Below are 57671 nucleotides of genomic sequence, written 5' to 3'. Positions count from 1 at the left end.
ACGATGCGCAGCGCCGCGCCGGCGTCGACCAACCAGTGTTCGACTCCAGCAAGTTCAGCGACCTGGATCTGGACCTCAAAGCCTGGCCTGCCAATCCGTCGGCCGACACCCAGGCCAACACTCAGCCGCAAGGCATCCCGGCAGCGCAACGCTGATCGGGTAAAAACCGGGCGCAGCTCTTGCGCCCGGCGTGACACAGGCAGCGGTCGGCGTCATGCTCGACCGCCTGCTGTCCTCGCTCAGGAGAACTCCCCATGAATTCCTCGACCTACCCTGCCGCCCAGCACGTCATGGTGCTGTACACCGGTGGCACCATCGGCATGCAAGCCAGCGCCAATGGCCTGGCCCCGGCCTCCGGTTTCGAAGCGCGGATGCGCGACTACCTGCACAGCCAGCCTGAGCTGGTGGTGCCGCAGTGGCGCTTTCGCGAGATGTCGCCGCTGATCGACAGCGCCAACATGACCCCGGCCTACTGGCAGCAACTGCGTGAAGCGGTGGTCGACGCCGTTGATGTGCAGGGCTGCGACAGCGTGCTGATCCTGCATGGCACCGACACCCTGGCCTACAGCGCCGCCGCCATGAGCTTCCAATTGCTCGGCCTGCATGCCCGTGTGTGTTTCACCGGCTCGATGCTGCCGGCCGGCGTCACCGACAGCGACGCCTGGGAAAACCTCAGCGGCGCGCTGGTCGCCCTCGGCCAGGGCCTGGCGCCGGGCGTGCATCTGTATTTCCACGGCGAACTGCTGGTCCCGACCCGTTGCGCAAAAGTGCGCAGCTTCGGCCGTCATCCGTTCAAACGTCTGGAGCGTCAGGGCGGTGGCGTGAAAGCCACTTCCCTGCCGGCCGCGCTGAACTACAACCAGCCGAAGCAACTGGCCAGGGTTGCCGTGCTGCCGCTGTTCCCGGGCATCGGCGCCGAGATCATCGACGGCCTGCTCGATAGCGGCATCCAGGGTCTGGTGCTGGAGTGCTACGGCAGCGGCACCGGACCGAGCGATAACCCGGCGTTCCTGGCCAGCCTTGATCGGGCGCGCAATAACGGCGTGGTCGTGGTTGCGGTTACGCAGTGCCATGAGGGCGGTGTGGAGCTGGATGTCTACGAAGCCGGCAGCCGTCTGCGCGGGGTTGGCGTGTTGTCCGGCGGCGGGATGACCCGTGAGGCGGCATTCGGCAAGTTGAATGCATTGCTCGGCGCAGGGCTGGATGTCGCGCAGGTTCGCCGGTTGATGGAACTGGACTTGTGCGGGGAGCTGCTCTGAGTAACACAGACCTGCGATCTGATGCCTGAAACAAGCAGGCCCTCCCCAGGGAGAGCCTGCACCAACAATTACTCTTCAGCCAAATCAAAACTTCCCGCAAACTTCCTTTTTCCATTGTCGAAATCAACACTGACGATACCTTTGAACGCCATCCACGGAAACCCCGTTACACGCTCCAGCTTTACTGTCCCTAACCCATCGAGATACAAAACATCGTCCGTCGTAATCTCGAAATGTGCGTGCTCCGGAATTTTAACTTCCGTGCCCAGGTATTCTTGTTTTACCAGCAGCGTAATTTTGTTCTTGAAACTTTGGCCGTCATAGTCAGCAAACACTAGAGCAACGCCTTCTTTATCGAGGCGCAATCCAGGTAGCGCAAAGTTCCCACCATCCAAAAGCCCTCTGATCATGCCCTTCGGCAGGGAAGCCGCTGAAGATCGGGTGTTGTTGACCTGCGAACCATTGTTATCCATAGCCGTTCTCCGAAATTTATTGGAACCTCAAAACAACAAGTGCACTTACAATCGAAACTAGCAACAGACCCACTGGCAGTCAAATATCAACACGACAAATAAAAAAATGTTTTCAATCAGCCATTATAACTGACGAACGGCAGCGTTTTCGCGAAAAACCTGTCAACTTTGACAGTTGTCGAATGATTGTTTTTATTTTAAGTTTCAAGTGCCAACAGCAATAACTTCAACTTAACCGAAAAATAAAACTTCAGTTATCAACATCGACAAGTTATTAACCGGGCCATCGCTTGATTAATGCAGGCATGCTGGCGGCACACAATTTGCTCATTATTCCGGTATCCCCAAGGCTGGAAGTCCTCGATGCTCCACTCCCACCTCACCACCCTCAACGCCGTCGCCCTGGTGCTCAACACCTTCAGGGATCAAGGCCTGTCCAGCGAAGCGCTGCTGGCCGGCAGCGGTATCAGCGCGGCGGATCTGAGCCGGGCCGACACCCGCATCACCACCAATCAGGAGATGCAGGTCTGCGCCAACGCGGTCGCGCTCAAGCACGACATTGGCCTGGAACTGGGCCGGCGCATGCATGTTTCCTGCTACGGCATCCTCGGTTACGCGCTGCTGACCTGTGCCACCTTCGGTGACGCTTTGCGGCTGGCGATCCGTTATCCGGCGCTGCTGGGAACACTTTTCGAACTGAGCCTGGAAGACGACGGCGAGCGCGTCTGGTTCGTCGCCGCCGATTACCGCGAGAGCCCGGCAATGGCGGTGTTCAATGCCGAGTTCTGCCTGGTGTCGCTGAAAGTCATCTGCGATGACTTGCTCGGTCATCCGCTACCGCTGCTCGCCACCCGCTTCGAGCACACCGCGCCAGATTATCGCGACAGCTACGCCGAACACTTCAAGGCACCTGTGCACTTCGGCGCCAAGGACAATGCTTTCGCCTTCGACCGGCGCTGGCTCGACCAACCGCTGCCGCTGGCCGACATCATCACCCACCAGGCCATGGCCGAGCGCTGCCGCAAGCAGAACACCGAGTTCACCGGTCGTCAGGCGTGGCTGGGGCGGATCCGTCAGTTGCTCAGCGCGCAACTCAACGCCGCACCGGGGCTGGAAGGTCTGGCGCAGCAGATGAACTGCTCGCCGCGTACCTTGCGCCGGCATCTGAAGGACATGGGTTGCAGTTATCAGGAACTGCTCGACGAACTGCGTTTCGAGCGAGCCAAACAGATGCTGTGCGAGGACCAGTTGCCGATCTACCGCATCGCCGAAACCCTGGGTTTCAGCGAAACCGCGAGCTTCCGCCATGCGTTCGTGCGCTGGAGCGGCGTGGCGCCGAGTCAGTTCCGTCCACACGGTTAAACCGTCCAGGGGCGATATCAGGTCAGCATTTTTGGCCACATCGATCCCCTTTTGGCCTCTCTGGCCGTTCTCCGATTCGCTCCGCGCCGCAACACTGGGATCAACCGAATCAGCCCCTGCGGAGAACAACAAATGCTGACGATCTACTCTGACGATCACCACCTGCACCATGGCCGCTGCGAATTGATCGACGGGCAACTCAAGCCTTGCTTCGAGATGCCGTCGCGCGCCGACCACGTGCTGCAACGGGTAAAACATCAAAACCTCGGCCCGGTCGAGGCGCCGAAGGATTTCGGCCTCGGGCCGATCGAGCGCATCCACAGCCGCGACTACCTCGACTTCTTCAAAGGCGCCTGGGCGCGCTGGACCGAATTCAACACCGACGGCGACTTGCTGCCTTACACCTGGCCGGCGCGCACCTTGCGCCAGGTCAAACCGACCAGCCTGCACGGCCAGCTCGGCTATTACAGCTTCGACGGCGGCGCACCGATCACCGCCGGTACCTGGCAAGCCGCCTACAGCGCAGCCCAAGTGGCGTTGACCGCTCAAGCGGAAATCCAGCGCGGCGCCCGTGGCGCCTTCGCCCTGTGCCGTCCGCCGGGACACCACGCCGCCGGCGATTTGATGGGCGGTTATTGCTACCTCAACAACGCCGCCATCGCCGCGCAGGCTTTCCTTGATCAGGGCCACAAGAAGGTCGCGATCCTCGACGTCGACTACCACCACGGCAACGGCACCCAATCGATTTTTTATGAGCGTAGCGACGTGCTGTTCACCTCGATCCACGGCCACCCGGAAGCGGAGTTCCCGTTCTTCCTCGGCTACGAAGACGAGCGCGGCGAAGGCGCCGGTGAAGGCTTCAACTTCAACTATCCGCTGCCGGCCGGTTCCGGCTGGGATGTCTGGAGCGCGGCGCTGGATCAGGCCTGCCAGGAGATCGACAACTACGGCGCCGACATCATCGTCGTGTCGCTGGGCGTCGACACCTTCAAGGACGACCCGATCTCGCAGTTCAAGCTCGACAGCCCCGATTACCTGGCGATGGGCAAGCGCATCGCGGCTCTCGGCAAACCGACCCTGTTCGTCATGGAAGGTGGCTACGCGGTGGAAGAAATCGGCATCAACGCGGTGAACGTGCTTGAAGGTTTCGAACAATGAGCAGACTCAAGCACCTCATCGCGCCGGTGTTGTGCGCAGCGCTGCTGAGCGGCGCGGCGCAGGCGGAGGAACGCACCCTGCGCGTCTACAACTGGTTCGACTACATCACCCCCAAAGCACTGGAAGACTTCAAGGCGCAGAACAGCCAGACCAAACTGGTCTACGACATCTTCGACACCAACGAAGCACTGGAGGCCAAACTGCTGACCGGCAATTCGGGCTACGACGTGGTGGTGCCGTCCAACGTGTTCCTCGCCAAGCAGATCGAGGCCGGGGTATTCCAGCCGCTGGATCGTAGTCAGTTGCCGAACTGGAATCACCTCGACCCGAAACTGATGAAGCTGATCGAGGCCAACGATCCGGGCAACAAATTCGCCGTGCCCTACATGTACGGCACCATCCTGATCGGCTTCAACCCGGCCAAGGTCAAGGCAGCGCTGGGCGACAACGCGCCGGTGGACAGCTGGGAGCTGATCTTCAAAGAGGAGAACATCAGCAAGCTCAAGCAGTGCGGCGTGGCCCTGCTCGACTCGCCGTCGGAAATCCTGCCGCTGGCCCTGCAACACCTCGGCCTGGATCCCAACAGCAAGAACCCGGCGGACTACGCCAAGGCTGAAGCGCTGCTGTTGAAGATCCGCCCGTACGTGACCTACTTCCATTCGTCCAAGTACATGGCCGATATCGCCAACGGTGACATCTGCGTCGCGGTCGGTTACTCGGGCAGCTTCTCGCAAGCCGCCAACCGCGCCAGGGAAGCGAAGAACGGCGTGGTGGTGGACATGCGCCTGCCGAAGGAAGGCGCGCCGATCTGGTTCGACATGCTCGCCATCCCCAAAGGCGCGAAGAACCCGCAGGACGCCTACACCTTCATCAACTACCTGCTGCAACCACAGGTGATTGCGCCGGTGAGTGACTTCGTCGGTTATCCGAACCCGAACAAGGACGCCACCGAACGTGTCGACCCGGCGATTCGCAACAACCCGAATCTGTACCCGACCGATGCGGCGATGAACACGCTCTACACCCTGCAACCGTTACCACGGGATGCAGAACGGGCGCGGACCCGGGCGTGGACCAGGATCAAGTCCGGCACTTGAAACCAGCCATTGAAAAAGACCCGCCTTCGCGGGTCTTTTTTTGCGCTATCCCTGTACCGCACCGTGTCGCCGGCGCCCTTATCTATCTACCACCGCACAGGCAAAAACCCGGCTTACCGTGGACCGGAATCGAAGTAGCAATCCCGCTACCTTCTTCACCCATGGAACAGGCCCGTGAATACACCTGCAGTGACACACGACGTGTCCCCTCCCTTGCTGAAACAGAGCCGACTGGTCGAAATGGCCAGTCAAGGCTATTCGCTGCATCAGATCGCCTCGACACTGTTGCGTACAGTATTGAGCGAACGCTACCCCGACCAGCACCTCGATCCGGATAACACCCTGCTCGCCACACCGGTACGCAACATGGATGCGCCGCAGATGACCGTCGAAGCCTGCAACTTCGAAACGCTGACCCACGTCCTGATACAACAAAGCCTGCACAAGACCACCGCCGAGTTCATCGAAGGTGAACACTTCCTGACAGGCATGCCCCTCTCCAATCCACCGCTCCATCTGGCAGTGAGCATGGATGAACTCACCTTATTGATGAACGAACATGCCCCTCTGCTGTTCGTCGCATTTCAGCAGCGCCAGCTGGATTACTGGAATGAAACCGAACAGGACCAGCCCCGTTGGCGAGTACTGTCCGACCAACTGCGCTCGGCTGTCGATGTTCAGACCGCCAGTGGCTGGGATAGCGACGCGTGCCTGCTGGCGCGCTTCGTCGCGCAGTACCCGGACAAAGCCGAACGCCCGACCGCCAGCGATCATTTCACCGCACTGCGAGCCTGCATCATGGACATCGACCAGGTCGATGGCAGCACCGTCTCGCATGCGCTTGTCGCCGGCGCCCTGGTCATCACGGCAACCCTCGGCAAACGGCAGCGAATTCTGCTGCACACCATTGACGACGGCTATGAATCGTTCGATTCACTGGAACAACTGGGAGACTCCCTGCCGGAACGTATCGATCCCGAACACCCACAACCACCGCTGCAGTGGCGCCTGATCGAACCCGACGGCAATATCTTCGACGCTGTTGCCCAGGCACTCGTTGCCAATCAATTGGTCGCCATCGCGGCAATGGATCCCGCCAGTCAGCACCTCGACAACCGGGTCATGGCTGGCTCACAGAACACCAACCGACTCAGCCCGCCGGAACGAAACCGGATCAACCAGTTGGAAAAGGCAATTCCAGACTGGTTGAAAGCGGCGTCGGCGACGGACCTGCAAACCTACAGCCGCTACCTGGTCGACCTCGGCGCGTTGCGTCAGGAGGCTGCGGACGGCGCGTTCAAGGTCGATGACCTTCCTGCAATCAAACCCTACGCCGAGCAAAAAATGCAGGAGGCAATACTGGCCGATACCCGCGCGGAGGGGGCCGCCGACCTGCCGCTGGACCGCTTGCGAATCACCGTGACCGACAGCATGGAAACGGCTGGCTTCACCCTCGCCAATCCCTTGAGTCGGGTTCGCGAGACGCTGGGTGAATTCGCCTTGCAAAACACCCCGCCGTATCAGGCAAGCATCGACTTCGACGATGGCCGGGCCTTACCGGCGTGGCTGACGGTCGATTACCTGAGTGCCCTGGCAGAGCAGGTCGACATTGGCCTCCACTACCCGAAACTGATCAAGCGCAACCTTATCGACGACCCGGTCCGTGCTGCCGAACAGAAGACTCGCTACACGCGCCAACTGCCCATACTCCTGCCGTTGCTGGCGCTGGAATGCAAACTCCGACATCTGGGTGGCGTCGATGAACGGGGTCACGCCTGCATCCGTCAGTTGATGGACGCCATCACAGGCGATCAACCGTCGCAGGAGCATCCGGTGACCATCCGCCCACTGGCGTTTACCCCCGTTCGCCGCCTGAGCGGTCAGTCAGACACCGTGACCAACATGTTCATCATTGCCCCCCGCGATCATCGCCAGGGGCCTTGCCTGTTGTATCGACCGATGACGGACATGCCACTGATGCAGTTCGCATCCCTGCAAAATCTGATGTACGCGCTGTACCAGCCCGGAGAATTGCGCAGTTCCGTACTGGCCTGGCTCGGCTCGCCTTCGCTGAGTTTCGAATACTCGCAGTATGTTTTTGCAACAGGGCTCCCTTCCCCGTGGACGGTGACCCAACTGGTGTTCGAACCCTTCATGCATCTGGACCTGACCGGCCCCATCAAACTGGCGAACCAGCCTCTGACGGGAGACATTCTGGGCACCTTGCATGCAGCCAATAGTCGGGCATTGATCGAACTCGCCGACCGCCAATCAGTGTCCAACAGCGAGCGGCGCTGGGCATTGCTGGCCGAAAGCGGCTGGGCGATCTTCAGTATCGCCTCCAGTTTCATGAGCGGAGCGGCAGGTGCCGCCGTATGGGTCTGGCAGACCATCGAACAGATTCAGCAAGCCATCGATGCCCATGAACGCGGCGATGACCTGATGACCTGGCAATCGACTGCCGACATTCTGATGACACTCGGCATTCTGTTGACCCACCGGGTCGTCGCACGGCGCAACCGCTCGCTGAATCCGCAATTGAGCGCGACCCATGAAACGCCGCAAACCTTGCGGGAAGCCGAAGAACCTTTCGAAAACCAGCCAACGGAGTTGTCACCTGCCCCGAAGGCTGTCACCCACGATCCTGTCACCCTCACCGGAGACATCCCCGCCGGCCATCTCACACTGCTGGAACCTGCGCTCCTCCCGCGACCGGACTCCAGCGAGCGCTTCACTGCGATGCTCGACAGTTTCAAGGTCGAGGCCCCTGACCTGCACGACAAACAGGTGTCATCGACCAACCACCTCTATACGGTCGCGGACAAGACCTATGCCCAGGTCGGCAGCCGCTGGTTTCAAGTCAGTGCCCGCAAGGACGAGCCGGTGTACATCATTCATCCGCACGACCCGCTACGCACCGGCATGCCCCTGAAATATGACGACAAATCCGGACAATGGCACTGGGACCCGAAACTGCGCTTGCGTGGGGGCGGTCCGACCGGTCGCCTCGACGCGCTACGGCGCGCCAAGGAACAAGAGAAGGACGCCGCGTGGCAAGCCCTGCAACTGTTCTTCTCACGTGAACCGGCAAACAAGCGCGACATGCTGACCGAATTGCTCGCCTTGCCCAATGACAACAGCGAAGCCACCTATTCGCGCGCTGCGCCACGTTACCTGGACCTGGCCATGACGAATGGGACGGGCTACACCCAGGCGCTGGAACAGCTCGCGACCTGGCACCAGAACGGTGGCGGCGGTGTTTTCTACCAGGCACAACTGATGCGCATGACCGCCGAGCAGCATCGCTGCCTGGGTTCATGGCTGCGGGTGAAGATACGCCTGTATGCGATGACGTCCAAAAGGATCGCGGACAGCTTTGACAACAGTTCTCCCCTGTCACGCAGTGAACAGATCGACATCGCGACCCGAGCCACAGCACTCAGTGACGAAATGATCGCCACCCTTCAGACGCTGAATCGCTCTCTGCTTGTACTGGTCAAGCATTCCGGCAAAAGCGCAAAACTGGCCGCAGACTTGAAACGGTTGATGCCCGCTTACGGCGAACTTGATCTGAAGGCCAACGAAATCGGCATGTCCTTTGAACGCTGCGTCGTCGAACATCCCGGACCGGAAATGGACGCCGCCCGGCAGGACATCGGCATCATCACCGTCAAGGCTGCAGATGCCGCTCACGAGCTGCTCGGACTTTCACGCACAACCGCCACTGCGGACGGAAAAGCCGCGCGTATCGAGCAGTTTTCACACTGGAATGACCTTCTCTCCAGTCTCGACGATCAGATGGAACAGTTGCCCGCCAAACACCCTGCACAGTTCATCCAGGCCAGGATCGACAGGATTCGCGAACTGATCGGCGAGTTCCGTGAGCTGGCCCGCGAGCGCCTGATCGCCGAAGTCCCCGAGCCTCAAGTCGAGCCCATCGCGACACCCGCCAGACAGGATCCGCAGCCCTCGACTTCGCAACCGAAGGTCAAAGTCAGCAAAACCCGTCCGCGCCAGAATACCGCCGAACAGGCCCGCTTGCCCGGTACGACCCAGTCGGACGAAGAATCACCGTTCGTGAAAATTTCCGCTCGACCACCGAAACCGGCACAGTCAGTCGAGGACAGTGACCTGATCAACAAAGCGCAGGAGCTGAGCTATGACATCAACGACTTCATCACGAGGACTCGCGAAAGTGCCCGGCGTCCGGGGCGCATTCCCGCTGATATCAGAGACATGTTCGACCAGCAGGCCGCACGCCTGGAACAGGCGGCCAATGACGTGGACACGGTATTTGCCAAAAGGCGCGCAGCCAAACTGGATTCCTGGCCGGTTGCCGCTCTCAGTCCGGATCTGCGTGCCGGCGCGACCATCACACGCACCGAAGGCAACGCCGTCTACGGGGAGATGCTCAAGCAGCGCAAGCCCCGGGAAACCTATTTCCACTGGCTGTACGACAACGGTCAGGTCGACGTCGTCAAGGACGAACGCGGTCGCATCCGAACCCGACAGCGGGGTGATTACTTTCAGGAATACCGGATTCTCGACAAGGCCAAAGGAGGACGACCGATGTGGGTGGCGCATTTCCACTACGAACGAAAGAGTGACGCGGATGCCCAGTACACCATCGCCCACCTGAAATTCGCTGATGCCTATCTGCAGACCCTCGATGAAAAGACCCGTCAGACATTGAGCACCTTCGATGCCGTCGACAATGCAATGCGCCGCATCGTCGACCCGACGGTGCGTGACCTGTTCCTCAAGCCACAGCCGGCGGGCACCCGATAACTATTCACACCAGACAGAGCGCAGGCGGGCCAGAGCCGACTCGATTGCCGGCTCCAGCACCGCCGCAAAGCCCAGCACCAGACCGGCCCGCTGATCGAGCGGCGTCACCGAATCCGGCAGCCAATACTTGCTCAGGCCCTGGACTTCCACCTCCACACTGGCGGCTTGCTCTATCAACTGCTGCTCACGGGCCACGCTGTCGACTGCCACCGTGAGATGCAGTCCGGCCGACACAGCCGGCAATTCGCCGACGCCCGCCAGGCCTTGAGGCCAGCCGTTGATCAAGGCATTGCGCCGATTCACAGCCGCGCGACGCATCCGCCGGATGTGCCGCTGGAAGTGCCCGGCCGCCATGAACTCGGCCATCACCGCCTGGGTGCTGACTTCAGAATGCCGGACATCCACCGCACGTCGTTGCGCAAACGCTTTCACCAACCCCGGAGGCAGCACCAGATAACCCAGACGCAGCGCCGGGAACGCGACTTTGCCGAAGGTGCCGACGTACAACACACGACCCTGGCGGTCGAGCGCAGCCAACGGGGCCAAGGGCGCGCCGGTGTAGCGATATTCGCCGTCGTAGTCGTCCTCGACGATCCAGCCCCCGGTGCGCTCGGCCCAGTCCAGCAGTTCCAGACGTCGCGCCAGGCTCATCACTACCCCGGTCGGGTACTGATGAGACGGCGTGACATACGCCACCCGGCAATCTTCGGCAGCCGCCAGTGCCGCGCAGTCGATGCCCTCTTCGTCCACGGCAATGCCATGCAGCCGACCACCGGCCAGCGCGAAGGCATGACCCGCTGCGCGATAGCCGGGATTCTCGATGCCCACCCCGGCGCCCGGTTCAACCAGCAACTGTGCACAAAGGCTGATTCCCTGTTGTGCGCCACTGGTGATCACAATTTGCTCAGCGGAACACTGCATGCCGCGCGAACTGCGCAAATAAGCGGCGATCAGACCACGCAGACGCGCATCGCCCGCCGGGTCGCCGTAACACAGTTGCTGCAAGTCGGGTTTGCGCCAGAAGGCCGCGTTCAGCTTGGCCCAGACGTCGAACGGAAACAGATCGAAGGCCGGAACACCGACCCGGAATGCTCGTGGCGGACCACTGGGTGGCGTCGGCAAATGGTTGCGCTCAAGCCGTTGCAACGCACAGCTGTGGATAACTTCTCTGGATAAATCACCAGTGGAATTAAGCGAAATTGTGGATAAGGCTGTGGGTAAGGTTGTTGAAAACCCTGTGGATACTTTTGTGGATAATTTTCGTGCCGGTGTCACCGATTGCGGCAACTGCGCCACATAAGTGCCGTCCCCGACACGGCCTTCGATGAAACCTTCGGCATACAGCTGATCGTAAGCGCGCACCACGCTGTTTCGGGAAATCCCCAACGCTGTCGCCAGATCGCGGCTGGCCGGCAGGCGCGTGCCGCTGGCCAGTCGCCCGTCCAGCACCCGCATGCGCAAGGCCTGGTAGAGCTGACAGCTCAGGCCTTTGCGGCGGTCGAGTTCGATACCGGCGGGGTTGAACGGCAGCGACAGCGTGGGCGAATCGGGCATGAAAATGGACCTATGAAATTGGTCATCAATGGCTCTTACAACAGACCAATAGCCTGCCTACGATGCAGGCATTCGCCAAGGAAATTTTCTCCATGTACACGCCCCGCGCCTTTGCCATCGACGACTTGTCCCAACTGCACGAACTGATCCTCGCCACCCGCCTCGCCATCCTGGTGACCCACGGCGAACAAGGCTTGCAGGCCAGTCATGTGCCGGTGCTGCTGCATCGCGAGCAAGGTCCGAACGGCACGCTGTACGGGCATCTGGCCAAGGCCAATCCGCAGTGGAAAGACCTGCGTGACGGCGCCGAGGCCATGCTGATTTTTCCCGGTGCCGATGCCTACGTCAGCCCGGGCTTTTACCCGAGCAAGGCCGAGCACGGCAAAGTCGTGCCGACCTGGAACTACGTCGCCGTGCACGCCTACGGTCACGCCGAAACCTTCAGCGATGGCGGTCGGCTGCTGGACATCGTCAGCACCCTCACCGATCGCCATGAAGCGGGCCGCGCCCAACCGTGGTCGGTCGACGATGCCCCGGCCGATTACATCGACGGCATGCTCAAGGCCATCGTCGGTTTCGCCATTCCGATCGAGCGCCTCGAAGGCAAGCGCAAGCTCAGCCAGAACCGCAGCGCCGAAGATATCGCCGGCGTGCGCGAAGGCCTGGCTGCCAGCCCCGACATCAACGATCAAACCCTCGCTCACTTGATGCGTTAAGGAAATCACCATGAGTCAGATCGACATCCGTCCGGTCAGTGCTGCCGATCACGCGGCCTGGCTGCCGCTGTGGCAGGCCTACCTGCGCTTCTACAACACCGAGCTGCCGGACACCGTCAGCCAAAGCACCTGGCAGCGTTTTCTCGACCCGAACGAACCGACCCACGCCGCCCTCGCCTGGGCCGACGGCAAAGCGGTGGGCATGGTGCACTTCATCTACCATCGTTCGAACTGGAGCATCGAAAACTCCTGCTACCTGCAAGACCTGCTGGTGGAGCCGCAAACCCGTGGCACCGGCGTCGGCCGGCTGCTGATCGAACACGTCTACGCCACCGCCAGGGCCGACGGTTGCTGCAAGGTGCACTGGCTGACCCATGAAACCAACGCCACCGCGATCCAGCTCTACGAGCGCATCGCCGAGCGCCCGGGCTTCATCCAGTTTCGCAAAGCCATTTAAGGAGCCACGTGCATGACGATTTCTCTCGCTGACTGGAAAGGCGTGCCGCCGCCCTCCACCACCCTGATCGAAGGCCGCTTCATCCGCCTGGAAAAACTCGACCCGGCGCGCCACGGCGACGACCTGTTCAACGCTCTGCAAGGCCCCGGCGCCGATCCGAAACTCTGGGATTATTTGCCCTACGGCCCGTTTCCGGAGCGCAGCGCCTTCAACGACTGGCTGAACAATCACGCCGCCCACAGCGATCCGTATTTCTTCAGCGTCATCGACCGCGCCAGCGGCCAGGTGCAAGGCATCCTCAGCCTGATGTCGATTGTCCCGGCCCAGGGCCGCATCGAAATCGGCCACGTCACCTTCGGCGCCCCGATGCAGCGTTCGCCGAAAAGCACCGAGGCGGTCTACCTGCTGGCCAAGGAATCCTTCGCCCTCGGCTACCGTCGTCTTGAATGGAAATGCAACAACGGCAACGCCCGCTCCAAATACGCGGCCGAGCGCCTGGGCTTCAGCTTCGAAGGCGTGTTTCGCCAGCACATGGTGGTCAAGGGCCAGAACCGCGACACCGCGTGGTACTCGATTCTGGACTCGGAATGGCCGGCGATTGCGGCAGGGTTCGAGCGCTGGTTGAGCGATGAGAATCAGACGGCCGAGGGGCAGGTGAAGGGGTTGGTTGAGTGCCGCGCTTAAAGCTCAATAGAGATTAAGTGTGTTGCGGGTTCAGCTGTTATCGCGTCGAACCCGCACCACCCCCATCTTCAGCCCGAACGGGCGAAACACGGCGTTCAGCGATTTGAGCGTCTGATTGCCCTCGCCGTGTTCGATGTGCACCAGCGTACGTACCGAAATTTTGCACATCTTCGCGAACTGGGTCTGATGCAGCCCGGTGACCTCAACGCGCAAACGGCGAACGGCTTCACCGATTTCTACGGTTCCTTCAGCCAGCGCTTCCTGGATGCTTTCGATGAGCACTGTGCGTTCGGCAACGGTCATGCTCATTTCAAATCCCACTCTTTCAAACGTTGCTCCAGGTTTTTCAGGTGGACGCCCGGATGATTCATTGTCCGCTCAGGCAAACCACCCGCGTTCAATATGTCCGGCAACTCGGCCAGGCACTGCGCATCTTCACGCAACCGCTCGAAAGATTCCGGTGCATCGGACATCGCTGCCAATGGGTCATCCGGATCGGAAATATCCGCCAATGCGCGGCAAACACCCCGCCAATCGACATCTCCCGCCCTCTCCAGCTCTTTTGGCCATTTGGTCGTGCGAGTCACACCTTCGTCATCCATGACCATGGGGGCCAAGTCATAAATGGGGGCCAAACGGTACGAGTCGGCGTCACGAATGATTGCGGTGTTGCGACCGTGGTTATCCGAGTTGCCAAGAATCTTGTTGATCAGGTCCCGACGCAAATAGTCTGCGACAAGTGCCGGAATCTCGTGCGCTTGCCCCGCTTCCCGCCAAAGCCTGGCAAGCATGCGAATGACATCCATATGATTCATAGCGCTCCCTGGCGTCGTCACCTCGGCCAGCGAGTAGATCGACTCCACGGCAAAACGCTCTACACCTCGCTCAGTCACTTGGCGATCAAAACGCCGCATCCACAAGCTGGGTTTGTTCGCTTCCTCTAACGCCAGACCTTCCGCAGCGACGGTTTCGATACCAAGCGCCTGAAGCGCCTGATAGTAGTGGTATTCGCTGCGCAGGATGTCTTGATCGGTTTGACTGCCTTTATTCCGGGCAAACTTCACAAACCAGTGCTGACGGACGTTTTCATCGTCCAGCACAGCATCGGGGTAAAGAAGTCCGGCACGATCTTCAGCCAGAAGAATCTTGGGCGCTTCGCCTCCAGCCCCTGTCGCACCACCAATCGCAGCCCCCATTTCATACGCGTATTCAAGAAACCGGTAGTCACGGCTGATGACATCCTGGCGTTGAAACCCGATGGGTTTGCGCTCGTCGACAGTCTCGGCTGATTCTTTTATCCGCATGTTGCCGATCGGAGCCGGAGTGCAGCGTCCGAGCAGATAAAGGTCAGCACTGATGTCTGCAGGTTTCTCCTGCCCCATACGTGCGAGGAGAAACCTTCTAGCGGCGCCTGCCGGTGCAATGTCATGCACGAATGCAGGCGTGATGGATCGCCGACCCTCCCAATCCAGGGGATACAACGCACTCACGGCTTTGGAAAATGGAGAGCCAATAAACTCAATGTTTTCGACCAGATACGCCGACTCGTAACCAAAGCTGCAACGGCTTTCGAAGCCTTTCTCGGGCGAGTCGAAACTCAACACCATCGCGTCGTGCCATTTGCCGGCGTCGAATATTTGCAATGTCAGGTTGTGCATGCGGCTCTCATCTGCAATTAAATGCATTGTTGCGGTCGTTTGGCTGACCAAAAATGCAATATAGTGCATCTCGGAAGATCGAGAAACTCAGTGATCTGCAGTAAAGTGCAGATGCAGGATTTAAACCTCCAAATAAACGCAAAATAATGCAGATGCCGCTGAGTCCGCCACGGACATCATTCTGTAAAAACCCTCCGCTATACAGGACGCCCCGCTTATAACAAAAAGGACGTTCTCACCATGCCCTTCCCGCCCCAGCGTCTGTCGCTTGCCATCGCCCTGTTGATCGCCACCAGCGCCGCCCACGGCAAGACCGTGCAGATCGACACCGCCACCACCGCGTCGCAGACATTGGGCGGCAGCGACACGCTGACGATTTCGGCGCCGGGCAGCATCACCAACAGCGGCAAGGCCGTAAGCCTCAAGGACAGCACCAGCGGTGTCGGCGTGATCATCGATAACGCCGGCAAGATCATCTCCACCGGCGGCCGGGCCATCGACAGCAGCGGCGATCTGACCCAGGCACGCAATTACGCGATCCATAACCGCAGCGGCGGGCAGATTCTCGGCTCCAATGATGCGATTCGCATCGACAGCAACTTCATCAGCGGCAGCCTGTTGATCGACAACAGCGGCACCATTCGCTCGACCAGCGGCCAGGGCCTGGATCTGGATGCGTTGCGCAGTGACGGGGTGAAAACCACGATCATCAACCGTGCGGGCGGACTGATTCGTGGCGACGCCAGCGACGGCATGAAGACCGGCGCCAATGCCACCATCAGCAACTACGGCGAGATCTCGACCGGAGACTCGCGCAACGCCGACCAGAAGTTCGACGGCATCGATATCGACACCGCGACCGGCGTCAGCGTGACCAACTACGGCGTGATTTCCGGTGGCCGGCACGGCATCACCACTGACCTGGGGGCGACGCTGGTCAACTACGGGCAGATCACCGGGCGCAATGGCTCCGGTTTCGGCTCCGATGGCGACGGCACGGTGATCAACCACGGCACCATCACCGGCGCGTATTCCGGGTTGCAACCCAATGGCGACGGCGACGGCGTGGACATCGACAAGATCGCCCACATCGAAAACTACGGCACGATCCAGGGCGTCGGCGCCGGCGGTGTGGACAAGGGCGGTTTTGCCAATGGCAGTGAAGGCATCGCGCTGGGCGGCGGTTATATCCTCAACGCCAAGGGCGCCCTGATCAGCGGCGCCAACAGCGCCATTCTGGTGGACGACGGCAGCGGCGGTTCAGGGCTGGCGGCCACCACGCTGGAAAACTACGGCACCATTCAAGGCCTCGACGGTTTCGGCGTGAAGTTAGTCGGTGAGTTCGCCGACAACGTGATCAACGGCGGCACCTTCAGCGGCAGCAATGGCCTGGCGCTGGACCTGGGTGGCGGTAACGACAATCTGACCCTGCGCAGCGGCAGCCGCTTTGTCGGCATGGTCGATGGTGGCAGCGGTTATGACCGCGTAGTGATGGAGGATGCGGCAGGCGGCAGCTTCGGTGCCAGCCGCAACTTTGAATGGCTGGAGGTCAAACAAGGCGCCTGGACACTCACCGGCAGCGGCGACTTCAGCGACGGCGGTGCCGTGCGCAACGGCGCCACACTGATCAACCAGGGCGGTATCGCCGGCAATCTGACCGTGGACGCCGGTGGTGTGTATGCCGGCGGCGGGTCGGTGGGCAACCTCAACCTGAATGGCACGTTGCGCACCGACACCCGCCTCGGTACCGCGACCGTCGTGCACGACTTGAACATGGGCAGCGCCTCGACCCTCGCCTACGGCGTCAACGCCGATGGCAGCAGCGCACCGGTCCAGGTCGGCGGCACGGCCAACCTCAACGGCGCGACGCTGGCGGTCAATCCCGGCAGCGGAGCCTATCCGTGGCAGAGCCACTACACGGTGCTGCAGGCTGCGCGGGTCAACGGCACGTTCGGCGCGGTCACCAGCGACTACGCGTTCCTCACGCCGACCCTCGCTTACACGCCGACTCAGGTCGACCTGACCTACACCCGCAATGACGTGGCGTTCAATGAATTCGCCGCCACCGGCAACGCCAGCAACGCCGCCAACAGCCTGGCCTCAATGAGCAAGAACAACGCGCTGTACAACGCCTTGCTCAACACCACCCAATCCACCGCGGGCGCGGCCATCGAGCAACTGGCCGGCGCCAGCAACGCCAATCTGACCAGCGCCACCCTCGGCGCCAGCAGCCAGATCGGCAGCAGCATGCTCTCGGCGATGCAGCAGATGGGCGGCAGTCCCGGCTTGATGGTCGGCCTCGATCAGCGCAACACCCCGATCCTCGCCGCCAACGGCGTACCGTCCGAAGCGCGCAACCTGAATGATCCGAACGCCCGGGGCCGGCTCTGGCTGCAGGCCATCGGCGGCTACGGCAAGCTCGATGGCGAGCACGGCAGCAGCGGTCTGGAACAACGCACCAAGGGCAGCGTGCTCGGTGCCGACTGGGCATTGAATCCACAATGGCGACTGGGCGTGCTCGGCGGTTACTCGAAGACCGACCTGGACGCCACCGGTGTCGACGGCAATGTCGAGAGCTGGCACGCCGGCGTTTATGCGCTGCATCAAAACGGCCCGCTGGCCCTGCGTCTGGGCGCCGCATACAGCGGCCATCAGGGCGAAAGCAAACGCACCATCGCGTTCAATGGTTTCAGTGATCGTCCCAAAGGTGATTACGATGCCGACAGCCAGCAAGCCTTCGCCGAACTCGGCTACGCCATGGGCAGCGGCCGCCTCAGCGCCGAACCGTTCGCCAGCCTCGGCTACCAGCGCTATCACCGCGACCGCTATCAGGAAAAGGGCGGCGCGGCGGCCTTGCAGGTCGACAGCCAGACCCAGGACAACTTCAGCAGCACCTTCGGCGTTCGCCTGGCGCACCTCAGCTCGCTGGACAATGGCATGAGCCTGACCCCACGGATGGCCGCTGGCTGGAAGCACACCTACGGCGATGTCAGCAGCTCGACCCGCCAGGCATTCGTCGTCGGCGGCACGGCGTTCAGCGTCGATGGCAGCTCTCTGGATCGGGACAGTCTGGTGCTGGAAGCGGGGCTGGATCTGGGCGTTTCGGCGCGGCATACGCTGGGGTTTGGTTACAGCGGCGAGATTGGCAACAACAGTCGCAATCACGGGTTGGTCGGGCAGTGGCAGATGAGTTTTTGAGATTTCGCCAATCCGGATTTCAGCGGGCGTTGTAGGTAAAGGCGTCTGGATGGTTGGGTAATCATGGCGGGCTCGCCTCCCGCCGACGACCGAGCTACAAACGCAGACGCCATCACCTGCACACGGTTCGGAATTGCCCGGCATCGGCGCATTGGCACCGACTTTTACAGTTTGTTCTCTTTTCACATGAGACGAACTGAATGCCCATTCAATGCAAATACAAGCTCCAACATCTTGTCCTGGCGGTTGCGCTGGCAGTCGGTTGCGTGGAATTTTCTCTAGCGGAGCAGCCGGAGCCGGACGCGCCCGTCGCGAAAGAGGTGAAAACCAGGAGCCCGCGCACACCTCCTAAGGTGAAACCTGCTCCGCTTCTCATGGCAGAAACAGTGAGTGAGGAAAAGATTGCTCCACCACCGCAAGCCCTCCCTACCAGCACTGAGACTCCAACCGCGCCACTTCATGCAGCCGATGACCTCCACGCCAAGAGAGTCGCCACTACAAAGAGCGGCAGTGCACTTGAAGCAAGCATTGAAAAACCAACGCCTCCAGCACAACCCGTTCTGAGCGAAGCGCCAGCAACCCCCGAATCCAAAGAGGTGTCCACTTCAGGCAACGCAGCCATCGACGCCCTGCTCGCTGCCGACGAATACACGGCCACCCTCGCCTACTTTCAACTGGCGGGCGGCAGCAATGCCAAACTCGCCAATGCGACCCTGAACAGCGTCACGCCGGTCAGCGCCAGCCTGCTGTCGGCCATGCATCAACTCGACAATGCCCACGACTCGACGGGAAACTCACCACGCCATGTGGCCGGCAACGCAGACACCGGCAGGGTGTGGCTGCAAGCCATCGGTCACAGCGGGAAACTCGATCGCGAATTTGAACCGATGCAGCACTCCACCAAAGGGCTGCTGCTCGGCGCCGACTGGCGCCTCGATGAAACATGGCACCTGGGCTTGATGGGCGGCACCTCCGACACGCGCATCGACAGCAAGGAGCTGGACGGCGATCTCGACAGTTGGCACCTCGGTGCCTACGCCTTGCGCCAGGCCGGCCCGCTATCACTTCGGCTCGGCGCAGCCTGGAGCAACCATGAAGGCAACACCCGTCGCGAAGTCGCGTTCGGCCGCTTCCATGACCGACTCAAAGGCAACTACCAGGCCAGTACCCAACAAGCGTTCATCGAGTCGGGATACAACCTGGGGAGGGCCAACGTCAGCATCGAACCGTTTGTCGGCCTCGGCTACCAACGCTACCAGCGTGACGGCTACACAGAGAAAGGCGGAGCGGCGGCGCTCAAGGTTCACGCTCAATCCCAAGGCAACTTCAACACCACCGTCGGCCTGCGCATGGCGAAAGTCAGCACGCTGGATAACGGCATGCGCCTCACGCCACGATTCAGCGCTGGGTGGAAACACGTGTACGGCGAGACCTATACCAGCACCCGGCAACGTCTGGTCACCGGCGGCCATGACTACACCGTTTACGGCGCAGAGCTGGATCGCAATAGCCTGACGCTCGACACCGGTCTTGATCTGGCCGTCTCGTCCAACCACACACTCGGTGTTGGCTTGTCGGGTGAGATCGGTACCGACAGCCGCAACCACGGCATTTCGGGCCAGTGGCGAATGGCGTTCTGAGTTCCGGCCAGGCGCTGCCGCACCTTGCGGCAGTGCCTGAAAAGCAAAAAAAAGGGGAGCACATGCCCCCCCGAGGTTTAAAGCGTTGTATCGAGGCCGTTATCTCAGCCTTCGATCTCGATCAGGATTTCGCCCGGATTCACCCGGTCGCCCTTGGCAACATGGATGGCGGTGACCTTGCCGGCAATCGCGGCCTGGACTTCGGTTTCCATCTTCATCGCTTCGGTGATCAGCACGGCCTGGCCCGCCTTGACGGTGTCGCCTTCCTTGACCAGCACATCGACGATATTGCCCGGCATGGTGGTGCTGACGTGGCCCGGTGCCGAAGCCTGCTTGCGCTTGCTGCTACCGCCGCCGACGAATTCGTTGAGCGGTTCGAACACCACCTCTTCCGGCATGCCGTCGATGGACAGGTAGAAGTGACGCTTGCCTTCAGCCTTGACGCCGACACCGGTGATGTCCACGCGATAGGTTTCGCCGTGGACGTCGATGACGAACTCGGTCGGTACACCTTCGCCGCCGGCCGAAGCCACCTTGCCCGCTTCCGGGATCGGCAGCAGCACTTCCGGGGTGAGGGTGCCGGCGGCACGCTCTTCGAGGAACTTGCGGCCGATGTCCGGAAACATGGCGAAGGTCAGCACGTCTTCTTCGGATGTAGCCAGAGCGCCGATATCGGCGCGCAGCTTGGTCATCTCCGGCTTGAGCAGATCGGCCGGACGTACGTCGATCACCTCTTCGCTGCCGATGGCCTGGCGACGCAGCTTCTCGTTCACGGTGCCCGGCGCCTTGCCGTAGCCGCCTTGCAGGTAGAGCTTCACCTCGTTGGTGATGGTCTTGTAGCGCTCGCCGGCCAGCACGTTGAAGAACGCCTGGGTGCCGACGATCTGCGAAGTCGGGGTCACCAGCGGCGGGAAGCCGAGGTCTTCACGCACGCGCGGAATCTCTGCCAGCACTTCGCCCATGCGGTTCAGAGCGCCCTGCTCTTTCAATTGGTTGGCCAGGTTGGAAATCATCCCGCCCGGCACCTGATTGACTTGAACGCGGGTGTCGACGGCAGTGAATTCGCTTTCGAACTGGTGGTACTTCTTGCGCACGGCATAGAAGTACAGGCCGATCTCTTGCAGCAGCTCCAGGTTCAGACCGGTATCGAACTCGGTTCCTTTGAGCGCAGCAACCATCGATTCCGTCCCAGGGTGGCTGGTGCCCGAAGCGAAGCTGGAGATCGCGGTGTCGATGTGGTCGGCACCGTTTTCAATGGCCTTGAGTTGGCACATTGCGGCCAGGCCGGCGGTGTCGTGGGAGTGGATGAACACTGGCAGCGACTGTTCGGCTTTCAGTGCACGCACCAGTTCACCGGTCGCATACGGGGTCAGCAGACCGGCCATGTCCTTGATCGCCACCGAGTCGCAACCCATGGCTTCCATTTGCTTGGCCTGAGCGACGAACGCGTCGATGGTGTGCACCGGGCTGGTGGTGTAGGCGATGGTGCCCTGAGCGTGCTTGCCGGCAGCTTTCACCGCTTCGATCGCCACGCGCAGGTTACGCACGTCGTTCATCGCGTCGAAGATGCGGAACACGTCGATGCCGTTGACCGCGGCCTTGGCAACGAACGCCTTGACCACGTCATCGCTGTAGTGGCGGTAGCCCAGCAGGTTCTGCCCGCGCAGAAGCATCTGAAGACGAGTGTTGGGCAGCGCCGCACGCAGCTGGCGCAGACGCTCCCACGGGTCTTCTTTCAGGAAGCGCACGCAGGCGTCGAAGGTCGCGCCGCCCCAGCATTCCAGCGACCAGTAGCCGACCTTGTCGAGCTTGTCGCAGATCGGCAGCATGTCTTCGGTGCGCATGCGGGTGGCGAGCAGCGATTGGTGAGCGTCGCGCAGGATGGTATCGGTGACAAAGATTTTCTTGCTCATTCTTGTATTCCTCACAGGCCTGCGTGGGCGGCGATGGCGGCGGCGATGGCCAGGGCCAGCTCTTCGGGTTTGCGCTTGATCGAGTAGTTGGTCAATTCAGGGTGGCTTTCGACGAAGCTGGTATTGAACTGGCCGCTACGGAATTCCGGGTTGCGCAGGATTTCCTGGTAGTACGCGGCGGTGGTCTTCACGCCTTGCAGACGCATGTCGTCGAGGGCGCGCAGGCCACGATCCATCGCCTCTTCCCAGGTCAGTGCCCAGACCACCAGTTTCAGGCACATCGAGTCGTAGAACGGCGGGATGGTGTAGCCGGTGTAGATTGCCGTGTCGGTGCGCACGCCGGGGCCGCCGGGGGCGTAGTAGCGCGTGATCTTGCCGAAGCTCGGCAGGAAGTTGTTTTTCGGGTCCTCGGCGTTGATCCGGAACTGCAGGGCAAAACCGCGATGCTGAATGTCTTCCTGCTTCACCGACAGCGGCAGGCCGGAAGCGATGCGGATTTGTTCGCGAACGATGTCGATCCCGGTGATTTCTTCGGTAATGGTGTGTTCCACCTGCACCCGGGTGTTCATCTCCATGAAGTACACCTCGCCCTCGGCGAGCAGGAACTCCACGGTGCCGGCGTTCTCGTAACCCACGGCCTTGGCTGCGCGCACCGACAGGTCGCCGATGTAGGCGCGCTGTTCCGGGGTCAGCTGCGGGCTCGGGGCGATTTCGATCAGCTTCTGGTTGCGGCGCTGGATCGAGCAGTCACGTTCGAAAAGATGCACGACGTTGCCGAAGCTGTCGCCGAGGATCTGCGCTTCGATGTGCTTGGGATTGACGATGCACTTTTCCAGGAACACTTCCGCCGAACCGAAGGCCTTGGTGGCTTCGGAAATGACGCGAGGGAAGTTCTGTTCGAGTTCTTCTCGGCTGTTGCAGCGACGGATACCGCGCCCGCCACCACCGGAAGTGGCCTTGAGCATCACCGGGTAACCAATGCGGTCGCCCTCGCTCAACGCTTCCTCGATGCCCGAGACGTTGCCTTCGGTGCCCGGCGTGACCGGCACGCCAGCCTTGATCATGCTGCGGCGCGCTTCGGTCTTGTCGCCCATGCGGCGGATGACTTCCGCCGCCGGACCGATGAATTTGATGCCGCGTTCGGCGCAGATGTCTGCCAGCTCAGCGTTTTCCGAGAGGAAACCGTAGCCGGGGTGCAACGCATCGCAGCCGGTTTCCACGGCCAGGTTCACCAGCTTGCGCGGGTTCAGGTAACCGGCCAGCGGCTCGGCACCAATGCTGTGGGCCTCGTCCGCACGCTTCACATGCAAGGCGTGCCGGTCGGCGTCGGAATAGATCGCGACCGAGCGGATGCCCATCTCGGCGCAGGCACGCACGATTCGTACGGCAATCTCACCACGGTTGGCGATCAGGATCTTTGTTATCACTTGGAGGTTCCCTTGAGCCGGTGGCACCACGACCTGCTAGACCCAGGTCGGCACGTGACCAAATGTTTCAATCTGGTCTCGGCTCCACACTAGCGCTGACAAGGGATTAACAAAAATGAATAAAAATTGGGTCAGGCATAAGTAAAGACTTATAGTCAGCTCATCAGCCAACGGCCAGAGTCGGTAGAAAATGCGTAAGTCCTTGATGCGTATGACATTGCGTCAATTGCAGATCTTCAACGAAGTGTGTGATTTACGCTCCTACAGCCGCGCAGCCGACGAAATGTCGCTCACACAACCGGCCGTCAGCCTACAGATTCGTCAGCTTGAAGAGCTGATCGGCCAACCATTGTTCGATTACGTCGGCAAAAAACTCTACATGACCGAAGCGGCCGAAGCACTCCAGCGTGCCAGCCGGGACATCTTCGGCCGACTGGAAAACCTCGACATGCAGCTGTCGGACATGCAGGGCTCACTGCAGGGCCAGTTGAAACTGGCGGTGGAATCGAGCGCCAAATACTTCGTGCCGCACCTGTTCGCAGCGTTCAAGCGCCAGCATCCGGAAGTGAACCTGCAACTGACGGTGGTCAACCGTGGCCAGGTGATCCGCCGCCTCTCCGACAACCGCGACGATCTGGTGATCATGTCGATGGTGCCGCAGGACATGGGCCTGGAATTTCTGCCGTTCCTCAACAACCCGATCGTCGCCGTGGCACGCCCGGATCATCCGCTGGCGCACATGGGCCCGCTGCGCTTGCAGGATCTGGAACCTTACACCTTGCTGATCCGCGAACCCGGCTCGGGTACGCGACTGGCCTGCGAAGAGTATTTCAAGGAGAAGCGCGTGCACTTCACCCAGACCCAGGAAGTGGCGTCGGCCGAAGCCCAGCGTGAATGCGTAGTCGCAGGTCTGGGCCTGGCGCTGTTGACGCGCCACGCCCTGAACCTGGAGCTGGCGACCGGCGGCCTGGTGGAGCTGCCGGTCGAAGAATTGCCGCTGTTTCGCAGTTGGTGCCTGGTGCAAGCCAAAGCCAAACGGCTGTCACCGGTGGCCCACGCCTTCCTGGCGTTTATCCGCAGCGAACGGGTGCAAATCAGCGCGCTGGTTGAGCGCTTCGACGGGAAGCTGCTGGCGCTGCCTGCCAGTAGTTGAGTTCGATGTCCTCGGGAAAATCGCTGATCTCGCTCTGAAGCTGGCGAAGTTCGAAGCGATCTTCGATGGCGCGGCGAAATTCCATGCGGCGCTGGTCTTCCTGCTGACGGCGGGTTTTCGCGGCGCTGTTGCGTTCTTCGTAGGGCTGAGCCATTTCGAGTCTCCCAAGGCGAGTACGGGAGTTTCACGATAGGCGCGGTGGATGACGATTTGGCTGCGGGGGGATGACAGTGCGATGAACTTGCAAATGGCGATGGCGTTTTTGAGGCCGCCATCGCGAGCAAGTTCGCTCCCACAAGGGATGTTTTACGTACACAAACTCTGTGTCATATCGAAATCAAATGTGGGAGCGAGCTTGCTCGCGATCAAGGTCGGAACGACCTTGCGATGACGTCAGTCATCCAGTGCTTTCACCGACTTTGGCGACAGCCGCAGGCTGCGCAGACTGCGCTTGACGCTCTTGAGGTGGTTGACCAGGCTCGGCCCGCGCGCCATGGCCACGCCCATCGCCAGTACGTCGATCACCACCAGATGAGCGATACGCGAGGTCAGAGGGGTATAGATTTCGGTGTCTTCGTGAACATCGATCGCCAGGTTGACGGTCGACAGCTCAGCCAGCGGTGTCTGGCTCGGGCACAAGGTGATCAGCGACGCACCACTCTCGCGAACGAGGTTGGCGGTGATCAGCAGGTCTTTGGAACGGCCGGACTGGGAAATGCAGATCGCCACGTCGGTGGGCTTCAGTGTCACCGCCGACATTGCCTGCATGTGCGGGTCGGAATATGCCGCCGCCGTCAGCAGCAGACGGAAGAACTTGTGCTGCGCATCCGCCGCCACCGCGCCTGACGCACCAAAGCCGTAGAACTCGACACGCTGGGCCTGGGACATCAGCGTCACCGCCCGTTGCAGCTCCAGAGGATCGAGCTTCTCGCGAACCTCCATCAGCGTGTGCAACGTGGTGTCGAAAATCTTCAGGCTGTAGTCGGCGACAGAGTCGTCTTCATGGATCGCGAACTGACCGAAGCTGGCGCCGGCCGCGAGGCTTTGCGCGAGCTTGAGTTTCAGATCCTGGAAACCGGAACAGCCGATGGCCCGGCAGAAGCGCACGATGGTCGGCTCGCTGATGCCGACGCTGTGGGCCAGGTCGGCCATGGAACTGTGCATCACTGCCGCAGGGTCAAGCAGCACGTGGTCGGCGACCTTGAGCTCCGACTTGCGTAACAGGTGACGTGACTGGGCGATGTGTTGCAGCAGATTCAAGGGGCTGGACTCTTGTTATGGAAAGATGTGCTGTGGCCAGATGCCAGGGATGTAGCAAGCTTGTAGTTATACTACATGAATCGGCTTTTTGCCTGCTCAATGCGTAACTCGATACCCCCGGATCAGGCGACATGCGCTGTATGTAGCCCTTACAGCGGTTTTTCCTGTTCACGCAGCAACGCGGCAAGGCCGACCGCCTCCACCGGACGGCTGATCAGATAGCCCTGCACTTCGTCGCAACCTTCAGCTTTCAGAAATGCCAACTGCTCGGATCGCTCGACACCTTCGGCGACAACTTTCAGTGACAGTCCATGAGCCATCGCAATGATCGCCCGGGTGATCGCTGCGTCTTCGCTTCCCTCACCCAACCCGCGAATAAAGGCCTGATCGATCTTCACGTAGTCCACCGGAATCCGTTTCAGATAGCTCAGCGATGAATAGCCGGTGCCGAAATCGTCGATGGCCAGTTTCACTCCCAGATCCCGCAACTGCTGGAACGCGGCGATGATGTATTCGACGCTGTCGAGCAACTGACTTTCGGTCAGCTCCAGTTCGAGGTAGTGCGGCGCCAGGCCGGTTTCCTCCAGCACCTGACGCACCAGACTGACCAGTTTGCCCTGACGCAGCTGATGCACCGACAGGTTCACCGATACCCGGATCGGCGCCAGTCCCTGACGCTGCCATTCGCACGCCTGCCAGCAGGCCTGACGCAGTACAAACTCGCCGATCGGCCCGATCAGCCCTGTCTCTTCGGCCAGACCGATGAAGTCCCCCGGCGGCACCCGGCCCATGGTCGGGTGGTCCCAGCGCACCAGCGCCTCTGCCGCATTGAGACGACCGGTCGCCAGGCACAGTTTCGGTTGATAAAAGACGTTGAGCTGCTTGTCTTCGATGGCTTTGCGCAGCTGGTTTTCCAGCTGCAAACGCTCCAGCGTGCTGGCCTGCAGACTGTCGGTGTAGAACTGAAAATTGTTGCCGCCCAGGTGCTTGGCATGCTGCATGGCCATGTTCGACTGGCTGACCAGCGCGGAAATCTCCCGCGCATTGTCCGGCAGCATGCTGATGCCCATCGAGGCGCTGACCACCAGTTCATGTCCTTCCACAGTCAACGGCAAACGCAGCTTGGTCGACAGTCGCGTGGCGACCCGCGCCAGGCTCGACAGGTTGCCGTAGGCGTCGAACAGTACCGCAAACTCATCACCGGACAACCGGGCAATGGTGTCGGCCTCCGGCAGAGCACTGACCAGACGACGGGACATCTTTTGCAGCAATTGGTCAGCAATCTCATGGCCGAGACTGTCGTTGAGCAGCTTGAAGCGATCCAGATTGATGTGCAGCAACGCCAGACTCCGGCGCCCGCCCTGCCGCACGCGCTGATGGGCTTCGTGCAGGCGTTCGCGGAACAGCGAGCGGTTGGCCAGACCGGTGAGTTCGTCGTAGTGGGTCAGGTAGCGCATGCGCTCCTCGGATTCGCGGCGCGCCGACAGATCGGCGAAGAAGCCGACGATATGGCTCACACTTCCCCGACTGTCGCGCACGGCATTCAATTGCAGCCACTGCGGATAGAGCTCGCCGTTCTTGCGGGTTTCCACCAGTTCACCCTGCCAGCTGCCGTTCTGCTCCAGCGCGTGGCGGATCGCGACGTAATGTCTGCGGGCATCGCGACTGCACGGCAACTCAACGACATTGCGCCCGAGCATGTCGTCGATGTCGTAACCGGTGACCCGGCTGAAAGCCTGATTGACGGCGATCAGCGAATAATTCGGGTCGAGGATCACGATGCCTTCGCTGGCGGCCTCGAACACCGTCGCCGCCAGTTGCTGCTGGGCTTCCAGGCTTTTGCTGACGCTGATGTCGCGGCGGGTGCCGACCATGCGGATGACCCGGCCGTCCTCGTCGCGCTCCACTGCCCGGCCACGGTCTTCGATCCAGACCCAGTGACCGTCGCCATGGCGCACGCGGTATTCGATCTGATAATCCTCGGTGCGGCCCTTCAAGTGCTCGATCAACGCCCGCTTGAGTGGTGGCACATCCTCCGGATGCAGGCGCGGCCGCAGATGCCTGAGCAGTCCGGTGACGTATTCCGGATCCAGACCGAACAGTTCCTGGATTTGCGTGTGGTGAACTTCGTCGGTCTGCAGGTTCCAGTCCCACAGTCCCAGCTCACTGGCCTTCAACGCCAGCGCCAGGCGCGCCTCGCTCTTGCTCAGCGCCTGGTTGGCGACGTCCAGTTCCCGGCTGCGCTGAGCGACCCGGTCTTCCAGCTCGACCTGAGCTTCACGCAGCTTGCCCTCGGCGCAACGACGGTGTTCGATTTCCTTCGCCAGTTCCAGATTGAGCTGTTCGCTGCGGGTTTGCGCTTGTTGCAGGTGCTCGATCAGGTGCTGGTTCTGGAAGCGCCGCAGCAAACCACGATCGATCAGCCGGTTGACCTGCCACGCCACCACGCTCAGCGACCCGAGCAGGATCAGCCCGAGCCAGCCCCAGCCGCGCGCCAGTTCGTCACCGCCCCAGAACAGGTAGCCGATGGCCGGCAACAGGCACGGCAAGGTAAAGGAAAGAAACGCCGGAATGCTCACGGCGTAGGCCACGCTCGCCGACAGGGTCGCGGCGCCGATCAGGCCGAATACCCAGGCCTGCTGCATGAAATTGTCGGCGGGCACCAGGGCGATGCCGGCGCCGGCCAGGGTCAGGCCGGTCATGGTCGAGCCGAGCAGGAACATCCGCCCCCAGATCGGCTGGGCCTGACGATCAGGGATCGCCGAGTCGAACGCGGCGACCTGAATCACTCGCAGGGCCACCAGCGACAACAGCCACACCAGCCAGACGCTGACCACGAAATAACGCTGCGGACTCCAGAGCAGACCGGCGCAGACCAGACCATTGATCAACATGAACAGGGTGGGTAACAGCGAACCCTGATAAAGAAGGCGCGTGCGCTCGACCGCCATCTGGGTGGCGTAAAGCTTGCGGATCACCCGAGGCTCCACGGAGGGGCCCGACAGGTCGAAGCTGAGGGTCATAGGCAACGTTCTTGTTCTTATAAGTGTGAGCATGCGCCCGGAAACGTGGACGGAGCATACACAAGCCGAACCACTTGCCAAACTGCCCCAGATCATAATTTCACCGAAACTTTTCCACCGCTCGTCCCCCTCCAAAGCCCCGACGCCAGGCGGGTCAACGCCTGTAGCCGGTGACCGACCGGTCGTCATCGACAGCACTTTCATCGGCTAATGCAAAGCTCGGTTTGCCCGGGCCTGCGGCGCACCCTAGAATGCCCCGATGCGCGATGATCTCTCCCTTCTGCTGAACTCCCTCAACGATGCCCAACGCCAGGCCGTAGCGGCTCCCGTTGGTCGTCAATTGGTCCTGGCCGGTGCCGGCTCCGGCAAAACCCGAGTGCTGGTGCACCGTATCGCCTGGTTGATCCAGGTCGAAAACGCCTCGCCGCACTCGATTCTGTCGGTGACCTTCACCAACAAGGCCGCTGCCGAGATGCGTCACCGCATCGAGCAATTGCTGGGCATCAACCCGGCCGGCATGTGGGTCGGCACCTTCCACGGCCTGGCGCACCGCTTGCTGCGGGCGCACTGGCAGGAAGCCGGGCTGAGCCAGACTTTCCAGATTCTCGACAGCGACGACCAGCAACGACTGGTCAAGCGGGTAATCCGCGAGCTGGGGCTGGACGAGCAACGCTGGCCGGCCCGTCAGGCCCAGTGGTTCATCAACGGGCAGAAAGACGAAGGTCTGCGTCCGCAACACATTCAGGCCAGCGGCGATCTGTTCCTGGCGACCATGCGCGGCATTTATGAAGCGTACGAGGCAGCGTGCCAGCGTGCCGGTGTCATCGATTTCTCCGAACTGCTGCTTCGCGCCCTCGACCTGTGGCGCGATCACCCGGGCCTGCTGGCGCACTACCAGAAGCGTTTCCGACACATTCTGGTGGACGAATTCCAGGACACCAACGCCGTGCAGTACGCCTGGTTGCGTCTGCTGGGCAAGGGTAGCGACAGCCTGATGGTGGTCGGCGACGACGATCAGTCGATCTACGGCTGGCGCGGCGCGAAAATCGAGAACATCCACCAGTACTCGTCGGACTTCCCGGACTCGGTGACCATCCGTCTGGAGCAGAACTACCGCTCTACGGCCGGCATCCTCAAGGCCGCCAACGCCCTGATCGCCAACAACACCGGACGTCTCGGCAAAGAGCTGTGGACAGACGGCGGCGATGGCGAAGCGATCAACCTCTACGCCGCGTTCAACGAACACGATGAAGCGCGCTACGTGGTCGAAACCATCGAAAGTGCGCTGAAAACCGGCCTGGCGCGCAGCGATATCGCGATTCTCTACCGCTCAAACGCCCAATCGCGCGTTCTGGAAGAGGCGTTGCTGCGTGAACGCATTCCGTACCGCATCTATGGCGGCCAGCGCTTCTTCGAACGGGCGGAAATCAAGAACGCCATGGCTTACCTGCGCTTGCTGGAAGGTCGTGGCAACGATGCGGCTCTGGAGCGGGTGATCAACGTCCCGGCTCGTGGCATCGGCGAGAAAACCGTCGAGGCGATCCGTGACCATGCACGCCACAGCGATGTGTCGATGTGGGAAGCCATGCGCCAGCTGGTGGCCAACAAAGGCCTGACCGGTCGCGCTGCCGGTGCGCTGGGCGCGTTTATCGAGCTGATCGAAAACCTCGCCGCCAAGTGCGCCGAGATGCCGTTGCACCTGATGACCCAGACCGTCATCGAGCAGTCCGGTTTGATCGCCTACCACGAAGCGGAAAAAGGCGAGAAAGGCCAGGCCCGGGTAGAAAACCTTGAGGAACTGGTCAGCGCCGCGCGCAACTTCGAGAACACTGAAGAAGACGAAGAGCTGACGCCACTGGCCGCGTTCCTCGGCCACGCTTCGCTGGAAGCCGGCGACACTCAGGCCGACGAACACGAAGACAGCATTCAGTTGATGACCCTGCACAGCGCCAAGGGCCTGGAATTCCCTTACGTATTCCTGGTGGGCATGGAAGAAGGCCTGTTCCCGCACAAGATGAGCCTGGAAGAACCTGGACGCCTTGAGGAAGAGCGGCGTCTGGCCTATGTCGGCATTACCCGGGCGATGCAAAACCTGGTGATGACCTATGCTGAAACCCGACGCCTGTACGGCAGCGAAACCTACAACAAGGTGTCGCGTTTCGTACGGGAAGTACCGAAAGGCCTGATTCAGGAAGTACGCCTTTCGAACAGCGTCAGCCGACCGTTCGGCGGCAACCCGTCGATGGGCAGCAGCAACCTGTTCAGCGGTAGCGAGATTCCGGAAACCGGCCTGAGCCTTGGCCAGGCTGTGCGTCACTCGATCTTCGGCGACGGCGTGATCCTCAACTTCGAAGGCGCCGGCGCCCAGGCCCGGGTGCAGGTTAACTTCGCCGAAGGCAGCAAGTGGCTGATGCTCGGGTACGCGAAGCTGGAAGCCATATAAGTCAACGTCCGTTCCCGCGCTGAGCACGGGAACGGACACTGGAGGCAACATCCATGGGCTCGGGATTTTTTTCCTCCTGGACATTCTGGGCCCTGCTCTCGGCCACTTTTGCCGCGCTGACAGCCATCTTCGCCAAGATCGGCATCGAAAACGTCAACTCCGACTTTGCCACCCTCCTGCGCACAATCGTCGTATTGATCAGCCTGGCCTTGATTTTGTACGTCACGGGCCAATATCAGTCCTTGGGATCGATCTCCGCCAAGAGCTACCTGTTTCTGTTGTTGTCGGGCCTGGGCACCGGTGCTTCGTGGCTGTGCTACTTCCGGGCGTTGAAAGTCGGCCCGGCGTCGCTGGTCGCGCCGGTGGACAAGCTCAGCGTGGTCTTCGTGGCGGTGCTCGGTGTGATCCTGCTGGGTGAGAAACTCGACCTGCGACAATGGAGCGGCATCGGCCTGATCACCGCCGGAGTGGTGATGCTGGCCTTGCGGCGTTGATCCATTTCCTGCTGAACCTATCTCCTTTTCCTACAGACAAAAGTACATGGCCTTATTGCCCCGACCGAGCTGAACGTAACCTGTCAGGCAAAAGCCCGAAACACTCTCTCGCTAGCCAGTAACACTTCAGCTGTGCAACATGGCGCGCGTGTCTCCACAAACGGGAATTCCCTTTATGAAACGTTTTCTTAGCATCGCCATGGCGTTGTGCATCGGCCTGACGATGAGCCTCGACGCCAACGCCAAGCGCTTTGGTGGTGGCAAAAGCGCCGGCGCTGCGCCGACGCACCAGACCAGCCAGATGGCTCCTTCTTCTCCAGGCATGGGCGGCGCTGCGGCGACCGCTGGTGCTGCCGGTGCCGCGGGCGCTGCGGCCAAGGCCGGCGGTGCTTCGAAATGGCTCGGCCCTCTGGCGGGCATCGCGGCCGGTGGCCTGCTCGCTTCCATGTTCATGGGCGGCGGCTTCGAAGGCATGCAGTTCTTCGACATCCTGATCATGGCCGTGATCGCGTTCGTGATCTTCCGCTTCATCGCCGCCCGTCGCCGCAAGCAGCAGGAGCAGTTCGCTCCGGCCGGCGCGCCGATGCAGCGTGAAGTGTTCGAACAGAAGCCAGCAGCCATGGGTTCGATCTTCGGTGGTTCGGCCGCGCCTGCTGCCGCCCGTCCGGTGATCAACGCACCGGCCTGGTTCAACGAACAGCGCTTCCTTGAAGCCGCCCGCAGCCACTTCCAGGCGCTGCAGCAGCACTGGGACGCCAACGAGATGGACAAGATCGCCGAGTTCGTGACCCCGCAAATGCTCGAGTTCCTCAAGCGCGAGCGCGCGGAGCTGGGCGACGCGTTCCAGTCCACCTACATCGACAACCTCCAGGTACAACTGGATGGCGTGGATGACCGCGCGGACAAGACCATCGCTACCCTAACCTTCAACGGCGTGTCGAAGACCTCGCGTTTCGATCAGCAGGGCGAAGTGTTCAGCGAAAGCTGGAACATGGAACGTCCACAGGGCGACAACCAGCCTTGGCTGGTCGCCGGTATCCGCCAGAACGGCTGATCACCTCCGACGTTTACGCGCAGTAATGAAAACCCCGGCCTCGGCCGGGGTTTTCTATTTCGCGGTTGCATCTGTAGCGAGCTACTGTATAAACCGGCCCATATGAACCGCGCCATTCAAGCAAGAGGATCCCGGACGTGGAAGAAATCATCGAACAACTGCGCGAAGCCAACGAACCCGTACCGGTTCCCCTGGAGTTGCCTGACGAAGACCAGTTGGTGGAAATCGAAGAAGAGCTCTTCATCAACATCCCGTTCGTCTTCAAAGAGTTTCTGCTGACCGTCAGCGACGTGGTTTACGGCAGCCTGGAGCCGGTGACCGTCACTGACCCGCAATCCCACACCTACCTGCCGGACGTAGCCGCCAATGCCTGGGATGCCGGCGTGCCGCGTGACCTGATCCCGATCTGCCAGGACGGTGACGACTACTACTGCGTCGAAGAAGACGGCACCGTGGTGCTGTGGTCCGGCGAAGAAGAACTGATTACCGAAGAGTCCTGGGAATCGGTCTGGCACTGGGCGCGGGACGTCTGGCTGGAAAGCTGAAACGCCCCTCACCCTGGGAGGTCAATGCCCCGACGACTCCTTGTGGTTGTCGAGGGTTTCCAGCAAGGCCACCTGCATCCGCGTGTGCACCCGGATGAACCAGCGCCAGAGCAGCGCCGCCACGGCGGCCGCGACCACGGCGACCAAGACCAGCAACTTGTTGGTCGGCAAGATACTGGCCGACAAGGCTGCCAGCAGCAGGAAAATCACCAGCAGCGAGATGATCGGGATCACTTCGGCGATTACCCGGCGCACTCGCTGTGTGTGACGCCCGGCCATTTCCGGCTTCACGCCCATCTCCGCCAGCAGCATCGACAGCGCCTTGAGCTTGCGATAGGCCGCGATCAGGAACGGCAACGACACCAGCAATGCCCCGCCCCAGATCAACGCCTTTTGCCAACTCGGATCGCTGATCCAGTCCTGCATCCAGATCGAGAGGCGCCCGGCAAAGAAAGCGCCGGCAAAGAAGATCGCGATCACCAGCGCCAGATTGACCCCGACCTGCAGCAGGATTCGCCGGATCATCGAGGCCAGCATCGCGCCCTCACCCTGCGGCTGAATACTGCGTAACCATTCGCCGTACATTCCGAATACGCGACCGAGACGCTGCGGCATCGCGGCGGACAGCTTGATCGACAGCGGATCGGCAGCCCGGATCAGGTACGGCGTCAGCAACGTGGTAATCACCGAAACCGCCACGGCCACCGGATAAAGGAAGTTGCTGGTGACCTGCAGCGTCATCCCCAGCGCCGCGATGATGAAGGAGAATTCGCCAATCTGCGAAAGCCCCATCCCGACGCGCAGTGAGGTGCGTCCGTCATTACCGGCGATAAAGGCACCGAGGCCGCAGGACAGCATCTTGCCCAGCACCACGGCTACCGTGATGACCGCGATCGGCCACGCATATTGCAGAAGAATCATCGGGTCGAGCATCAGGCCGATGGCGACGAAGAAGATCGCACTGAACAGGTCGCGAACCGGCTCGATCAGGCGCTCGATTTTCAGCAGTTGCCGCGACTCGGCCATGATTGCGCCGATCAGGAACGCCCCGAGCACCATGCTGTACTCGAGCTTGACCACCAGCAGGCAGAAGCCGAAACACAGGCCCAGCACGGTGATCAGCAGCATTTCGTTGCTTTCGAACTTCGCCACGTAGGCCAACAGTCGTGGCACCAACAGGATGCCGACGACCAACGCGACGATCATGAACAGTGAGAGCTTGCCCACTGTGGAAAACACTTCACCGGAACTTACCGTGCCGCTGACCGCAATGCTCGACAGCAAGGCGATGATGCCGATGCCGAGAATGTCCTCGACGATCAGCACGCCGAAGATCAGCTGCGCGAAGCGCTCGTTTTTCATCTTCAGGTCATTGAGCGCCTTGACGATGATGGTGGTCGAGGAAATCGCCAGGATTGCGCCGAGGAACAGCGAATCCATGGTGTTCCAGTCGAACCAGCGGCCGATTTCGTAGCCGATCCAGATCATCAGGACAATTTCCAGGAACGCCGCGATAAATGCCGTGGCGCCGACCTTGAACAGCTTGCGCAGGCTGAACTCCAGGCCCAGGCAGAACATCAGGAAAATCACCCCGAGCTCGGCGAGGGTCTTGATGGTTTCCTCGTCGTGGATCAGGCCGAACGGCGGCGTGTGCGGGCCGATGATGAAGCCGGCGACGATGTAGCCGAGCACTACTGGCTGCTTGAAGCGGTGAAACAGAACGGTCACCACACCTGCGACCAACATGATCACCGCCAGATCCTGAATAAAGCTGATGGCATGCATGGTGTGGGCTCCTTGAATGACGAGTCTCACGCAGGCATGGGAAATGTCTGGGCGAGCTGAGTAAAAATCCGCTTTGGGTGTAGGAATCGCCCTTGGAGAGGCGCTTTTGCAGGGTAACACCGCGACTTCCGGCTGAAAGGCGGTGCAATATATGGAAACAGATCGATTCGGGCGTGACGGCGGCCAGTTGCCTGGCGTCCCGATAACGGTGCTTTTGAAAAGCGACCAGGCACCCGCAGAGGTGTTTCTTTCAGCAACCCTGCCTTGACCCGTGAGAACGTTATGGAACCCGGAAACGCCCAGCTGTCGATGACGGTACTGATGACCCCCGACATGGCCAACTTCTCTGGCAATGTCCACGGCGGCACCCTGCTCAAATACCTCGACGAAGTGGCCTACGCCTGCGCCAGCCGCTATGCCGGCCGCTACGTGGTGACCCTGTCGGTGGATCAGGTGATTTTCCGCGAGCCGATCCACGTCGGCGAGCTGGTGACCTTCCTGGCGTCGGTGAACTACACCGGCAATACCTCGATGGAAGTCGGCATCAAAGTGGTGACCGAAAACATCCGCGAGCGCTCGGTGCGCCACACCAACAGCTGCTTCTTCACCATGGTTGCGGTGGACGATCAGCGCAAACCCGCCGCCGTACCGCCGCTGCAACCTCAGAACAGCGAAGACAAACGTCGCTACATGCAGGCGCAGCAACGCCGGCAGATCCGTCAGGAGCTGGAAAAGCGCTATCAGGAAATCAAGGGCGACGCCTGATTGAAAGCGCGCTCGCGGACCCCGTCCGCGAGCGCGGCAATGATCAGAGACTGATCGGCGTAGCCTCGAATTTCACCCGAGGATGCGCAATCCGGTCCTGCGCCCGCACCAATTGCAACTCGTAACTGGCGCAAGCCTGAGTTTCCAGAAGCACCTCATGCACCGCCGCTGCGGTGAATTCGAACGCCGCCACCAGACTGTCGCCGAGCAGCACGCGCGCCAGGAACAGGCCGGACGTGAGATCGCCCACTCCCACCGGCTGACGCGGAAACGCCAGCAGCGGACGCCGCAGATGCCAGCTGCCCTCGGCCGTCACCAGCAGCATCTCAAAGCCATCCGCCGGCTTGCCCGGATAATCCAGATGTTTGACCAGCACCGCTTTCGGCCCACGTGCCAGCAGCGCCCGCGCCATCGCAAGGCAATCGAACAGCGACTGCGGCTTGCGCCCGGCGAAGCTGTCCAGCTCCAACTGGTTCGGACACATGAAATCCGCAACGGCGGCGGCCTCTTCCAGCAGAAACTCACTGACCTCGGCAGGAACGCTGCAACCCTTTTCCGGATGCCCCATCACCGGGTCGCACAGGTAAAGGGCTTTCGGGTTAACCGCTTTGATCCGCTCGATGCCACTGAGAATCGCCCGGCCCTGCGCCGCACTGCCGAGATAGCCGGACAGCACCGCGTCGCAATTACCCAACTCACCGATGGCGGCGATGCCTTCGACCAGCTCGGGGATCCGCTGCGGCACGAGCACTTCTCCGGCCCACTGGCCGTACTGGGTGTGGTTGGAGAACTGCACGGTATTGAGCGGCCAGACATTCACCCCGACCCGCTGCATCGGAAAAACCGCAGCGCTATTGCCGGCGTGGCCGAACACCACATGGGACTGGATGGCGAGCAGATGAGGCGTACGTTTCATTCGGGTTTTTCCGTAAAACGATTGAAATTCAAGCCGCGCAGTATGCGACGAAACGCAGCCTGTACGACAGACCGGCGACGCAGTTAAGCTGACGCCATCATTTGGAGTTTCGTGTTGATGCTCACCCTGGAAAACATTTTCGTGCTGATGCTGTTCGCCGTCGCCGGTGCGTGGCTTTGGCACAACCACGGCTTGCGCGAGCGGGCGCTGGAGCGGGTCAAACAGCATTGCGTGAATGTCGGCGTCGAGTTGCTCGACGGTAACGTGGCGCTGAAGAAGATCGGCCTGATCAAGGACGCCAGTGGCCGGCGACGCCTGGCCCGGGTCTACAATTTCGAATTTACCGTGACCGGCGAAACCCGGCACAACGGCACCATCACCCAGTTCGGAGCACACAGCGCCCAGATCGAGCTGGCGCCCTACCCGGCGCCGTTCGATGACTCACCGCCCGTGGTGGAAGTGACCAAGCCGCGTGGTGAAGTGATCGAGCTGAGCCAATGGCGTCAGGAACACACCAAGTGGAAGCCTTGAATCAGCTCGTCTGAAGCCGGCACTGAGCCAGCGCAGCCTGTAATTCACCGACCGCTTGTGGCTCGTCGAAAATCAGCTCGATCCGGGAGTCCTTGCGCCATTCACTGGGCAGCCAGCTGAGCTCGGCATTGTCCAGCGCATTGGCTGACTGCCAGCCGTCCGGGCTGTGCATCACCAGTTTGGCCCGGCGCCAGTTCAGACTTTTCAGCCATTGGGTAATCCCCGATACATCGAATACCTGGCTCGGATGCCAGCGCCAACCGATACTCCAGCCACCTTCCTGCGCCTGACTCAGACAGATCGGCAACGCCGGATCGCTCCAGATGGCCGGCATCTGCGCCAGCCCTTGGGGCACGATCAACTTATCCACACCTGCTTGCGCCTGTACCGCCAGACCCGGCAACTCGCTGAGCGGCAACATTGCCTGCTGCGTCCAGATCAGTCGGGCAGGCGGCAACTGTCGGCTGATTCGCTCGCGCGTGGTCTCGTCGAGGTTTTCCGCCTTGTTCAACAGCAGCAGGCCTGCACTGGCCAAAGCCTCTTGCTGCGCGTCCGGTAACGGTTTGCCTGCGGCGAGAGTCTTGGCGTCCAGTACCAGCACGCAAGGCTGTACGGCGAGTACGCCTTGCCACGGCGCCTCGTTCAGCTGGTTCAGCAACTGCGCCGGATGCCCGAGCCCCGAGGGCTCGATGAACAACCGATCCGGCCGCGCCTTGCGCAACAAACGCCCCAGACCAATCTGGAACGGCGCCCCGTTCACGCAACACAAACAGCCCCCGGCCACTTCACCCAGTGCGATACCATCGGCGTCGCGGGTCAACAGCGCAGCGTCGAGCCCGATCTGGCCGAACTCATTGATCAGCACCGCCCAGCGCTCGCCTGCCGGTCGCTGAGCCATGAGCTGGCGGATCAGGCTGGTCTTGCCCGCGCCCAAGGGGCCGGCGATGACGTGGGTGGGAATGTTCTGCAACATGATCAAGGTTTTCTGGAGGTCGAAGATGCGGTGGATGGGGTGGTCGTTACTGTTGATGCTGATGTCCGGCGAGGCTCTGGCACAGGCCTGCGTGGTGCACAGCCAGGCGGAGCGGCTTGACGTGAAAGTCTGCCAGCAAAATCGCAACATCCCGGAAAAACTGTTCAACGACGGCTTCTGCCAGCCGACCCTGGCCGGGCAGAAAGTCGAGGTTCAATACGTCGACCATTGCCCCGTCGGCGCATTCGGCGTGTGCAGCAACGCGCAAGTCGCCAATATGCCTTATCGCCAGGATATCCACTATTACGGCGTTGCCACCGATGCGGCGTATTTGCAGCCCTATTGCGAGGCTCAGAGCCAGGGGAAATGGCTCAAGCCCTGAGGTGCTAGCCGAGCCAGTCGAGGGTCAGCATCAGCCGCCGCTCACCCGGCGCCGGCTGCGGCGAGCGATGGATCAGCCCGAAACCTTCGTTGCCGTGCCATTTTTCGCCTTTGAGCAATGCCACCTCGCCCCGATTCAATTGCTGAATCCGTGACGTTTCCTGCGGCTCGGCTTGCGGTTGGCCCAGTTGCCAACGGTCCATCTGCCCTTCCCTTAGCCATTCGCTGCCGACACCTGCATACGTCGTAATCAATCGCACCGGCACATGATCGACGTGAAAACGCGGACACATGGCCTTGTCCAATACCCGCAGACGCAAACCGATCCGCCGTGCACCCAACAGGCAGGCGAAGGCACTGATCAACCATTTCAGGTCGGCCATAAACCCTTCGTAACCCTGCAGATCACGAAAACCGCTGGCCAGTCCCGTGAGATCCGGCTCTGCGTCATCGTCCGGCAATTCCAGGCACAGCGCCTCTGCGTAAGGTTCGTTCAGAGAAAGTAACAGGTCCGCAAATTCGGAAATGTGCAGCGGAAGCTGGCGTTGCCAGACCGCGAGGTTGGTCTCGTCGTCAAGAATGTCCGCCAGCGTCTGCGGGGTCTGGCCGAACGATTGATGACGCGTGCTGCCGGGCAGCGGTTTCAGGGCGAGCATCAGGCCACCTCGTCGTGCCAGGAGCCAAAGGGATCGTGCAGTTGTCGCCAGCCTTGAGTACCGAGCGCCATTTCGGCATCGGTCAGCAGGCAATCATCCAGTTCCGACGACAGCTGTGCGAAATCTATGTTCTGCCCGATAAAAACCAGCTCCTGGCGACAATCGCCTACGCTGGCGTTCCAGTTTTCCATGATCGCGGCGGTACTTTCCTGATCCTGTGGCCATTGTTCTTTTGGCACGAAGCGCCACCAGCGCCCGGCGAAACCGTGGCGCATCAGGCCTCCGGCCTGGGACCAGCTGCCAGCGTCGGTGGGTTTGCTGGCCAGCCAGAAGAAGCCTTTGGAGCGCAGCAGTTTGCCGTTTACCCAAGGGCGATCGATGAAGTCAAAAAAGCGCTGTGGATGAAAGGGCCGACGCGCCCGATAGGCTGTGGATGCGATGCCGTACTCCTCGGTTTCCGGCACATGGTTCCCACGCAGTTCCTGCAACCAGCCTGGGGCCTGGGCAGCTTTTTCGAAGTCGAAACGACCGGTGTTGAGAATTTTCTCCAGCGGTACTTCACCCATGACCATCGGGATGATCTCGGCCTGAGCGTTGAGACGTCTGAGAATGGCCATCAGCTCCTCCCGCTCGCGACTGCTGATCAGGTCGATCTTGCTGATCAACAGAACGTCGGCGAACTCGATCTGTTCGATCAGCAGATCGGTGATCGAACGCTCATCCTCTTCACCGAGAAATTCGCCACGGGAAGCGAGATTTTCAGCAGCCTGGTAGTCCGGCAGGAAATTCATGCCGTCGACTACAGTGACCATAGTGTCGAGGCGAGCGATGTCGGCAAGGCTTTGCCCCTGCTCATCGCGGAAGGTGAACGTCTCGGCCACTGGCAATGGCTCGGAGATTCCCGTGGATTCGATCAGCAGGTAATCGAAACGGCCTTCACGAGCCAGCTGGCTGACCTCTTCAAGCAGGTCTTCGCGTAACGTACAGCAGATACAGCCGTTGCTCATTTCCACGAGCTTCTCTTCGGCACGATTCAGGCTGACATCACGCTGGACTTCGCTGCCATCGATATTGATCTCGCTCATATCGTTGACAATAACGGCAACGCGCAGATCGTCTCTGTTACGTAGTACGTAATTCAAAAGTGTACTTTTTCCGGCGCCGAGAAAGCCGGACAAAACGGTCACGGGAAGTCGGGAAGACATTGGATAAACCTCATCAGACGTTCGCTAAACAGCGCTGGAAGCTCTCGGGGCTAGCGTTCTTGGGCTTCGATGAGATCACCTGGGAAGCGGACGCTTGAAAAAGAAGCCACGAAAAGCCTTGTCTGAATAATGTTATAGTATAACAACAAATTCAATCTACTCTCTTCTTGCCCAAAGTGACAAAGGGCCGGAAGCTGCAATCAGTTTGTCGCCGAGTGACGTCATGGAAACCGTGCTGAAGTACTCGCTTATCTGCCTGGCAATGCTGACGCTGAGTGCCGAAGCACAAGTGCCGGGGCTCGCCAACTGCACACGCAGCGCAAACCTGTTGGCTTGCATTGATGCCAACGGCAACGCCTATAGCGTCAACACCGTCGGCAGCACAATTTACGTGCGCGGATTCGAGAAAGCGGGCAACCGCTACTGGGCACAAACCAATAGCCGTTATGGGCAACTCACGTTCTTCACCGGCATCGCTTCTGATGGAGAAGCCTGGGTTGGCTACAACCGGCGCGTAGGCTGGACGACGATCAATCGGTTCTCCAGCTCCGGCGGCAGCAGTGCGAAGTTCACCTGCAGCCGGATCATCGGGTGTTAAACCCGTGATCCTTTCTGCTCTTGTTGCCAGGCCATGTAGCTGTCGATGGGTGGATTTTTCTGGAAATAGCGCTGCAAGCCGTCAAACAAACCATCAGCCACGGCCTGTTGATGACGCGCCGTCACCAGGCGCTGACTGTCCCGCGCGTTGGAAATGAACCCGGTTTCCACAAGAATTGACGGCACGTCCGGTGATTTCAGAACAGCAAATCCAGCCTGTTCCACGCGCTTTTGGTGCAGCGTGGTGATGCCGGCCAGACTGCTCAGCACTGTGCTTCCGAGTTGCAAACTGGCAGCGAGGGTCGCGTTCATCGACATGTCGAGAATCACGCCAGCAAGCATCGGATCCTTGTCCTTGAGATTGAGCAGGCTGGTTGCACCGAGCAGATCCACGCCGTTCTCACGCTGCGCCATGAACCGTGCGGTGGCGGACGTAGCACCGCCTTCGGACAAGCAATACACCGACGCCCCGGAAGCCGTCAGACGTGGCGCAGCATCGGCGTGTACCGAAATGAACATGTCGGCCTTGTGCTGACGGGCTATCTCTACACGTTTGCGCAACGGGACAAAGAAATCGTCGTTACGGACCAGCTTCACATCAAAGCCTTTCTCTCGCTTGAGTCTTCGTGCGAGCAGTCGCGCAATGGACAGAACTACATCCTTTTCCCGCTCGCCTTTGGTGCCGATTGCACCTGGATCTTTCCCGCCATGACCCGGGTCGACTACCACCATGATGTCGCGCTTGGGATGGGATTTTTCTTGTGGTGTTTCACGTGGAACGCTTGCCGGAAGCTCTGCCGGAGCTCCCATCAAGTCCAAAACCAAGCGGTGACCTTGTCCATCCTGAGGCGCCAGCAAGAAAGAATTAAGCTGAACCGGACTGCTTAAATCCAGCACGATCCGGGCGTTTCCTTGGCCAAAATGGCCGGAGCGAATCGAGCGAATCGGGGTGCCGGATAACGCTAATTGGCTGAAATCGCCGTCCAGGCTCGCCCCGCTCAAATCGATAATCAACCGCTCAGGCGTACTCAAAGTGAATGTCTTGTAGCTCACAGGCCCGCTTAGATCGAATACCAGCCGAAGCTTTTCATCCGAACGCCAAAGCCGAGCATTCCGTATCTGCGCGGCGGGCACTGAAAAAGGCAAAACAAAGGCCGCGCTGGCCAGCATCAAGTTGAGCAAGTGGCGTCTGTGCATATGAAAGCCTGTTCATGAAAAAGGCATCGTGGTTTGAATTGTTATAATGTAACATCAAATCCAATAACCATCATGGAACTGCTCATGAACGCGCTGACTTTGCCGGATGTCGCGGCTCAAGCCGCTCGCCAGGCCCTGCCTCTCGAATGGGTGGGGATGTGCGGCATCGCTTTACCTGTGTTTATCGAAGGCCAGCGCCTGGCCGCAAAAGCGGATGCAGGCGTCAGTCTTGATGATGGAGACGCACGCGGCATTCACATGTCGCGACTGTATCTGGGGCTGGAAACGCTGGAGCAGCAGAATCTTTCGCCGGCCCTTCTGCGACAAGTTCTGCAACGCTTCCTCGACAGCCACGAAGAGCTCTCCGACGCCGCCTATCTCAATATCCACGCTGATTTACTGCTCAGAAGGCCGGCATTGGTCAGCCCGTTGGCAGGATGGAAAACCTATCCGGTCACTGTTTCAGCCCAGCTAAAAAACAAAGTGTTCCACGTGGAACTGAAAATTAACGTCGCGTACTCCTCAACTTGCCCCTGTTCCGCGGCATTGGCGAGGCAGTTGATCCAGCAACAATTCGTCGACGATTTCGCCAACAAACCGCTGCAACACGCCGATGTGTTGGCGTGGTTGGGCTCGACCCAAGGCATTGTCGCCACACCTCACAGTCAACGCAGTACTGCGCAGTTGCATCTACATCTGGATGAATTCATTGATGAACTGCCGCTGACATCCATCATCAACGACGCCGAAGCAGCCCTCGGCACCGCTGTACAAACCGCTGTAAAACGCGCCGACGAACAAGCCTTCGCCCTCGCAAACGGCCAGAACCTGATGTTCTGCGAAGATGCTGCCCGCCGCCTGAACCAGACACTGCGCCGCTCACCGGGTGTCAGCGAATTCCATGTTCGAGTTATCCACGCCGAAAGCCTTCACGCTCACGACGCCGTCGCCGAGAGTCATTGGAGCCGGGAGCAGCCATGATTCGTTGCCAGAATCTGAGCTGGGGAGCACCCGGCCAACCGCTTACCGCGCCGCTTGACCTAAAGCTGGAAAGCGGCAGCCTGACGGCAATCATCGGCGTCAACGGCAGCGGCAAAAGCAGCCTGCTCAAAGTCATCGCCGGGTTACAGCGACCATTGGCCGGCAAGGTCGAACTGAGTGTTCCACGCCAAAGCGGTTTGTCCTTCCTGCCTCAACAGCAGCATCTGGATCGACAGTTCCCGATCAGCCTCCAGGAATTGGTGGCTGCAGGTTTTTGGGGACGCCGACTGTCATCGCAACTCAGGGCTCAACGTCTTGAATCCGCACTCGAAGATTGGCACCTCAGTGGGTTGGAACATCGTCCCCTGATGGCCCTCTCCGGCGGAGAACTGCAACGCGCCCTGCTCGCCCGATTGAGCCTGGCCGACACACCGTTGCTGCTGCTCGACGAACCTCATGCCGCACTCGACGAACTGGGCCAGACATTGCTGTGGCAACACCTGCACGCCTGGCATGAGCAGGGACGAACCCTGGTCGTGGTTTGCCATGACCTTGCCGCCGTACGCCAACACATTCCACAAACCTTGCTGATCAAACCGAGCGGCTGCGCATTCGGCAGCAGCGTCGACCTCATCCAGCAAACGCCTCACACGCAGGTGGCCTGATGCTCGCGCTCAGTCATTTATGGCAGCCGTTCCACGAGTTCGTCTTCATGCGTCGGGCCTTGCTGGGCGGTCTGGTATTGGCGTGCAGCACCGCACCACTGGGCGTTTTCCTGATCCTGCGGCGGATGAGCCTTATCGGTGATGCCGTCGCCCACGGCATTCTCCCCGGCGCCGCATTGGGGTTCTGGTTCGCCGGGCTGAGTCTTCCAGCGCTGACCCTCGGCGGACTCGGTGCCGGGCTGAGCATGGCCGGACTCGCCGCGTGGATCACTCGACGCACCGGCCTGCGCGAAGACGCCAGCCTCGCGGCCATCTATCCCATCTCGCTGGCGAGCGGCGTGCTGATTCTCGGCATCGCCGGCAAGCGACTGGATTTGCTGCACCTGCTGTTCGGCTCTGCACTGGCGGTCGACGGGCCAACCCTTAACGGCATGTTGTGGGTATCAGCGCTTAGCCTGATGGCCATGGCATTAATCTACAAACCCTTGCTCCTCGACACGCTCGATCCGTTTTTCCTGCGCACGGTCAGCCGACTCGGCCCCGTCGCCCATGGCGTGTTCCTGACGCTGGTGGTGCTCAACCTGGTGATCGGTTTCCAGGCCATCGGCGCCCTGATGGTGGTCGGTCTGATGATGCTGCCCGCCGCCGCCTCACGCTTCTGGAGTCGACGCCTGCCGATCCTGATCGCCATCGCCGCGCTCATTGGCTGCGCATCGGTATGGCTCGGTCTCTTGCTGTCGTTCTACTACTCGCTGCCCAGCGGCCCGGCCATCGTGCTGGTCGCCGGTGGCGGCTATGTGTTTTCCGTGGTGTTCGGACCGGTTCACGGTCTGTTGCGCCGCCCGCCTTTGCTCACATCCCAATGAGGTGTTTCCCGATGCGCGCTCTACTCGTGCTGTTCAGCCTGATGCTGTCGATGTCGTTATCGGCGGCGGAAAAACTGCCGGTGGTCACCAGTTTCAGCATCCTTGCCGACATGGTGCATCAGGTCGGCGGTGAGCATATCCAGATCACCGACATGGTCGGCCCTGACGCTGATGCCCACACTTACGAACCCACTCCGGATGACGCCAAGGCCCTGCTCAAGGCGAAACTGATCGTCAAGAACGGGCTGGGTTTCGAGCCTTGGCTGGATCGGCTGGTCGCCAGCACCAACACAAGAGCCCCAGTGATCAGTGCCAGTCGCGGCGTGATTCCGCGCTCGCTGGATGAGGACGGCGAAACCGTCCCCGACCCTCACGCCTGGCACAACCTGGCAAACGCCGAGCTGTACGTTGCCAACATTACCAAGGCGCTGATCGCTGCTGATCCGGCCAACAAAGCCGACTACGAGCGCAACAGCCAGGCCTACCTGAAACAGATCTACGCCCTCCTCGCCCAAGCAAAAACCAAGCTCGGTTCGCTGCCGCCGGGCAACCGCAAGATCGTCACCAGCCATGACGCCTTCGGTTATCTCGGTCAGGCCTACGGCATCGACTTCATGGCGCCACAAGGACTGTCCACCGAACGCGAACCTTCTGCTGCCGAAGTCGCCGCGCTGATCACCCAGATCCGCCAGGCCAAGGTCAAAGCGGTGTTCATGGAAAACATCAAGGACGCGCGCCTGCTGAAACAGATCGCCGACGAAAGCGGCGCACACATCGGCGGCACGCTGTACTCCGACGCCCTCGCCGCCAACGGTCCGGCCAGTACCTTCACCGGGCTGTTCGAATACAACCTCAACACTCTCTACCAAGCCCTGAGCCAGCCATGATCCGAAAAAATCCTTCCGGTGATTTGCCGCAGATTGCCGAGTCTGCCTACGTCGATAAAACCGCGATCATCTGCGGCAAAGTGGTGATCGGCGAAAACGTTTTCGTCGGCCCTTACGCGGTGATCCGCGCTGATGAAGTGGACGCCACGGGCGAGATGGAACCGATCACCATCGGCGCCAATTCGAACATCCAGGACGGCGTGGTGATCCACTCCAAATCCGGCGCAGCGGTGACCATCGGCGAATTCAGCTCCATCGCCCACCGTTCGATCGTGCATGGCCCGTGCACGGTCGGCGACCGCGTTTTCATCGGCTTCAACAGCGTGCTGTTCAACTGCGTGGTCGGTAACGGTTGCGTGGTGCGGCACAACTCGGTGGTCGACGGCCGGGACCTGCCGGACGCGTTCTATGTGCCCTCCACCACCCGCATCGGTCCGGGTACCGACCTCTCGCAATTCCCGCCGGTGAGCGTCAGCGCCTCCGAGTTTTCCGAAGACGTGGCGCGTACCAACGTCGACCTGGTGCGCGGCTACAAAGCCCTGCAGAACGAGTTCTGAATCATGAGCAGTGTGTTGATTCGCAATGCGCGGCTGGTGAACGAAGGTCGTCAGTTCGACGCCGATCTGTTGGTCAGCAACGGGCGCATCATCAAGATCGCCGGCAGCATCGAAGGTGAAAACGCGACCCGTGAAATCGACGCCAACGGCCAATGGTTGCTGCCGGGCATGATTGACGACCAGGTGCATTTTCGCGAGCCGGGTGCACCGGCCAAGGGCAGCATCCACACCGAATCCCGTGCTGCCGTGGTTGGGGGCATCACCAGTTTCATGGACATGCCCAACACCAACCCTGCCACGCTGACCCTTGAAGCGCTGGCCGACAAAAAGCGCCGGGCAGCGATCACCTCGGTGGCCAACTACGGTTTTCACTTCGGTGTCAGTCACGACAATCTGGACACCGTCGCGGCGCTCAATCCCTGTGAAGTGGCCGGTGTGAAAGTGTTCATGGGCGCGTCCACCGGCAACATGCTGGTGGACGACCCGAACACCCTCGAGCGCCTGTTCGCGCAAGTGCCGACGATTCTGCTGGCCCACTGTGAACACACGCCGAGCATCGAAGTGAATGCCGGGAATCTGCGTGAGCGCTACGGCAATCATTTGCCAGCCGATGCCCACGCGCTGATCCGCAATGCGGATACCTGCTTTCGTTCGTCGTCTCTGGCAGTGGATCTGGCGAAACGTCACGGCACTCGTCTGCACGTCCTGCACCTGACCACGGCCCGCGAACTGGCGTTGTTCGAAGACAAGCCGCTGTCGCAAAAACGCATCACCGCCGAAGTCTGCCTGCACCATCTACTGTTCGATGACCGTGACTATCCGACCCTCGGCAACCTGATCAAATGCAATCCGGCGATCAAGTCCCAAAGCGATCGCGACGCCCTGCGCCAGGCACTGCTAAGCAATCGGCTGGACGTGATCGGCAGCGATCATGCGCCGCACACCTGGGCGGAAAAACAGCAAGCGTATGAACAGGCGCCGTCCGGGCTGCCACTGGTGCAACACGCGCTGCCGGCGTTGTTGGAACTGGTGGCGGATGGCGTGCTGCCGATCAGCACACTGGTGGCCAAGACCAGTCACCGGGTGGCGGATCTGTTTGCCATTCCGGATCGCGGTTATTTGCGTGAGGGGTATTGGGCGGATCTGGTGTTGGTGCAACCGGAGCCCAAGGGTGTCGCGGTGTCACGCCAGCCGGTTCTGTCGCAATGCGGCTGGACGCCGTTCGCTCAGCGCAGCTTTCGGCATCGGGTCAGCACGACGGTGGTATCGGGGCAGATTGCGTGGCATGACCATCGGATCCATGACAACTGTCAGGGATTGCCGCTGCGGTTCATGCGCTGAAAAAAACCGCCTCCACTCGATGTGGAGGCGGTTTCGACAGTGACGTTACGCTCTCGGTTTGACCGTACCGCAATCCTGACCCAGCCAGACTGCCCGGGTTTCCAGACTGCCCTTCTGGTTGATCCCGATGGCGTTGAAAGTACCGTTGGCGACGGTGGTGAACTCGCGGTCACTGAGGAACGTCGCAACACCGGTGCCTTGGGCTTTCGGGCAACTGAAGCGGAATTTCCACTGGTTGCCGACACGCTCGGTGATCTGCTGCTTGCAGCCCGACTGTGGATCCGCCAGTGGAATATCGTTGGTCGCCACCTGCTGCGGCGTCAGACAGGCGCGAATGCCCTTGCCGCCGATGTTGATCCCCTGCTTCTCCAGTTCAGCCCGTTGTTGCGGAGTGATCTGGCCCTGAATCTTGCCGAGGATCGACTGCACATCCATCACCTGATCATCGACCTTCACATTGCTCGACGTCATTTCCCACAACCCCGGCTGCAGCATTTGCGCCTGAGCAACCACCGGCAAGGCCAAACCCAGGCCCAGCGCCAAACCCAGCAGACGAACGTTCATTGAAAAACTCCTGATCAGTAGTGGCCGTTAGACGCCGGCCGCCTGTTTCGGTTCATGGCGGACACTGGCGACTTGAAAACAAATAGCGACAATCGCCCTGGAACATGGTCTGTTAAGCATTGAATCTTCAGGAGCAAGGTTGCCCCATGGATTATTTCGGACCGCACATCTTCGGTTACCTGATCGCCCTGATACACACCCTCGGCTCGATCGCTGCGATCCATGCCGTATTGACCGTACGCACGGCACAAGGCTCGATTGCCTGGGCGCTGTCGCTGATCTTCATTCCCTACCTCACCCTCATCCCGTATCTGGTGTTCGGCCGCAGCACCTTCGATGGCTACATCAAGGCCCGCCGCCAGGCCAACGAACAGATGCGCCAGGCGATTTCCGAACTCAACTGGCGGCCGTGGGTGGAAGAAGCCCTGACCGCCCGCGCCTCGAATGCGTATGACTCGTTGCGGGCGATGCCGAAACTGGGGCGCATGCCGTGCCTGGCCAACAATGAAGTGCGATTGCTGATCAACGGTGCCGCCACCTTCGAGGCGATTTTCCACGCAATCGACCAGGCGCGGGAAGCCGTGCTGATCCAGTTTTTTATCATTCACGACGATCGACTCGGTCAGCGCCTGCGTGACCTGTTGCTGAAAAAAGCGGCCGAAGGCGTGGTGATCCATTTGCTCTATGACCGCATCGGCAGCCACGCCCTGCCCCACAGCTACGTGCAGGCGCTGCGCGATGGCGGCGTCGAGGTCAAAGCATTCGCCACCCGCGGCGGCTGGCTCAATCGTTTCCAGGTGAATTTCCGCAACCACCGCAAGATCGTGGTGGTCGACGGGCTGATCGGGTTTGTCGGCGGCCACAACGTTGGCGACGAGTACATGGGTGAAAAACCACCGCTGGCACCGTGGCGCGATACCCACGTCCAGGTGCGCGGCCCGGTGGTCGCGTGCATGCAGGAGTCATTTGCCGAAGACTGGTTCTGGGCCGCGCGGTCATTGCCGCCGCTGATCCTGCCGGACGCCTACCCGGAGGACGGCGTACTTTGCCAATTACTCGCCAGTGGCCCGGCGGATGCCTACGAAACCTGCTCGCTGTTCTTCGTCGAAGCCATCCACGCCGCCACCGAGCGCGTGTGGATCACCAGCCCCTACTTCATTCCCGACGAAGCCGTGTTCGCCGCATTACGCCTCGCGGTATTGCGCGGGGTCGATGTGCGTCTGCTGCTGCCTTCGCGTCCCGACCACCGCATCGTCTACGCCGCATCCAGCCTGTACGCGTTCGAAGCGGTGCGCGCCGGCGTGCGGGTATTCCGCTATGAACCGGGATTCCTGCATCAAAAAGTGGTGTTGATCGACAGCGAAATCAGCGCCATCGGCAGCGCCAATCTGGACAACCGCTCGTTCCGGCTGAATTTCGAAGTGATGCTGCTGACCGTCGACAGCGAATTCGCCGCCAGCGTGGAACAGATGCTCAATGACGACTTCGCCCAAGCCTACGAGGTCGCCAAAGAAGAAAGCCGGGAGATCCATCGCCTGCAACAGGTCGGCATGCGGATCGCCCGGCTGATTTCACCGATTCTCTAGGTTCAAGGGTTGTAGATGTCGTCCCTGGTCCACGGCAGTTCATGGCTGCCGTCGGCATGGGCTTTCACGGCGAGAATCTGGTGCAGGTTGATCCAGCCGCGAGCGAATGCGTAAGCGCAGCCCGCCAGGTACAGACGCCAGATACGGAGCGCCTGCTCCGGCACCAGTTTCGCGGCGGCTTCAAGATTGTCCTCCAGCCGTTCGCTCCAGTGGTCCAGGGTGCGCGCGTAATGCAGGCGCAGACTTTCGACGTCGACAATCTCCAGACCCGCTTCGCTGATCTCGGCCGAGATCATCGCCAGGTGCGGCAGCTCGCCGTTGGGGAACACGTACTTCTCGATGAAATCCCCGGCACCGCGCCCCACCGGACGGCCATCGGTGTGCTTGGCGGTGATGCCGTGGTTCATCACCAGACCGCCCTCTTTCACCGCGCCGAACAGGGTTTTGCAGTATTCGGCGAGGTTGGCGTGGCCGACGTGTTCGAACATGCCGACGCTGACCACTTTGTCGAAACGCCCGTCCTGAGGCAGATCGCGGTAGTCAAGCAGCTGCAGTTCGACCTGGTCTTCCAGGCCTTCAACCTTGACCCGCTCACGAGCCAGCGCCAGTTGTTCCTTGCTCAGGGTGATACCGAAGACCTTGGCGCCGAACTCACGGGCGGCGTAACGCGCCAGACCGCCCCAGCCGCAACCGACGTCCAGCAGGTAATCACCCGGCTGCAAACGCAGCTTGCGACACAGGTGCCGGAACTTGGCCTGTTGCGCCTGCTCAAGGGTTTCGCTGCCGGTTTCGAAATACGCGCAGGAATACGCCATGTCGCTGTCCAGCCACAGCTGGTAGAACGCGTTGGACAGATCGTAGTGATAGGAGATGGCCTTGGCGTCGGTTTCCTTGTCGTGGAGCGTGCGCACCGGGTGACTGTCTTCGTCTTCATCGAGCAGCGCGGAGCTCAACTCATCGCACACCCGGATGACCTCGCTGATCGACCCTTCCAGTTCAAGTTTGCCCTCGACAAACGCCGCCCCCAGCGCGTCGAGGCTTGGATGGGTCAACTGGGACACCATCAACGGGTCCTTGACCACGATGGTGACGCTGGGCGTCGGGCCCAGATTGAATTCATGGCCGTCCCAGAGTCGCAGGCGAAGCGGAAGCTGCAGATTCTGTAAGGCCGGTGGAAGTTGCGCGAGCATGGAATATCCCCCTGGTTTCAGACGTCTGATCTGAGGGTAGACCATCCTTGAAAATTAGCAGGCTATCGATCTGATAGTCGCCGACTATCAGCCACAGCGGCTGTCACCGCGCGGTCATCCGTGTTTCAGTGCGCCTTCTCAAATGACTGCGAGAGCGGCGCACAGTTCGAAAAATGATCAGTCCGACGCTTTCAGTTTCAGCAGCGGCTCCTGAAAACGCAGCAGCCGGCCAGCATTGCCCAGCACCAGCAGCGTGCTCAGGTTGTGCAGCAATGCAGCGATCATCGCGCCCGCCGCACCGAGCCAGCCGAAGGCCGCGAATACCACGATGGCCAGCGTCCAGCCCAGACCGATGATCACGTTCACCTGCAAGGTTTTCCGGCACTGACGACTCAGGCGCACACAGGTGCCAAGCCGACGCAGGTCACTGCCGATCAGCACGATGTCGGCTGACGCCAACGCAATGTCCGCGCCGCCCGCGCCCATCGCCACCCCGACGACACCTGCTTTGAGCGCCAGCGAATCGTTGATCCCGTCGCCGACCACCATCGGCCGGAAGCCGTTATCGATTTCCTTGAGCACTCGGTTGAGTTTGTCTTCGGGCAACGCCTGGGCTTCTACTTCATGCAGGCCGACGTCCTTGGCCAGGGTTTGCGCAACGCTCTGCCGGTCACCGGTTAACAACAGTTGCCTCCCTAGCCCGAGGTCACGCAGCTCGCTCAACGCAAATCGCGCTTCCGGTTTGACGGTGTCGGCCAGCAACAGCCAGGCGAGAAATTCGCCATTCAATGCCAATCCGGCAAGCGGGCCATCGTGTTCGGGGATCGCGGTGGTCGGGATGCCCAACTGCGCAAACAGCTCCGGGCGCCCGAGTGCGGCCTCGCCTTGCGCGGTTTTGGCCACTACGCCCAACCCCTGCCGCTCATGAATATCGGTCAGCACCAACACCTCTTCCGCGCTGACCAGTCCGGCCAGGGCGCGGCTGACAGGATGGCTGCTCGCCGCGCCCAGGCTCGCGGCCAGTGCCATTACCGATCCGTGATCCGCTCGCGGGCTGCTGATCGACTGCAAGCGCAGCGTGCCGTAAGTCAGGGTGCCGGTCTTGTCGACGACCAGCGAAGTGAGATCGGCCAATTCCTCCAGGAACGCCGAACTGCGGATCAGAATCCCGTGCCGAGCGGCTACCGCCACTCCGGCAATCGCCGTGGCCGGCGCCGACAACACCAGCGCGCAAGGGCATGCCGCCACCAGCACCGCGAGCATCGCCTGTGCATCGTTGGTGATGAACCAGGTGACTGCCGCAAGCAACAACACCAGCACCATGTAACTGCCGGCATAGCGTTCGAGCAAACGGGTGATCGGCGGCTTGGAGCGTTCGGCGTTTTGCATCAGCGCGATGACCTTGCCGAGAGTCGACTCATCCCCGGTACGGGTCACTTCAATTCGCAGCAACCCGTCGAGGTTGATCGCGCCGCCGAACACTGCCATGCCGACAACCGCCTCCACCGGCACCGACTCACCGGTGATCGACGCCGTATCGAGGCTGGCCTGACCGGACACCACCCGACCGTCCGCCGGCACGCGATCGCCGGCGCGCACTTCAACTTTGTCGCCAGCCTTGAGCGCACCATTGTCGACTTCGATGACCGAGCCGTCCGCCTGCACCTTGCGCGCATGGCTGCGCGTCAGTTGGCCGAGGGCATGAATCGCTTCCTGGGAGCCGATCACACTGCGCTCTTCCAGCACATGGCCGAAGATCATGATGACCGGCAACAGCGCAGCGGTGAGCAGATCGCCCGTGGCCCAGGCCCCGATCATCGCCAGGGCGATCAATTGATCAGTGATGCCGTGCAGGCTCGGATAACGCAGGCTGAACCACGCAGAACGCATCACCGGCACCGCGACCAATAAAGAAGCAAATCCGAGCAACAACTGACTGACGCCGGTCTGTTCCGGCATCAACCAGCGCCAGATCAGTCCAAGACCAAGCAAGCCGAGGGCGAGCATCGCCAGGGTCAACTGGCGCGCGGCGCGGCGTTGTTCGGCCGAAGACAACAGGCTCGGAGCGGAGGTGGTGGCAGTCATTGGCTGGCTCCCTGAATGATCAGGCGTGAATCGTCTTTCGGATCGACCGTGGTCACCGAACCGGCCTGGCCGAGAATCTTTGGCATCCGCTCGCGGTACAGACGCAACAGCATTTGTGGGTCAGTGCCCTGCTGTTGCGCCTTGGCCAGACTCAGCACCGTCGCCGTGTCGGCGGAGGCTTTGGCCAGGCGCTCACCGGCCTGGGCGTGGGCGACTTGCAGCGTGCGGTCGGCCTGTTCGTTGGCAGACTGGGTCAGCTTTTCAGCGTCCGTGCGGGCATTGGCGACCGCCTTGTCGGCTTGCTGGCTGGCGGTGAGGACGGCGTTGAAAGCACTCACCGCCGGCTCCGGCAGGCTCGATTGCACATCGACCCGCGCCACTTCGATGCCGATGCCCTGACCGCTCGCCTTCAACTCGGCGAGACGTCGGTTGATGCCTTGCACCAGATCACCGCGCAACCGTTCGCGACGTTCGGCGGCCTGATTATCAGCACCGATCAACTCGGGCCGCGCCACCAGAATCGTGTCCAGATCCCGCGCAGCCGTCAGCGCAACCGCGCTTCGCGTCACCACTCGATCCAGTGCCGGCAAAACATGCTCGCCTTGCAGCACAAAGTCATAGGGATCGGTGACCTTGTAGAACACCCGCACATCCAGCTGCACAACGCCGGCATCACCGGTGAGCAGATAACCGGAACCGGCCAGCGCGTCACTCAGCGGTGTGGCGAAGGTGGCGACGCGATCCGCCCGCACGGCCTGATCACTGCGCAGCAGATTTTCCACCCGTCGCTCAATGACCCGATCCGCCGCCGGTAACAAAACCACCTGTTCAAACGGCTGCGGCCACGCCAATAGCAACCCGGCATTCTGAATGCGATCCAGCGCTCCGAAATGCAAAACCATCGCGCGATTTTGCGGGTCAATCTGCCGCACATTGGAAAATGCCCAGGCCAACGCCGCGAGCACGGTTACTGCGTACAGGGCGAAAAACGCCAGACGTCCCGCTTGAATCCAAGGACTGTTCAGCGAATGTGTTCCACGTGGAACTTCATTCATGGCTGCGTTCCGCTTTTGCTGTCGAGATTGGGCGGACCGTCGACCAACACCCGGAATGGCGCGGCGTCGGTGCGCAGGATCAGCTTGGTGTCTGGCGAAACGATGGTGCCCAGGGTGTCCAGTGAACGCAGCAAGTTGTACAGCTGCGGTGAACCGGCGTAAGCACGTCCGTAAATCTGCGCCGCTTCCACTCGCGATTGGGCTTCGATATCGGCGGCTTTCACCGTGGCATCGGCTTGCACGATTCGCGCATCGCGTTCGGCGGAGGAGCGGATTTGCGCCGCTTCACGCTTGCCGACGGCGGTGCGTTCGGTGGCGATGGTTTCACGCTCGGCACGCATCCGGTCAACCGTTGCATTCAAGGTCACCGATGGCAATGTCAGACGTTCGATGCCCACCTGCACCACGCGCACCCCGTAAGTGGCGAGCAGTTGCTGATCGATTTGCTGACGCAGCTGCGCTTCAAAATCGGCGATGCGAACCTGACTGGCATCGGTGTTCACCAGATTGGCCAGATCGAAACTGCTGGCCGTGGTTTCCAGCGCCGAGCCGACAAACGTCCGAATCTGCCGCGCCGCTTCGTCCGGCTGGTTCTGCACGGCGCGCATGAAGCGCTGCACGTTGTCGGGGTCGCCTTGTACCTGCCAGGCGACGTACGCCTGAACGATGATGCGCAAACCATCGCGGGTGCCGACGTCCTGCAAGCCGCTGGAGGTCGTGCGCAAACGCAGGTCTACCGGAATCGCCGCTTCGAACGGTGCCGGCCAGCGCCAACTCAGACCCGGTTCCAGCAACACGCGGGACGGGTTGCCAAACCGCGTGATGACCGTGGCTTCACCGGAGCGCACTTGCACCAGGCTTGCCGCCGCGATGGCAAAGGCCACCAGTAACGCTGCCCAACCCATGCGTTTCCAGGGAAAAGGCCCCGCCTCTTCCGGCGCGCCGTGGTGATGGTGATGATGCCCGTGATGGTGATGACCGCCGCCATGAGCATGATCGTGGCCGCTGTGGTCATGGTGATCGTGAGTGTGCGACTGGCTCAATGGGTGGCTCCTGGCTGAGCGGTGGTGCGCGCCGGGTCTGCCGGCAGCGTGAACGTACGCAGATCGATGGTCGGCGCATTACTGCTGCCGCCCAGGCGATGGTCGAGTACCAACAGTTTGGCTTTGCTCAAACCCTGGCTGAGTTGGCTGAGGTATTGCTCCAGCACGAAGGCTTGGCCGGCGCTGGCGTAGGCCTTTTGTTCGGCGCTGAATTTCAGGTCCGCCGCCCGGGCGGTGGCATTGATTTCGTGGGCGTTGGCAGTGGCCTGATCCCGAGCGAGACTGGCCTGCAATTGCGCCTGGTTACTCGCTTCGGCTGCGGCGCCGCGCTCGCGGGAGATCAATGCCTGAGCGCCGATCTGTGCCGCTTGCACGCTGTGATAGGCATTGGCCGCCCCTGCCGGCGGGTGAATCGCTTCGACCACCGTGGCGAGAATTTCCACGCCGCTGTCGAGTTTCTGCAGATCGCCTTGCACGGCGCGGCCGATTTCTTCGGCGAGCCCGGTCCTGTCCTCGCCAAGCAATCCGTCGAGAGTACGCGAGGCAAAGTCATGCACCAGAATCCGGCTGGCGGTGCTGCGGATCAGCGTCGGCACATCGGCGCTGTTGTAGGTGGCGGCAAGCGCGGCTTGATCGCTCAGGCCGATGCGGTAGACGAAGCGCACATCCATGTTGACGATCTGAAAGCTCTGCTGATCGCCACGGCTGCTGGCGATAACCTGAGACTTGTCGTTGACGTGGCTGGCGTCCCACAAACGATTCGCGGTGAGAGGCGCCGGCCCTTCTGCCGGGTCCAACTGCGCGGGCGTCGGGTTCTCGCCGACGCTGGTCGCCAGTTCGTGCACAACACCATTTTCAACATTCAGCACGCGCCCCAGCGGCCAGGGTAAACCGGCGTGCAAACCCGGACCGAAAACCTGCACCGGTTTGCCGAAGCGCTCGTAGATGCCACGGCTTTGCAGCGGAATTTCGTGAAGGCCGGTGAGCAGCCAACCGACCGCTGCCACCAGCAGCAACACCGGTAAGAAAGCGCGACGCATGTAACTGAAGGCCCAGATCTGACGCAGATCGATGCCGAAACGGTTGTGCAATTCGTGCTGCAATGCGAGCAACGGTTGTGGCGGCCAGCGCAGCAAATCGGCGACGAAACTGCGCGCCAGCAATGCCGGTTCGAGTTGTTCGCGGCGCGGGCTGAACAGCGACAGCAGCGCACGCAGCAGTAATTCCAGGGCAACCAGTCCCGGCAGAATGCCGATCAACACTGCCAGACGCACCGGCCAGATTGCACTCTCACTGGCGAAAAGCAGGCACAACGCGCCCAACACCAGACTGATGATCGCCACTCGCGTCAGTTGCGCCAGCGCTCCGGCCTCGGGCCATTGCGCCGGGTTTTCCTGCGCCAGTTGCCGCTCCAGCACCAGCAGAGCGAATGCCAGCAGCAAAGCGATGGCCGCGCCAACCGTGGCAGACAAGCCCACAACCGCCGCCGGCAACGCCAGATTCCATATTTGCTCGATGCTCAACAGCACCAGCACCGACCACCCGCCCAACCACAATGTGGCCGCGCCAATCTGCCTGAGCAGGTGCAGACTGCGCTGGCTCATGCGATCCAGCAGGCGCTCGTACCAGCCTTCCGGCGCTGGTTCCTCAGCAGCCGTCACCGGCACGACGGGATTGATCACCCGCGCCCGCCAGCGCGTCACCCACCACGCCGATTGCAACCCGGCCACCAGCACCAGCAACGCCGCGCTCTGATTGACCAGCAATGCGGGCCACAGCGATTGCGGCGCAAACAGGCCGACGAAAAATGCCAGCCCCCATCCCGCCCCGGCCAACACGCCCAGACCGATCGCCAGGCGACGCAAACGCCGGCCCTGCGTCGCCGCTTGCTGAAAGCGCGGCATCGCGGTCACCGGCGTGCCTTCATCCAGATCGACTTGCATATCCCCCCAAAACCCTTGGCTTTCCACACATATCGTTACGATATAACGAAAGTCGTGAAATATTTGTACTCATTTGCGCCATTCAAAGATGCGCAACCTGTCGCTTGCCTGAAGCCTTGACCGAAATGTCTGGAAACGCACATATTACGTTCGTAATTTTCAGTGCGAACTACTTTTACCGATCCGCATCCTTAAGCCAGGAGTGAGAGCATGAGCAACTATGACGTGGTGATTCTGGGCGGCGGCCCCGGCGGTTATAACGCAGCGATCCGCGCCGGCCAGCTGGGCCTCAAGGCCGCGTGTGTCGAGGGCCGCGCCACGCTGGGTGGCACCTGCCTGAACGTCGGCTGCATGCCGTCAAAGGCGCTTTTGCACGCGTCCGAGATGTACGAAGCGGCACAGGGTGCGGAGTTCGCCAACCTCGGCATCGAGGTCAAACCCACGCTCAACCTTGCGCAAATGATGAAGCAGAAAGACGAAAGCGTGAGCGGCCTGACCAAAGGCATCGAATTTCTGTTCCGCAAAAACAAAGTCGACTGGATCAAG

General features: G+C 60.9%; 49 protein-coding genes (2 of these 49 running past the window's edge). 28 read left to right on the top strand and 21 right to left on the bottom strand.

Annotation, left to right across the window (positions count from 1 at the left end; genetic code table 11):
* Positions 1 to 155, top strand: the 3' portion of a protein-coding gene (locus CAF73_RS06525) for a sodium:alanine symporter family protein (protein WP_085696737.1). The gene continues 1291 nt to the left of window position 1, outside the view; only the last 155 of its 1446 coding nucleotides appear in the window; the start codon falls outside the window, past its left edge; its stop codon occupies positions 153 to 155.
* Positions 156 to 254: 99 nt separating this feature from the next.
* Positions 255 to 1259, top strand: coding sequence for an asparaginase (locus CAF73_RS06520; protein WP_085702291.1), 1005 nt, complete (start codon positions 255 to 257; stop codon positions 1257 to 1259).
* A gap of 68 nt (positions 1260 to 1327) precedes the next feature.
* Here CAF73_RS06520 and CAF73_RS06515 read toward each other — a convergent pair whose 3' ends face one another.
* Positions 1328 to 1732, bottom strand: coding sequence for a hypothetical protein (locus tag CAF73_RS06515; RefSeq protein ID WP_085702290.1), 405 nt, complete (start codon positions 1730 to 1732; stop codon positions 1328 to 1330).
* A 363-nt stretch (positions 1733 to 2095) separates the two neighbouring features.
* Here CAF73_RS06515 and CAF73_RS06510 point away from each other — a divergent pair, with 363 nt between their 5' ends.
* The 4 genes from CAF73_RS06510 (at position 2096) to CAF73_RS06495 (ending at position 10137) form a co-directional block, all read left to right on the top strand.
* A complete protein-coding gene (locus CAF73_RS06510; protein WP_085696734.1) occupies positions 2096 to 3094 on the top strand; it encodes an AraC family transcriptional regulator in 999 nt (332 codons plus the stop codon).
* Positions 3095 to 3226: 132 nt separating this feature from the next.
* The gene (locus CAF73_RS06505) at positions 3227 to 4252 is read left to right on the top strand and encodes a histone deacetylase family protein (protein ID WP_085696733.1); all 1026 of its coding nucleotides are present in this window, start codon (positions 3227 to 3229) and stop codon (positions 4250 to 4252) included.
* On the top strand, positions 4249 to 5349 hold the full coding sequence (locus CAF73_RS06500; protein ID WP_085702289.1) for a polyamine ABC transporter substrate-binding protein: 1101 nt from the start codon (positions 4249 to 4251) through the stop codon (positions 5347 to 5349). The genes CAF73_RS06505 and CAF73_RS06500 overlap by 4 nt, the downstream gene beginning before the upstream one ends.
* Positions 5350 to 5523: 174 nt before the next feature.
* The gene (locus tag CAF73_RS06495) at positions 5524 to 10137 is read left to right on the top strand and encodes a dermonecrotic toxin domain-containing protein (protein WP_234206166.1); all 4614 of its coding nucleotides are present in this window, start codon (positions 5524 to 5526) and stop codon (positions 10135 to 10137) included.
* Here the strand turns inward: CAF73_RS06495 and CAF73_RS06490 are convergent, their stop codons facing one another.
* Positions 10138 to 11691 (bottom strand): PLP-dependent aminotransferase family protein, encoded by a 1554-nt coding sequence (locus tag CAF73_RS06490; protein ID WP_085702287.1) that lies wholly within the window; start codon positions 11689 to 11691, stop codon positions 10138 to 10140.
* A 92-nt stretch (positions 11692 to 11783) separates the two neighbouring features.
* Here CAF73_RS06490 and CAF73_RS06485 point away from each other — a divergent pair, with 92 nt between their 5' ends.
* The 3 genes from CAF73_RS06485 to CAF73_RS06475 are packed head-to-tail and all read left to right on the top strand — an operon-like array spanning position 11784 to position 13548.
* Positions 11784 to 12407, top strand: coding sequence for an FMN-binding negative transcriptional regulator (locus tag CAF73_RS06485; protein WP_085702286.1), 624 nt, complete (start codon positions 11784 to 11786; stop codon positions 12405 to 12407).
* Between the two features lie 10 nt (positions 12408 to 12417).
* Positions 12418 to 12864, top strand: a complete 447-nt coding sequence (locus CAF73_RS06480; RefSeq protein WP_085702285.1) for a GNAT family N-acetyltransferase — start codon at positions 12418 to 12420, stop codon at positions 12862 to 12864.
* Between the two features lie 12 nt (positions 12865 to 12876).
* Positions 12877 to 13548 (top strand): GNAT family N-acetyltransferase, encoded by a 672-nt coding sequence (locus CAF73_RS06475; RefSeq protein ID WP_085702284.1) that lies wholly within the window; start codon positions 12877 to 12879, stop codon positions 13546 to 13548.
* A gap of 30 nt (positions 13549 to 13578) precedes the next feature.
* Here CAF73_RS06475 and CAF73_RS06470 read toward each other — a convergent pair whose 3' ends face one another.
* Together CAF73_RS06470 and CAF73_RS06465 are read right to left on the bottom strand one after the other, a co-directional pair.
* A complete protein-coding gene (locus tag CAF73_RS06470) occupies positions 13579 to 13857 on the bottom strand; it encodes a helix-turn-helix domain-containing protein (RefSeq protein ID WP_085702283.1) in 279 nt (92 codons plus the stop codon).
* Complete coding sequence (locus CAF73_RS06465) at positions 13854 to 15206, bottom strand: HipA domain-containing protein (protein WP_085702387.1); 1353 nt, start codon at positions 15204 to 15206, stop codon at positions 13854 to 13856. The genes CAF73_RS06470 and CAF73_RS06465 overlap by 4 nt, the downstream gene beginning before the upstream one ends.
* Before the next feature lie 240 nt (positions 15207 to 15446).
* On the opposite strand from CAF73_RS06465, the gene CAF73_RS06460 reads away from it, so the two are divergent.
* Together CAF73_RS06460 and CAF73_RS06455 are read left to right on the top strand one after the other, a co-directional pair.
* Positions 15447 to 18404 (top strand): autotransporter domain-containing protein, encoded by a 2958-nt coding sequence (locus tag CAF73_RS06460; RefSeq protein WP_085702282.1) that lies wholly within the window; start codon positions 15447 to 15449, stop codon positions 18402 to 18404.
* Positions 18405 to 19000: 596 nt separating this feature from the next.
* Complete coding sequence (locus tag CAF73_RS06455) at positions 19001 to 20044, top strand: autotransporter domain-containing protein (RefSeq protein WP_371918962.1); 1044 nt, start codon at positions 19001 to 19003, stop codon at positions 20042 to 20044.
* Between the two features lie 104 nt (positions 20045 to 20148).
* On the opposite strand, the gene oadA is transcribed toward CAF73_RS06455, so the two are convergent.
* Together oadA and CAF73_RS06445 are read right to left on the bottom strand one after the other, a co-directional pair.
* Complete coding sequence (gene oadA / locus CAF73_RS06450) at positions 20149 to 21957, bottom strand: sodium-extruding oxaloacetate decarboxylase subunit alpha (protein ID WP_085696724.1); 1809 nt, start codon at positions 21955 to 21957, stop codon at positions 20149 to 20151.
* An 11-nt stretch (positions 21958 to 21968) separates the two neighbouring features.
* Positions 21969 to 23384, bottom strand: coding sequence for an acetyl-CoA carboxylase biotin carboxylase subunit (locus CAF73_RS06445; protein ID WP_085696723.1), 1416 nt, complete (start codon positions 23382 to 23384; stop codon positions 21969 to 21971).
* Positions 23385 to 23574: 190 nt separating this feature from the next.
* Here CAF73_RS06445 and CAF73_RS06440 point away from each other — a divergent pair, with 190 nt between their 5' ends.
* Positions 23575 to 24537 (top strand): LysR family transcriptional regulator, encoded by a 963-nt coding sequence (locus CAF73_RS06440; RefSeq protein WP_085702280.1) that lies wholly within the window; start codon positions 23575 to 23577, stop codon positions 24535 to 24537.
* Here the strand turns inward: CAF73_RS06440 and CAF73_RS06435 are convergent.
* The 3 genes from CAF73_RS06435 to CAF73_RS06425 form a co-directional block, all read right to left on the bottom strand.
* On the bottom strand, positions 24479 to 24691 hold the full coding sequence (locus CAF73_RS06435; RefSeq protein ID WP_007962241.1) for a PA3496 family putative envelope integrity protein: 213 nt from the start codon (positions 24689 to 24691) through the stop codon (positions 24479 to 24481). The two genes, CAF73_RS06440 and CAF73_RS06435, sit on opposite strands and share 59 nt — an antisense overlap.
* Before the next feature lie 239 nt (positions 24692 to 24930).
* Positions 24931 to 25797, bottom strand: coding sequence for a transcriptional regulator HexR (gene hexR, locus CAF73_RS06430; protein WP_007954250.1), 867 nt, complete (start codon positions 25795 to 25797; stop codon positions 24931 to 24933).
* Between the two features lie 149 nt (positions 25798 to 25946).
* A complete protein-coding gene (locus CAF73_RS06425; protein WP_085702279.1) occupies positions 25947 to 28820 on the bottom strand; it encodes a bifunctional diguanylate cyclase/phosphodiesterase in 2874 nt (957 codons plus the stop codon).
* Between the two features lie 259 nt (positions 28821 to 29079).
* Here CAF73_RS06425 and uvrD point away from each other — a divergent pair, with 259 nt between their 5' ends.
* The 4 genes from uvrD to CAF73_RS06405 all read left to right on the top strand — a co-directional run bounded on the left by uvrD (position 29080) and on the right by CAF73_RS06405 (position 33356).
* Complete coding sequence (gene uvrD / locus CAF73_RS06420; protein ID WP_085702278.1) at positions 29080 to 31263, top strand: DNA helicase II; 2184 nt, start codon at positions 29080 to 29082, stop codon at positions 31261 to 31263.
* Between the two features lie 53 nt (positions 31264 to 31316).
* Positions 31317 to 31757: an EamA family transporter gene (locus CAF73_RS06415; RefSeq protein WP_085702277.1), complete on the top strand. Its 441-nt coding sequence runs from the start codon at positions 31317 to 31319 to the stop codon at positions 31755 to 31757.
* Between the two features lie 175 nt (positions 31758 to 31932).
* Positions 31933 to 32811 (top strand): Tim44 domain-containing protein, encoded by an 879-nt coding sequence (locus CAF73_RS06410; protein ID WP_085686042.1) that lies wholly within the window; start codon positions 31933 to 31935, stop codon positions 32809 to 32811.
* A 137-nt stretch (positions 32812 to 32948) separates the two neighbouring features.
* On the top strand, positions 32949 to 33356 hold the full coding sequence (locus CAF73_RS06405) for an SMI1/KNR4 family protein (protein ID WP_007954245.1): 408 nt from the start codon (positions 32949 to 32951) through the stop codon (positions 33354 to 33356).
* Positions 33357 to 33377: 21 nt separating this feature from the next.
* Here CAF73_RS06405 and CAF73_RS06400 read toward each other — a convergent pair whose 3' ends face one another.
* On the bottom strand, positions 33378 to 35141 hold the full coding sequence (locus CAF73_RS06400) for a cation:proton antiporter (protein WP_085696713.1): 1764 nt from the start codon (positions 35139 to 35141) through the stop codon (positions 33378 to 33380).
* A gap of 282 nt (positions 35142 to 35423) precedes the next feature.
* Here CAF73_RS06400 and CAF73_RS06395 point away from each other — a divergent pair, with 282 nt between their 5' ends.
* Complete coding sequence (locus tag CAF73_RS06395; RefSeq protein ID WP_003229693.1) at positions 35424 to 35906, top strand: acyl-CoA thioesterase; 483 nt, start codon at positions 35424 to 35426, stop codon at positions 35904 to 35906.
* A gap of 43 nt (positions 35907 to 35949) precedes the next feature.
* Here CAF73_RS06395 and pdxY read toward each other — a convergent pair whose 3' ends face one another.
* On the bottom strand, positions 35950 to 36822 hold the full coding sequence (gene pdxY, locus CAF73_RS06390; RefSeq protein WP_085696711.1) for a pyridoxal kinase PdxY: 873 nt from the start codon (positions 36820 to 36822) through the stop codon (positions 35950 to 35952).
* Positions 36823 to 36939: 117 nt separating this feature from the next.
* On the opposite strand from pdxY, the gene CAF73_RS06385 reads away from it, so the two are divergent.
* A complete protein-coding gene (locus CAF73_RS06385; RefSeq protein ID WP_085696709.1) occupies positions 36940 to 37353 on the top strand; it encodes a DUF3301 domain-containing protein in 414 nt (137 codons plus the stop codon).
* A 1-nt stretch (position 37354) separates the two neighbouring features.
* On the opposite strand, the gene CAF73_RS06380 is transcribed toward CAF73_RS06385, so the two are convergent.
* Positions 37355 to 38326 carry a GTP-binding protein gene (locus CAF73_RS06380; protein ID WP_085702276.1) on the bottom strand — a complete coding sequence of 324 codons (972 nt, stop codon included), beginning with the start codon at positions 38324 to 38326 and terminating at the stop codon, positions 37355 to 37357.
* A 25-nt stretch (positions 38327 to 38351) separates the two neighbouring features.
* On the opposite strand from CAF73_RS06380, the gene CAF73_RS06375 reads away from it, so the two are divergent.
* Complete coding sequence (locus tag CAF73_RS06375; protein ID WP_085702275.1) at positions 38352 to 38708, top strand: NADH:ubiquinone oxidoreductase; 357 nt, start codon at positions 38352 to 38354, stop codon at positions 38706 to 38708.
* A 4-nt stretch (positions 38709 to 38712) separates the two neighbouring features.
* Here CAF73_RS06375 and CAF73_RS06370 read toward each other — a convergent pair whose 3' ends face one another.
* Together CAF73_RS06370 and zigA are read right to left on the bottom strand one after the other, a co-directional pair.
* The gene (locus tag CAF73_RS06370) at positions 38713 to 39363 is read right to left on the bottom strand and encodes a DUF1826 domain-containing protein (RefSeq protein ID WP_085702274.1); all 651 of its coding nucleotides are present in this window, start codon (positions 39361 to 39363) and stop codon (positions 38713 to 38715) included.
* Entirely contained in the window at positions 39363 to 40568 is a 1206-nt protein-coding gene (gene zigA / locus CAF73_RS06365; RefSeq protein ID WP_085702273.1) for a zinc metallochaperone GTPase ZigA, read from the bottom strand. The genes CAF73_RS06370 and zigA overlap by 1 nt, the downstream gene beginning before the upstream one ends.
* A gap of 223 nt (positions 40569 to 40791) precedes the next feature.
* On the opposite strand from zigA, the gene CAF73_RS06360 reads away from it, so the two are divergent.
* Positions 40792 to 41166, top strand: coding sequence for a glutamine synthetase (locus tag CAF73_RS06360; RefSeq protein WP_085696698.1), 375 nt, complete (start codon positions 40792 to 40794; stop codon positions 41164 to 41166).
* On the opposite strand, the gene CAF73_RS06355 is transcribed toward CAF73_RS06360, so the two are convergent.
* Entirely contained in the window at positions 41163 to 42362 is a 1200-nt protein-coding gene (locus tag CAF73_RS06355; RefSeq protein ID WP_085702272.1) for an N-acetylmuramoyl-L-alanine amidase, read from the bottom strand. The genes CAF73_RS06360 and CAF73_RS06355 overlap by 4 nt on opposite strands.
* 84 nt (positions 42363 to 42446) lie before the next feature.
* Here CAF73_RS06355 and folE2 point away from each other — a divergent pair, with 84 nt between their 5' ends.
* From folE2 to CAF73_RS06325, 6 genes are read left to right on the top strand one after another with little or no spacing between them, the layout of a single operon-like run.
* Complete coding sequence (gene folE2 / locus CAF73_RS06350; protein ID WP_085702271.1) at positions 42447 to 43343, top strand: GTP cyclohydrolase FolE2; 897 nt, start codon at positions 42447 to 42449, stop codon at positions 43341 to 43343.
* Positions 43340 to 44008, top strand: a complete 669-nt coding sequence (locus CAF73_RS06345; RefSeq protein ID WP_085702270.1) for a metal ABC transporter ATP-binding protein — start codon at positions 43340 to 43342, stop codon at positions 44006 to 44008. The genes folE2 and CAF73_RS06345 overlap by 4 nt, the downstream gene beginning before the upstream one ends.
* The gene (locus CAF73_RS06340) at positions 44008 to 44874 is read left to right on the top strand and encodes a metal ABC transporter permease (RefSeq protein ID WP_085702269.1); all 867 of its coding nucleotides are present in this window, start codon (positions 44008 to 44010) and stop codon (positions 44872 to 44874) included. Before CAF73_RS06345 ends, CAF73_RS06340 begins: the two co-directional genes overlap by 1 nt.
* 11 nt (positions 44875 to 44885) lie before the next feature.
* The gene (locus CAF73_RS06335; protein WP_085702268.1) at positions 44886 to 45761 is read left to right on the top strand and encodes a metal ABC transporter substrate-binding protein; all 876 of its coding nucleotides are present in this window, start codon (positions 44886 to 44888) and stop codon (positions 45759 to 45761) included.
* Entirely contained in the window at positions 45758 to 46318 is a 561-nt protein-coding gene (locus tag CAF73_RS06330; protein WP_011336655.1) for a carbonate dehydratase, read from the top strand. Before CAF73_RS06335 ends, CAF73_RS06330 begins: the two co-directional genes overlap by 4 nt.
* 3 nt (positions 46319 to 46321) lie before the next feature.
* Positions 46322 to 47659 (top strand): dihydroorotase, encoded by a 1338-nt coding sequence (locus tag CAF73_RS06325; protein WP_085702267.1) that lies wholly within the window; start codon positions 46322 to 46324, stop codon positions 47657 to 47659.
* A gap of 45 nt (positions 47660 to 47704) precedes the next feature.
* Here CAF73_RS06325 and CAF73_RS06320 read toward each other — a convergent pair whose 3' ends face one another.
* Positions 47705 to 48223 carry a DUF3617 domain-containing protein gene (locus tag CAF73_RS06320; RefSeq protein ID WP_085702266.1) on the bottom strand — a complete coding sequence of 173 codons (519 nt, stop codon included), beginning with the start codon at positions 48221 to 48223 and terminating at the stop codon, positions 47705 to 47707.
* Between the two features lie 146 nt (positions 48224 to 48369).
* Between CAF73_RS06320 and cls the strand changes: the two genes are divergently transcribed.
* Positions 48370 to 49809, top strand: coding sequence for a cardiolipin synthase (gene cls / locus CAF73_RS06315; RefSeq protein ID WP_085696684.1), 1440 nt, complete (start codon positions 48370 to 48372; stop codon positions 49807 to 49809).
* Positions 49810 to 49811: 2 nt separating this feature from the next.
* Here the strand turns inward: cls and cfaB are convergent, their stop codons facing one another.
* The 5 genes from cfaB to hflK (CAF73_RS06290) form a co-directional block, all read right to left on the bottom strand.
* On the bottom strand, positions 49812 to 50999 hold the full coding sequence (gene cfaB, locus CAF73_RS06310) for a C17 cyclopropane fatty acid synthase CfaB (RefSeq protein WP_085702265.1): 1188 nt from the start codon (positions 50997 to 50999) through the stop codon (positions 49812 to 49814).
* 177 nt (positions 51000 to 51176) lie between these two features.
* Positions 51177 to 53084, bottom strand: coding sequence for a heavy metal translocating P-type ATPase (locus CAF73_RS06305; RefSeq protein WP_085702264.1), 1908 nt, complete (start codon positions 53082 to 53084; stop codon positions 51177 to 51179).
* On the bottom strand, positions 53081 to 54139 hold the full coding sequence (hflK, locus tag CAF73_RS06300) for a protease modulator HflK (RefSeq protein WP_085702263.1): 1059 nt from the start codon (positions 54137 to 54139) through the stop codon (positions 53081 to 53083). The genes CAF73_RS06305 and hflK (CAF73_RS06300) overlap by 4 nt, the downstream gene beginning before the upstream one ends.
* Complete coding sequence (hflC, locus tag CAF73_RS06295) at positions 54136 to 55182, bottom strand: protease modulator HflC (protein WP_085702262.1); 1047 nt, start codon at positions 55180 to 55182, stop codon at positions 54136 to 54138. The genes hflK (CAF73_RS06300) and hflC overlap by 4 nt, the downstream gene beginning before the upstream one ends.
* A complete protein-coding gene (hflK, locus tag CAF73_RS06290) occupies positions 55179 to 57125 on the bottom strand; it encodes a protease modulator HflK (protein WP_085702261.1) in 1947 nt (648 codons plus the stop codon). Before hflK (CAF73_RS06290) ends, hflC begins: the two co-directional genes overlap by 4 nt.
* Positions 57126 to 57335: 210 nt before the next feature.
* On the opposite strand from hflK (CAF73_RS06290), the gene lpdA reads away from it, so the two are divergent.
* Positions 57336 to 57671: the beginning of a dihydrolipoyl dehydrogenase gene (gene lpdA, locus CAF73_RS06285; protein ID WP_085702260.1), read on the top strand. Its footprint extends 1065 nt past the window's final position; 336 of the gene's 1401 nt are visible here — the first part of the coding sequence; it begins with the start codon at positions 57336 to 57338; the stop codon falls past the right edge of the window.

The sequence above is a fragment of the Pseudomonas sp. B15(2017) genome (genome assembly GCF_002113215.1).
In the GTDB taxonomy this organism is placed as follows: domain Bacteria; phylum Pseudomonadota; class Gammaproteobacteria; order Pseudomonadales; family Pseudomonadaceae; genus Aquipseudomonas.
Note: the sequence above shows the minus strand (reverse complement) of the source record. Positions and strands in the feature narration are given on the sequence as shown.

What these genes read in the sequence shown, in the direction of transcription:
- CAF73_RS06325 (WP_085702267.1), top strand. Translation starts at nt 46,322, where the DNA reads ATGAGCAGTGTGTTGATTCGCAATGCGCGGCTGGTGAACGAAGGTCGT.
- cls (WP_085696684.1), top strand. Translation starts at nt 48,370, where the DNA reads ATGGATTATTTCGGACCGCACATCTTCGGTTACCTGATCGCCCTGATA.
- CAF73_RS06505 (WP_085696733.1), top strand. Translation starts at nt 3,227, where the DNA reads ATGCTGACGATCTACTCTGACGATCACCACCTGCACCATGGCCGCTGC.
- CAF73_RS06305 (WP_085702264.1), bottom strand. Translation starts at nt 53,084, where the DNA reads ATGACTGCCACCACCTCCGCTCCGAGCCTGTTGTCTTCGGCCGAACAA.
- CAF73_RS06500 (WP_085702289.1), top strand. Translation starts at nt 4,249, where the DNA reads ATGAGCAGACTCAAGCACCTCATCGCGCCGGTGTTGTGCGCAGCGCTG.
- CAF73_RS06375 (WP_085702275.1), top strand. Translation starts at nt 38,352, where the DNA reads ATGCGGTGGATGGGGTGGTCGTTACTGTTGATGCTGATGTCCGGCGAG.
- CAF73_RS06370 (WP_085702274.1), bottom strand. Translation starts at nt 39,363, where the DNA reads ATGCTCGCCCTGAAACCGCTGCCCGGCAGCACGCGTCATCAATCGTTC.
- CAF73_RS06480 (WP_085702285.1), top strand. Translation starts at nt 12,418, where the DNA reads ATGAGTCAGATCGACATCCGTCCGGTCAGTGCTGCCGATCACGCGGCC.
- CAF73_RS06320 (WP_085702266.1), bottom strand. Translation starts at nt 48,223, where the DNA reads ATGAACGTTCGTCTGCTGGGTTTGGCGCTGGGCCTGGGTTTGGCCTTG.
- CAF73_RS06330 (WP_011336655.1), top strand. Translation starts at nt 45,758, where the DNA reads ATGATCCGAAAAAATCCTTCCGGTGATTTGCCGCAGATTGCCGAGTCT.
- hflK (WP_085702263.1), bottom strand. Translation starts at nt 54,139, where the DNA reads ATGAATGAAGTTCCACGTGGAACACATTCGCTGAACAGTCCTTGGATT.
- CAF73_RS06465 (WP_085702387.1), bottom strand. Translation starts at nt 15,206, where the DNA reads ATGCACAACCTGACATTGCAAATATTCGACGCCGGCAAATGGCACGAC.
- CAF73_RS06470 (WP_085702283.1), bottom strand. Translation starts at nt 13,857, where the DNA reads ATGAGCATGACCGTTGCCGAACGCACAGTGCTCATCGAAAGCATCCAG.
- CAF73_RS06425 (WP_085702279.1), bottom strand. Translation starts at nt 28,820, where the DNA reads ATGACCCTCAGCTTCGACCTGTCGGGCCCCTCCGTGGAGCCTCGGGTG.
- oadA (WP_085696724.1), bottom strand. Translation starts at nt 21,957, where the DNA reads ATGAGCAAGAAAATCTTTGTCACCGATACCATCCTGCGCGACGCTCAC.
- CAF73_RS06360 (WP_085696698.1), top strand. Translation starts at nt 40,792, where the DNA reads ATGGAAACCGTGCTGAAGTACTCGCTTATCTGCCTGGCAATGCTGACG.
- CAF73_RS06440 (WP_085702280.1), top strand. Translation starts at nt 23,575, where the DNA reads ATGCGTAAGTCCTTGATGCGTATGACATTGCGTCAATTGCAGATCTTC.
- pdxY (WP_085696711.1), bottom strand. Translation starts at nt 36,822, where the DNA reads ATGAAACGTACGCCTCATCTGCTCGCCATCCAGTCCCATGTGGTGTTC.
- hflK (WP_085702261.1), bottom strand. Translation starts at nt 57,125, where the DNA reads ATGCAAGTCGATCTGGATGAAGGCACGCCGGTGACCGCGATGCCGCGC.
- CAF73_RS06385 (WP_085696709.1), top strand. Translation starts at nt 36,940, where the DNA reads ATGCTCACCCTGGAAAACATTTTCGTGCTGATGCTGTTCGCCGTCGCC.
- CAF73_RS06510 (WP_085696734.1), top strand. Translation starts at nt 2,096, where the DNA reads ATGCTCCACTCCCACCTCACCACCCTCAACGCCGTCGCCCTGGTGCTC.
- CAF73_RS06475 (WP_085702284.1), top strand. Translation starts at nt 12,877, where the DNA reads ATGACGATTTCTCTCGCTGACTGGAAAGGCGTGCCGCCGCCCTCCACC.
- uvrD (WP_085702278.1), top strand. Translation starts at nt 29,080, where the DNA reads ATGCGCGATGATCTCTCCCTTCTGCTGAACTCCCTCAACGATGCCCAA.
- CAF73_RS06400 (WP_085696713.1), bottom strand. Translation starts at nt 35,141, where the DNA reads ATGCATGCCATCAGCTTTATTCAGGATCTGGCGGTGATCATGTTGGTC.
- zigA (WP_085702273.1), bottom strand. Translation starts at nt 40,568, where the DNA reads ATGTCTTCCCGACTTCCCGTGACCGTTTTGTCCGGCTTTCTCGGCGCC.
- CAF73_RS06435 (WP_007962241.1), bottom strand. Translation starts at nt 24,691, where the DNA reads ATGGCTCAGCCCTACGAAGAACGCAACAGCGCCGCGAAAACCCGCCGT.
- folE2 (WP_085702271.1), top strand. Translation starts at nt 42,447, where the DNA reads ATGAACGCGCTGACTTTGCCGGATGTCGCGGCTCAAGCCGCTCGCCAG.
- CAF73_RS06460 (WP_085702282.1), top strand. Translation starts at nt 15,447, where the DNA reads ATGCCCTTCCCGCCCCAGCGTCTGTCGCTTGCCATCGCCCTGTTGATC.
- CAF73_RS06515 (WP_085702290.1), bottom strand. Translation starts at nt 1,732, where the DNA reads ATGGATAACAATGGTTCGCAGGTCAACAACACCCGATCTTCAGCGGCT.
- CAF73_RS06410 (WP_085686042.1), top strand. Translation starts at nt 31,933, where the DNA reads ATGAAACGTTTTCTTAGCATCGCCATGGCGTTGTGCATCGGCCTGACG.
- CAF73_RS06520 (WP_085702291.1), top strand. Translation starts at nt 255, where the DNA reads ATGAATTCCTCGACCTACCCTGCCGCCCAGCACGTCATGGTGCTGTAC.
- CAF73_RS06355 (WP_085702272.1), bottom strand. Translation starts at nt 42,362, where the DNA reads ATGCACAGACGCCACTTGCTCAACTTGATGCTGGCCAGCGCGGCCTTT.
- CAF73_RS06490 (WP_085702287.1), bottom strand. Translation starts at nt 11,691, where the DNA reads ATGCCCGATTCGCCCACGCTGTCGCTGCCGTTCAACCCCGCCGGTATC.
- CAF73_RS06335 (WP_085702268.1), top strand. Translation starts at nt 44,886, where the DNA reads ATGCGCGCTCTACTCGTGCTGTTCAGCCTGATGCTGTCGATGTCGTTA.
- cfaB (WP_085702265.1), bottom strand. Translation starts at nt 50,999, where the DNA reads ATGCTCGCGCAACTTCCACCGGCCTTACAGAATCTGCAGCTTCCGCTT.
- CAF73_RS06345 (WP_085702270.1), top strand. Translation starts at nt 43,340, where the DNA reads ATGATTCGTTGCCAGAATCTGAGCTGGGGAGCACCCGGCCAACCGCTT.
- CAF73_RS06395 (WP_003229693.1), top strand. Translation starts at nt 35,424, where the DNA reads ATGGAACCCGGAAACGCCCAGCTGTCGATGACGGTACTGATGACCCCC.
- CAF73_RS06485 (WP_085702286.1), top strand. Translation starts at nt 11,784, where the DNA reads ATGTACACGCCCCGCGCCTTTGCCATCGACGACTTGTCCCAACTGCAC.
- CAF73_RS06415 (WP_085702277.1), top strand. Translation starts at nt 31,317, where the DNA reads ATGGGCTCGGGATTTTTTTCCTCCTGGACATTCTGGGCCCTGCTCTCG.
- CAF73_RS06380 (WP_085702276.1), bottom strand. Translation starts at nt 38,326, where the DNA reads ATGTTGCAGAACATTCCCACCCACGTCATCGCCGGCCCCTTGGGCGCG.
- CAF73_RS06340 (WP_085702269.1), top strand. Translation starts at nt 44,008, where the DNA reads ATGCTCGCGCTCAGTCATTTATGGCAGCCGTTCCACGAGTTCGTCTTC.